We start from the raw sequence: 57,671 nt of genomic DNA, 5'->3' as shown, positions 1-57,671 counted from the left end.
ACCACATGCGCTGCTGGGCGATGGACAGCGGTATGGGCGAATCGCGCTCGTGCGCGGTCAGCGGAGGCAACGCGACCGGCTCGATATCGGACCCCGTCGGGCCGACCGCGAGTCGCCGGGCCAGTTCGCGCACCGTCGGCGCGTCGAAGATCGTGCGGACCGGCACCTCGGCGCCGGTCGCCCGGCCGAGCCTGGCCGCGAGCTGGGTGGCGATGAGCGAATTGCCGCCGAGGGCGAAGAAATCGTCGTCGGCGCCGACCCGTTCCGCCCCGAGCAGCGCCAGGAAAGTCTCGGCGACAAGGGTTTCGGCGGTGCCCTCGGGCCTGCGGAACACACCCGTCGCGACGGCGGGGGCGGGCAGCGCGCCACGGTCGAGTTTGCCGGAGGCGTTGATCGGGAATTCGCGCAGCACCACGAACGCGGTGGGCACCATGTAGGCCGGTAGTCGACGTGCGAGATCACCGCGCAGGGTGGCGATCTCGAGATCGACGTCGGCGACGAGGTAGGCGACGAGCTGATCGCCGGTGCCGTGATCGTCGCGTACCAGCACCACGGCCTGGGCCACCGAGGGCGCGGCGAGCAGCGCCGCCTCGATCTCGCCGAGTTCGATCCGCAGCCCGCGCACCTTGACCTGGAAATCGGTGCGGCCGAGGAATTCCAGTTCGCCCGAACCGTCGGTGCGCCAGGCGACCAGGTCGCCGGTGCGGTACATCCGCGCGCCGCGCGCGCCGAAGGGGTTGGCCACGAACCGGTCCGCGCTCAGGTCGGCCCGTCCGAGGTAGCCCCTGGCAAGTTGCGCGCCCGCGAGATACAGTTCGCCCGCCACCCCGGCGGGCACCGGGTGCAGCCGCGCGTCGAGCACGTAGACCTGGGTGTTCCAGACCGGCGCGCCCATCGGCACGTCGTCGATATCGGCGTCGGTGACCTCGTGGTGGGTGACTTCCACCGCCGTCTCGGTCGGACCGTAGAGGTTGTGCACCGTCGCGCCGGCGAGTTCGCGCACCCGGCGCGCGGACGCGGCGGGCAATTCCTCACCCGAACACAGGATATGGCGCAGCGAGGGCACGTCGAGGTCGTCGGCGGCGAATACCGGCAGCATCGACGGCACGAAATGGATGACCGTGATCCGTTCGCGGCGAACGAGTTTCGCCAGATAGTCGGGATCGCGGTGACCGCCCGGCCTGGCGAGTACCAGTCTTGCGCCGACCTGGAGCGGCCAGAAGAACTCGGGAACGGAGACGTCGAAGGTCACCGGTGTCTTCTGGAGGACCGCGTCGGATTCGTCGAGGGTGATGTGGGTCGCCTGCAACCAGCGCAGCCGGTTCACGATCGCGCCGTGACTCACCGCGACGCCCTTGGGCCGTCCGGTCGACCCGGAGGTGAAGATCACGTAGGCGGTGTTCGACATGCGCAGCGGTGTGCGCCGTTCGGTGTCGGTCACCGGCGCGTCGGAGAATCCGCTCAGATCGAGGCGGTCGATACGCGTCTGCTCGACCGGGAGATCGGGGTCCGACCCCGAGGTCAGCACCGTGATCGGGGCTGCGGTGTCGAGGATGTGCGCGGTGCGCTCGGCCGGATGATCGGGGTCCAGCGGCACATAACCGCCACCGGCCACGCCGACCGCGTACATGCCGACGACCAGGTCGATCGAACGCCGCATATCCAGCGCCACCAGCGAATCCGGTCCGACGCCGCGCTCGATCAGCCAGCGCGCCAGCCGGTTCACCCGGCTCGCCAGTTGGGCGTAGGACAGAGTCGTCCCCTCGTAGCTCACGGCGGGACTGTCCGGGGTGCGCCGCACCTGCGCCGCGAACAGCGAGGGCAGGGTGATGCGGTCGATGCGGTGGTCGGTGCTGTTCCATTCACGCAGCAGCCGGGTGCGTTCGGGTGCGTCGAGCAGGTCGATATCGCCGACGCGGACCCGGGGGTCGGCGGAGACGGTGGCGAGCACCCTGCGCAGCCTGGCGACGAACGAGGTGATCGTCGCGGCGTCGAACAGATCGGTGGCGTAGCGCAGACTGCCGGTCAGCGCGTCGGAACCGTCGATGCCGTTCAGCACCAGGTGCAGATCGAATTTCGCTCCGGTGTCGGGGATCTCGATCGGTTCCAGGGTCAGCCACGGCACTTCCGGCATGACGTCGGGGCGCGCCTCGCCGTAGCTCAGCATCACCTGGAACAGCGGGTGCGACCCGGTGCCGCGATCGACCGCGAGCACGTCGACGAGCCGTTCGAAGGGCAGTTCGGCGTGCGCGAAGGCTTCGATATCGGTCTGTTTGACCCGGGCGAGGAATTCGGTGAACGGCGCGTCGGCCGGTACCCGGGTACGCAGCACGAGCGTGTTGACGAACATGCCGACCAGCGCGTCGAGTTCGCGTTCGCCGCGTCCGCCGATCGGGGAACCGATGACGATATCGCCGGTGCCGCCGATCCGGGCCAGGGTCGCGGCGAAGGCCGCGTGCAACACCATGAACAGGGTCGCGCCGTGCCGTTCGGCCAGGGTGCGCAGGCGCGCGGCCACGGTGGCGTCGACGGAGAAGTCGACGGCGGACCCGCGGTGGGTCGGCTGGGCCGGGCGCGGGCGGTCGGTGCGGACGACGAGGTCGCCCGGCAGTCCGTCCAGGGTCTCGCGCCAGTAGCGCGATTGCTCGGCGGCCAGGTCGCCGGGATTGTCCTCGGAACCGAGCAGGCGGTGCTGCCACAGGCTGTAATCGGCGTACTGCACCGGCAGTTCGGTCCAGTCGGGTCGCCTGCTGATCAGGCGCGCGCGGTAGGCGCGGACCAGATCGCCGACGAGCGGGGCCATGGACATGGCGTCGCCCGCGATGTGGTGCACGACGATCACCAGCACGTGTTCGTCGACGGGCAGCCCGCGTCCCGGGCCGACCTGCTCGACTTTCAGCAGTGCCATCCGGGCCGGGATCTCGGCGGTGACATCGAAACCCGCGCGCACGATGGCGGTCACGGTGTCGATCAGTTGCGTGGGCGCGACGGGGACCGGCGCGAGGTTGAGGCCGATATCGTCGGTGCCGAGAATCTCCTGGTAGGGACCTGTCTCGTCCTGTGGATACAGGGTGCGCAGCGATTCGTGGCGGGCCAGCACGTCCATGACGGCGCGTTTGAGCGCGGCCACGTCCAGCCTGCCGCGCAGCCGCAGCACGACGGGGAGGTTGTAGACGCTCTCGGCGGCCTGCACGACCGTGTCGGCGGCCGCCGCGTCCTGGGCCTCGACACGGTTGAGGAACCACAGGCGCTGCTGCGCCGGGGACAGCGGCACCCGCGACGGACGCTCTCGCACCGGTAGCAGTCGCGGCGTCGCCGTCCGGCCGAGCGCGTCGACGGCCGCGGCGAACGATTCCACCGTGGTGGATTCGAACAGCACCCGCACCGGGATGCGCGTGCCGACCTGTTCACCGGTCCGCGCGGTCACCCGGGTGGCGTCGAGCGAACTGCCGCCGAGTGCGAAGAAATCGTCGTCGAGACCGGCCCTCGGCACGCCGAGCACCTCCGCGAAGACCGTCGCCACCGTGCGCTCGGTGGCCTCGAGCGGTGCGCGGTATTCGGTGGATCGCGGCGCGGGGACCGGCAGCGCGTTGCGGTCCAATTTGCCGCTGGTGTTGAGCGGGAATTCGGCCAGGTCGACCAGCGCGGTCGGCACCATGTACGCGGGCAGTCGCCGCGTGAGTTCACGGCGCAGTGTGTCGGGGTTCCATTCCTGCGCACCGGTGCGGACCACATAGCCCGCGAGATAGTCACCCGCCGCGCCGTTGACCAGGCGGACCGCGGCCTGGCTCACCTCGGGCGCGGCGAGCAGCGCGGCCTCGATCTCGGCGAGCTCGATGCGCTGACCGCGGAACTTCACCTGGAAATCGGTCCGGCCGAGATAGACGAGTTCGCCGTCGCGGCTCCAGCGCACCAGGTCGCCGGTGCGGTACATGCGTTCGCCCGAGAGATCGAAGGGGTTGGCGACGAAGCGGTCGGCGGTCAGGTCGACGCGGCCGTGATAGCCGCGCGCGAGCTGGTCGCCCGCCAGGTACAACTCGCCGGGCACACCGATGGGCACCGGATGCAGCCGCGAATCCAGCACGTAGACACGGGAATTCCACTGCGGCTCGCCGATCGGCACCGCGGGGGTGTCCTCGGCGGTGACCTCGCGGTAGGTGATCGAGACGGCGGCCTCGGTGGGGCCGTACAGGTTGTGCACACCGGCGGCGCAGACGGCCTTGACCGCCGCGACGGTCTCCGGCGGCAGCGCCTCCCCGATCACGAAGATGTCGCGCAGCGAATCCAGTTCGCCCGCTTCGGCATTGGCGGCGAACACCGACAGCATCGACGGCACGAAGTCGGTCATCGTGACGCCGCGGTTCGCGATCGTCTCCGCGATATAGCGGGGGTCGCGGTGTCCGTCGGGGGTGGCGAGGACGAGGGTCGCGCCCGCGCGCAACGGCAGGAAATAGCCCCACAGCGACACGTCGAACGTGGTCGCGGTCTTCTGGAGATACACATCGCCGGTGCGCGGCCGGTATTCCTCGTGCATCCACGCCATCTGGTTGGCGATCGCGCGGTGGGCGACCGTGACGCCCTTGGGTTTTCCGGTCGACCCCGAGGTGAAGATGACGTAGGCGGGGTGGTCGGGCAGTAGTGCGCCGTGCCGTTCGCGGTCGGTGATCTGGGCCGAGGAGAACCGCGACAGGTCGACTTCGTCGAGGTAGCGCACCGGGGCCGGATACACGGTGTCGAAACCGGTGGCGCGGGTGGTGAGGATGGAATGCGGACGGGCGGTGTCGAGGATGTGGTCGATGCGCCCCTTCGGATGCGAGGGGTCGATCGGGACGTAGGCGCCACCGGCCCGCAGCACCGCGTACATGGCGATGACCAGTTCGACCGAGCGCGGAACGGCGAGGACCACCAGTGATTCCGGCCCGACGCCGGAGCGGATGAGCAGGCGAGCGAGGCTGTTGGCCCGGTCCGAGAGTTCGGTGTAGGTCAGGACCGTCTCGGCCGGGCCGTCGGCGATGAGCGCGATGGCGTTGGGCGTGCGGCGGACCTGGTTGTCGAAACCCTCGTGCAGGAAGCGGTCGGCGACCCGGGCGCCGCTGGCATTCCAGCTCTCGGTGACGTAGTCCAGTTCGCCCGCGTCGAGCAGGGCGATATCGCCGACGGGCCGGTGCGGGTCGGCGACGGCCGTTTCCAGCAACCGGAGGAATTTGGCCGCGAATTCGGTCACCGTCGCGGCATCGAAAAGGTCGGTCGCGTAGGTGAGTTCGGCGAGATAGCCGGTGTCGGGGATACCGGGTTCGGACAGGGTGAGTTGGAGGTCGAATTTCGCGAAGCCCGGATCGAAGTCGACGAGTTCCACGGCCAGATCCGGCAGTTCCAGGGCGGGGCTCGCCATGTTCTGCATGAACAGCGCGACCTGGAACAGCGGATGCCGCGCCTGGGAACGCGCCGGATCGATGACCTCGACCAATTGCTCGAACGGGACGTCGGCGTGGGCGAAGGCGCGCAGATCGCGCCGTGTGGCCTCGGCGATCAGTTCGGCGAAGGAATCCGAGGCGCGCACCTCGGTACGCAACACCAGGGTGTTGACGAACATGCCGACCAGGTCGTCGAGGGCGCGGTCCCCGCGTCCGGCGACGGGGGTGCCGATCGCTATGTCGGCGGTACCCGAGAGCCGCGCGAGCAGCGCGGCGAGCGCGGCGTGCAGCACCATGAAGGGCGTCGCGCCGGTTTCCACGGCGATCACCTCGACGGCGTCGCGCAATCCGGCGTCGACGGCGAACGCGTGCGTCGCGCCCCGGTAGGTCGACGTGGCCGGACGTGGCCGGTCCGCTGGCAGCTCCAATTGTGCGGGCAGCTCGGCTAATTCGGATTTCCAGAAGGCGAGCTGACGGGCCGAGGCCGACTCGGGATCGTCGGCCTCCCCGAGCAGTTCCCGCTGCCAGAGCGCGTAGTCGGCGTACTGCACCGCGAGCGGCGACCAGTCGGGCGCGCGTCCTTCGCGACGCGCGTCGTAGGCGGTGACCAGATCGCGCAGCAGTGGCGCGAGCGAGACACCGTCGGCGGCGATGTGGTGCACCACCAGCACCAGGGTGTGGTCCTGCGCGCCGCAGCGCAGCAGCAGCACTCGCACCGGGATTTCCTCGGAGACGTCGAAACCCTTTGCCGCGGCGGCGATCACCGCGTCGGCGAGCTGATCCGGCACGACCGGGGTGGGCTCGAGGTCGAAGGCCGCGTGCACGGAGCGGATGACCTGTACCGGGCCGGTCGGGGTCTGCGGATAGACCGTGCGCAGGATCTCGTGACGGGCGACGAGATCGGTGACGGCGGCCGAGAGCGCGGCCGGGTCGAGCGGGCCGCGCAGCCGCAGCGCCACCGGGATGTTGTCCACCGCCGTGGTGTCGAGACCGCCCGCGCCGCTCGCGGAGCCGAAGCGGTTGAGGAACCACATGCGGCGCTGCGCCGGGGAGAGCGGGATGGTGTCGGGCCGTTCGCGGGCGCGTAGCGGCGGTCGCGGTGTCGCCGACCGCGAGAGGGCTGCCACGGCGGCGACCGTCGGATGGTCGAAGAAGTCGCGCACGTCCACCGCGATGCCGAGCGCTTCGCCGATCCTGGCGATCGCCCTGGTCGCGATGAGGGAATTGCCGCCGAGTTCGAAGAAGCCGTCGTCGGCTCCGACCCGGTCCAGGCCGAGCAACTCACCGAAGATCTCGGCGACGGTCCGCTCGGCATCGGTTGCCGGGGCGCGGAATTCGACCGTGCCGGAACCGAATTCCGGCTCGGGCAGGGCGCGGCGGTCGAGTTTGCCGTTGGCGTTCAACGGCATCTCGTCGAGGACGCACAGCATGGTCGGCACCATGTACTCGGGCAGTTGCCCGCGTGCCTGTTCCAGCACTCGGGCGGTATCGATCGCCTGCCCCGGCACGCCGACGACATAGCCGACCAGGTGATCGGCGCCCGCGTGCCGGTGCAGTACCACGGCCGCGCGCAGCACCTGCTCGTCGCGCAGCAGCGCGGATTCGACCTCGCCGAGTTCCACCCGCAGCCCGCGCAGTTTGACCTGGAAATCGAGGCGGCCGAGGTATTCGAGTTCGGCCGGACCGCCGTCACCCTCCGACACCCAGCGCACCAGATCGCCGGTGCGGTACATCCGGTCACCCGGCGCGCCTTCGGGGTTGGCCACGAACCGATCGGCGGTGAGCCCGGACCGCGCGACGTAGCCGCGAGCCAACTGCACACCGGCGAGATAGAGCTCACCGACCACACCGTCCGGCACGGGACGCAGATTGTCGTCGAGGACGAGCAGATCGGTGTCGTCGGCCGCGGTGCCGATCGGCACGGTGACCACGTCGGCGCCGGTCACCTCGTGCGCGGTGACGTCGACGGCCGCTTCGGTGGGACCGTACAGATTGTGCAGGGTGGCCCCGCTGACGTCACGGAACGCCGCGGCGGTCGCGGCGGGCAGCGCTTCGCCCGAGGCGAAGACCAGTCGCAGCGACGGCACCGCGTCCTCGATCTCGTCCTGGCCGACGAACACCGACAGCATGGACGGCACGAAATGGGCGACCGTGATGTTCTCGCGCCGTATCGTGCGCGCCAGGTAGGCCGGGTCGCGATGGCCTTCCGGGGCGGCGATCACCAGGCGCGCGCCGACCTGCAAGGGCCAGAAGAACTCCCACACCGACACGTCGAAGGTGAACGGCGTCTTCTGGAGCACCACGTCGTCGTCGCGCAGCCGGTAGAGGCGCTGACGCCAGCGCAGATTGGCCATGATCGCGCGATGGGAGACCGCGACGCCCTTCGGCCTGCCCGTCGACCCGGAGGTGAAGATCACGTAGGCGGCGTTGTCGGCCGACGCGGCACGCACCGGAGCGCCCGCATCCGTCGGGTTCGCCTCGAATTCGTCCACGCGCAGCACCGGAACCCGTGCGCCGCCGAGATCGGGTTCGTCGCCGCTCGTGGTCAGCACCAGCGCGGGCGACGCGGTGTCGAGCACGTAGGCGATGCGTTCGGCCGGATGGTCGGGATCGATCGGCACGTACCCGGCGCCCGCGTGCAGGATCGCGTACATGCCGACGAGTAGTTCGAACGAACGGCGCATCGACAGGGCGACGAGGTCGTCGGGACCGACGCCGCGAGATGACAGGTGCCGGGCCAGTGTCGTGACCCGCGCGTGGAATTCGGCGTAGCTGAGCGTCTCACCGTCGAATTCGAGTGCCACCGCGTCCGGGGTCCGGCGCACCTGCGCCTCGAATTCGGTGACGAGTGTCTCCACCGGCGCGAATTCGGTGCGGAGCACCGGGGCGGCCACGCCGAGCGCGTCGTCGAGCAACTGTTCGAGTACCGCGCCGAGTGCGCCGTCCCCGGCGTCGAGCAGCGACGGCAGTTGCCCGGAGATGACGACCGGAACCAGCGCGTCGGGTCCGAGACCGCCGCCCATGGCCTCGGACAGCAGGGTGATCTCCGAGGCGAGCGCGCCGTAGCTGACGCCGATGCCGTCGTGGCGCAGCGCCACCCGGTCCGGCGCGAGTTCGGCGACGGTGCCGATCAGTCCGGGCAGGTCGTCGATGCCGTACGCGCGTCGCAGCGCCGGATGGTTGTACAGCGTGGTGCGATTGCCGAGCCCGCTGGATGTGACCGATTCCGCTGGGGACATCAGCAAATTCCTTCCGAGTCGATTTCCGGGTGGCCGAGCGCGGCGACCGACCGCGCGTCATCGAGCAGAGTGCGCAATGCCTCGGCGAGACCACCACCGCCGAGTGCGGCGAGAACACCGGGCACCAGCCCGGCCAGGGAGACGTTGATCAGGGCTTCCGGCTTGGCCGCCGCGCCCATGGCCTTGGCCACCGCCGTCACTTTGCCCGCCAGTTCCCGATAGGAGACGGCCTTCGCGCCGTGGGTGAACGCGATGGCCTCCGGGGCGACGCGGGCTGCGGCGGCGATGAGTTCGGGCAGGTCGTCGGTACCGCCCGCGGGGAGATCGGGGGCACGTCCGGGGCGGGTCTGTTCGGATTCGGTGCGTATATCGATGGCGCGCACGGTGACCGTCGGCTGGTCTGCGACCGCGACGAGGATCGTGAGCAGGCGCTCGGCGTAGCGCCGCACGGTCGCGGCGTCGAACAGGTCGGTGGCGTAACCGAACCTGAGGTCGATATCGGTGCGCGAGCCGTCCGGGGCGAACCGTTCGATTCCGGTGAGCTGGAGGTCGAATTTCGCCTCGCCCAGGTCGGGATCGAGCACCTCGACCTCGAGTCCCGGCAGTGCGACGGGTCCGGTGCGCATGTTCTGGAAGGTGAACATCACCTGGAACAGCGGCGTGTAGGAACTGGACCTGGTCCGGCCCATGGCCTCGACGACCTGGTCGAAGGGCACATCCGCGTGCGAGAGCGCGGCCAGATCCCGGTCCCTGGCCTGCCGGAGCAGATCCGCGAAACTCGCCTTCGGATCGACCTCGGTGCGCAGGACGACGGTATTGACGAACATGCCGATCAGATCGTCGAGTTCACGCGCGCCGCGTCCGGCGACGGGAGCGCCGATCGCGATATCGGTGGTGCCGCTGAGTTTGGCAAGCAGCACCGCGAGCGCGCCGTGGATCACGGTGAACAGCGTGGTGCCGTATTCCGCGGCGACGGCCGCCAAGCGTGCCGTCAGGTCGGCGTCCGCCCGGAAATCGACGAATCCGCCGCGCGCGGCACGCCGCGCGCGCCGCGACCGATCGGTCGGCAGCGGCAGTACTTCTGGCAGACTCGCCAATTCTTTTGTCCAATAGCCCAGTTGACGCACCAACAGACTGCGGGGATCGGACGGTCCGCCCAGCAGCCTGCGTTGCCACTCACTGTAATCGGAGTACTGCACATCGAGTGGGGCGAATGCGGGGGATTCACCCCGGGCGCGGTCGAGATAGGCGCGCACCAGATCGCGCGTCATCGGGGCGACGGAGTAGCCGTCGGCGGCGATGTGGTGCAGCACGACCACGAGAACGAACTCGTCGGCGGCGGTCTCGAACAGGATCGCCCGCACCGGCGGCGCGGCCGTGACATCGAATCCGATGGCGACGAATTCCCGGATGCGCGCGGTGAGGTCACCGGGCGGCACGGGCACCGGGGTCGGATCGACCCGCACCGCAGAGGCGGGCAGCACCTCCTGCACCGGGCCGTTGTCGGTGTCCGGGTACCGGGTGCGCAGGATTTCGTGCCGGTCGACCACGTCGGTGATCGCCGCGGTGAGCACGGCCGTGTCCAGTTCGCCGGTGAGACGGATGGCCACCGGGATGTTGTAGGCGGCCGAATCCGGTGCGAGCCGGTTGAGTACCCACATCCGCTGCTGGGCGGGCGCGGGCGGCACCGGGCCGGTGCTCGCGCGCCGGACCAGCGGGGGTCCGGCCTCCTCCGGGTCCAGGCGCGCGACCGCCTCGGCCAGCGCACCCACCGTCGGCGCGTCGAAGACCGCGGCCACCGGCACCCGCACGCCGAGCGCGGCGCCCAGACGGGCCACCACCGTGGTCGCGAGCAGTGAATTGCCGCCGAGTGCGAAGAAATCGTCGTCGATGCCGACCGCGTCTCGGTCCTTGTGATCTCGTCGCAGTGCATCGATGCCGATGACCTCGGCGAAGACTGCCGCGACCGCGCGCTCGGATGCCGTGACGGGGGCGCGGAAGGCCGCTTCGAGGAAAACCGGTTCGGGCAGCCGGGCCCGGTCGACCTTGCCGTTGGCGTTGAGCGGGAGTTCGGCCAGCGTGACGACGGTGGCGGGAACCATATAGGCGGGCAGTTCGGCCGCGATGGCCCCGCGCAGGTCCGGACCGCCGACGGCGTGCGCACCGACCGCCGCGTAGGCGACAAGACGTGTGCCCGCCCGCTCGTCCCGGTGCGCCACCGCGACGGCGGCGCGCACCGACGGCTGGCGCCGCAGAGCTGTCTCGACCTCGCCGAGTTCGATGCGGAAGCCGCCGATCTGGACCTGGAAATCGGCGCGCTCGAGGTATTCGAGCGTGCCGTCCGGACGCCACCGGACGATATCCCCGGTCCGGTACATCCGGGATTCGGAGTCGTGGGAGTTCGCGACGAAGGGATTCGCGACGAAGCGCTCGGCGGTCAGCGCGGGCCGGTTCCGATAGCCGCGCGCCAGCTGGCTGCCTGCCAGGTACAACTCGCCCGAGACCCCGACGGGCACCGGCCGCAGCGCGGCATCGAGGACGTACACCCGGCTGTTCCAGGCGGGTGTACCGATGGGTACCGAGTACCCGGGATCGTGATCCACCTCGAACGCGGTGATGGAGACGGCGGCCTCGGTGGGGCCGTAGAGATTCCACAGGCGGGTGCCTTCGCCCGCCGCGCGCCGGAATTCGATCGCCGTCGCGGGTGGCAGCGCCTCACCGATCGCGAGCACGTGCCGCAGCGTGGCGGGCAGCGGTCGCGTCGGATCGACGGCGGGCAGCAGCCCGATCAGCGAGGGCACCGCGTGCAGCACACTCACCCCGTACCGGTCCATGAGCGCGCGCAGCCGGTCGGGCTCGCGTTCGGTGCCGGGCTCGGTCACGATCAGCCGTCCGCCGGTGGTCAGCGGCGACCAGAACTCCCACACCGACAGATCGAAGGTCGCGGGGGTTTTCAACAGGACGGTGTCGTGCGGCCCGAGGAGGAAAGTGTCGCGCAACCACGCGAGTTGGTTGACGATCGCCGCGTGCGAGACGGTCACGCCCTTGGGCAGGCCGGTCGAACCGGAGGTGAAGATGACATAGGCCGGATGTTCGGGCCGCAACGGGCGGATCCGGTCGGCGTCGTCGATCGGGTCGGCGGTGTGGTTCGCGAGATCGAGACGGTCGATCTCGAGTACCGGTGCCGCGGTGCGCACCGCACCGGCGTCCGCGCTGGTCGTGAGGACGCAGACCGGGTCGGCCGTCTCGACGATGTGGGCGATGCGGTCGGCGGGGTGGTCCGGATCGATGGGTACGTAGGCGCCACCCGCCCGCACCACCGCGTACATGGCGACGACCAGTTCGATCGAACGGCGCACGGCCAGCACCACCGTGGCCTCGGGACCGACCCCGTCGGCGATGAGTCTGCGGGCCAGCCGGTTGACCGCGGCGTCGAATTCCGGGTAGCCGAGCGTCCGTTCGGTGGCCGCGTCGACCAGCGCGACCGCGCCCGGCGCCCTGGCCGCCCCGGCGGCGGACAGGTCGGCGAGCGTGGTGGCCCGCACCGGATGCGCGGTCCGGTTCCAGCCGCGCAGCAGTCGTTCCCGGCCGGTCTCCCCCAGCAGGTCGATATCGCCCGCCGCCGTGGTCGGCCGCGCGGCAGCCGTGACGAGGACCCGGCGCAGCTGATCGGCGATGCGGTGCGCGGTGGCGGGTTCGAACAGGTCGGTGGCGTAACCGAGGGTGAGTTCGATTCCGGCGGGCGCGCCTTCGGCGTCGTAGTGATCGACCGCGAACAGGTGCAGGTCGAATTGGGCTATCCCGCTGTCGAATTCGATCGGAATGAGCTCGAGTCCCGGTAGCCGCAGCACCGGGCGCTCGTGGTTCTGGAACGAGTAGCCGACCTGGAACAGCGGATGCCGCGCGGTCGAGCGTTCCGGATTCAGCACTTCGACCAGACGCTCGAACGGGACGTCGGCGTGGGAGAAGGCCGCGACGTCGGCGGCGCGCACCCGCCCGAGCAGATCATCGAAGGATTCCGCGCCGTCGACCCGGGTGCGAAGGACCAGGGTATTGACGAACATGCCGATGACGTCGTCGAATTCGGCCTCGCCACGGCCCGCGATCGGGGTGCCGAGTGCGATATCGGCGGAACCGGACAGGCGCGCGAGCAGAGCCGCGAACGCCGCCTGGACGACCATGAACAGTGTCGCGCCTCGGGCTCGCCCGACCGAGACCAGCGCGGCGTGCAACTCGGCGTCGACCGTCCACTCGACCTTCGCGCCGCGCAGACTCTGGTGCGGCGGACGCGGGTGATCTGTAGGCAGGGTCAGTTGATCGGGCAGTCCGGCCAGCGTCTCGGACCAGTACCCGATCTGCTCGGACGCCAGTGAGGCCGGATCGGTCTCCGCACCGAGCAGTTCCCGTTGCCACAGTGCGTAATCCGCGTACTGCATCGGCCGCGGCGACCAGGACGGGGCGCGGTCGTCGAGCCGATCGCCGTAGGCCGTGACGAGATCCCGGACGAAGGGGGTGAGCGAGGAGCCGTCGGCGGCGATGTGGTGCAGGACGGCCGCCAGCACGTATTCCGTGCTCTCCTGGCCGCCGATCCGCCACAGCCGCAGGCGGATCGGCACTTCGGCCGTGACGTCGAAGGTGGTGGCGGCGAGTTCGGCGATCCGGTCCGGCAGTTCCGCCTCGGTCACCTCGATCGGGTACAGCGCGGGAACCGCCTGCCCGACGGGCACGATCAGCTGTGTCGCGATCCCGTCGACCTCCGGGTACCTGGTGCGCAGTGATTCGTGCCCGGCGATCACGTCACCGAGCGCGGCCTGCAACGCGGCCACCCGTACCGTGCCCGAAAGCCGCAGCGCGAACGGGATGTTGTATGCGGTCGACGCGCCGTCGAACCGGTTGAGGAACCACATGCGCTGCTGGGCGGGCGAGAGCGGGATGAGGTTCGGGCGCGCGCCCGCCGACGGCGCTGGCCTGGTGCGTCCGGAAGTTTCGGCCGCGCTCACCGCGGCCGCGAGGTCGGCGACCCGCGGTGTCTCGAACAGCATCCGGACCCCGACCGAGCGATCGAGAGCCGCGCCGACGCGGGCGACGGCCTTGGCCGCGAGCAGCGAGCTGCCGCCGAGTTCGAAGAAGTCGTCGTCGGCGCCGATCTGTCGGTCCCCCACCGGAATACCGAGTACCTCGGCGAAGACACCGGCGACGATCTCCTCGGCGAGGGTCGACGGCGCACGGTAGGCGGTGCTGTCGAACAGCGGTGCGGGCAATGCGGCGCGATCGAGTTTCCCGTTGACGGTCAACGGAATCCGGTCGACGACCACGATCGCCGCGGGCACCATGTGTTCGGGCAGTCGCCCGGCGACCCGCTGGCGCAGGGCCGCGACATCCACGGGACGCGACGGTGTCCGCACCACGTAGCCGATCAGCCGGGGTTCGTCGGCGAGGTCGGTGCGCACGACCACCACGGCCTCACCGATATCGGGTGCGCCCGCGTCGAGCAGCGCGGCCTCGATCTCACCGGGTTCGATACGGAATCCGCGCAGGTTGACCTGTTGGTCGGCGCGGCCGAGGTATTCCAGTTCGCCGTCGGCGGTCCAGCGGGCGAGATCGCCCGAACGGTAGGCCGGTGAACCGTCGCTCGCGTAGGGGTCGGCGACGAACCGGCCCGCGGTCAGACCGGGACGTCCCAGGTAGCCGCGCGCGAGCTGGCCACCGGAGACATAGATCTCGCCGGGGACGCCGACCGGCGACGGGCGCAGCCTGGCGTCGAGTACCCGCACGACCAGCCCGGGAATCGGGCCGCCGATGACGCTCGCCGCGCCGTGACCGGGTTCGATCGGCCGGTAGGAGACGTGCACCGTGGTCTCGGTGATGCCGTACATGTTCACCAGGCGCGGCGCGTCCGGGTATCGGGCGAACCAGCCGTCCAGGCGCGCCGGTTCCAGTGCCTCGCCGCCGAAAACGACCGAACGCAAGGCGAATTCGGCGGGTTCGCGCGCGGCGTCGGCGGCGATCAGCTGGTAGAACGCCGAGGGCGTCTGGTTCAGCACCGTCACCCGCTCGCGGATCAGCAGTTCGCGGAACTGCTCGGGCGAGCGCGAGGTGAAGTAGTCGACCACGACGAGCAGGCCGCCGTTGAGCAGCGCGCCCCACACCTCCCAGACCGAGAAGTCGAAGGCATAGGAGTGGAACATCGTCCACACGTCGGAGGGGCCGAAGTCGAACCGGTCGGCCGTGTTGTCGAGCAGGCGGAGCAGATTGAGGTGCGGGACGACCACGCCCTTGGGTTTGCCGGTGGAACCCGAGGTGTAGATGACGTAGGCGGTGTGCGCGGGCAGCAGCGGCGCGCGGCGATCGGCGTCGGTCAGGGGGGACGCGTCGATGTCGACGAGGTTCGGCGCGGCCACATCGAGTATCGGGCCGCCGAACCAGTCGCGCGGCAGGCCGGTCGCGGCGCTGCCGATGGCGCAGATCGGCAGCGCGTCGTCGAGCATGTACTCGATCCGGTCCGCCGGATAGTTCGGGTCGACGGGCAGGTACCCGCCGCCCGCCTTGAGCACCGCGAGCAATGCCACGATCAGTTCGGCCGTACGCGGGAGCGCCACCGCGACCAGCGTTTCCGGGCCGACGCCCGCCGCGACCAGTCGACGGGCGAGACGGTTGGACCAGGCGTCGAGTTCGGCGTAGGTCAGCGTGTCCGAGCCGGAGCGCACCGCGAGCGCCGACGGATCGATGGCGGCGGCCGAGGCGAAACGATCGGCGACGGTTCCGGCCGGAGCCAGCGCCGCCACACCGGCGCGGGACCAGTCGTAGAGGGCGCGGTGCTGTTCTTCGGCGCTGAGCAATTGGATATCGCCGACGACGACCGTGGCGTCGGCGGCGATGGCGGCGAGCACCTGGGTGAAGCGGCGCGCGAGCACCGCGATGGTGCCCGCGTCGAACAGGTCGGTCGCGTAGACGATCTCGATATCCATGCCGTCGGCGCGGCTGCCCGCGTCGTCGGATTCGACCACGGTGAGCTGGAGGTCGAATTTCGCGGCGACGGTGTCGAATTCGACCGGGGCGACGACGAGTCCGGCCGTCTCGAGAGCGGGCAGCGCGAAATTCTGCCAGCTCAGCGCCACCTGGAACAGCGGGTGCCGGTTCTGCGCCCGCGCGGGCGCGATCAGCTCGACGATCTGCTCGAACGGCAGATCCGCGTGCGAGAGCGCGTCGAGATCCGCACCGCGCACCGTGTCGAGAATGGTTTCGAAGCGGGCCCTCGGGTCGATGTCGGTACGCAACACCAGGGTGTTGACGAACATGCCGACCAACCGGTCGAGTTCGGCCTCGCCGCGACCGGCGACCGGGGTTCCGATCGCGATATCGCTCCCGCCCGACAGCCTGGCGAGCAGCACCGCGAGCGCGGCGTGCACCGTACTGAACAGGGTCGTCTCGCGTTTGCGCGCCAGTTCGCGCAATTCGCTGTGCAGGTCGGAATCGATGCGGAACCGGTGGGCGGAACCGCGGAAACTGGTGGCGATCGGACGCGGACGATCGGTGGGCAGGTCGAACGGTTCGGGAATGCCGGCGAGCGCGCGCCGCCAGAACTCCCGCTGGCGGTGCGCGGTGGAGCCGGGATCGTCGGCGTCGCCGAGCATGTCGAGTTGCCACAGGGTGTAGTCGGCGTATTGCACCGGCAGCGGGGCCCATTCGGGCGCGACGCCCGCGCTCCTGGCCGCGTAGGCCGACAGCAGATCCGTCGCCAGCGACGCCAGCGAGAAGCCGTCCGCGCTGATGTGGTGCAGCACCAGCACGAGAACATGGTCGGCCGGGGACAGCTCGAACAGGTTCGCGCGCAGCGGCACGTCCGCGGTGAGGTCGAAAGTCCCTGCGGCGCAAGCGTCGAGCCGTCCGGCCAGTTCGGCCTCGGTGATCGCCTCGTGGCACAGCGGCACAGCTGCCTGTCCGGCGGGGACGATCACCTGCTCCGCGCCGTCCGCGCCCGCCGGATAGCGGGTGCGCAGCGGTTCGTGGCGGCCGATCACATCGGCCAGCGCCGCCCCGAGCGCCTCGGTGTCGAGCTGCCCGGTCAGCCGCAGGGCGACGGGGATGTTGTCGACCGCGTCGCCGGGGCCGTCGGCCGTGTCGGCGAGGAAACGGTTGAGGAACCAGAGCCGCTGTTGTGCGGGCGCGAGCGGAATCCGTTCGGGGCGCGGTCGGGCGGTGAGGGCGACCCGCGCGCCGTCACCGCGCAGCAGGTCGGCGTAGTCGGCCAGCGCCGCCACCGTCGACGCGTCGAACAGCGCGCGCACCGGCACCCGCGCGTCCACGGCCGCGCCGAGCCGCGCGGCGACCCTGGCCGCGGACAGCGAATTACCGCCGAGCGCGAAGAAATCGTCGTCGAGGCCGATCCGGCCCGCGTCCGATTCCGAATCGAGGATTTCGGCGAAGACCCGCGCGACGGTGCGCTGTGTCGCGGTCACCGGGGCGCGGAAGACCACCGGTTCGAGATCCGGTGCGGGCAGGGCCCTGCGGTCCAGCTTGCCGGAGGCGTTGACCGGGAATTCCGCCAGCACCACCAGGGCGGCGGGGATCATGTAGTCCGGTAGTCGACGCGTCAGCGCGGCACGCACCGCGACCGGATCCAGGCCGGGCTCGCGCGCGACGAGGTAGCCGACAAGCCGGGTGCCCTCGTGCACGACGACGGCGGCCTGCGCGACGCCGTCGACGGCGGTGAGCGCCGCCTCGATCTCGCCGAGTTCGATCCGCAGACCGCGCAATTTCACCTGGAAATCGGTGCGGCCCAGGTATTCCAGTTCGCCGTCGCGCCGCCACGCGGCCAGATCACCGGTTCGGTACATGCGCGCACCCGGTGCGCCGAACGGGTTCGCCACGAAACGGTCGGCCGACAGATCCGCCCGTCCGACGTATCCGCGCGCCAGCTGGGCGCCCGCGAGATACAGCTCGCCCGCCACACCGGCCGGGACCGGACGCAACCGGCCGTCGAGGACGTACACCCGCGTATTGGCGACCGGCACGCCGATCGGCACGGTGTCGATATCGGCCTCGGTCACCTCGTGGTGGGTGACGTCGACCGCCGCTTCGGTCGGCCCGTAGAGGTTCAGGACCCGCGCGCCGGTCGCGCGCCGCAAGCGGTGGGCGGGTTCGGGCGCGAGCGCCTCCCCCGAGGAGAACACCAGACGCAGGTCGGCGCAGTCCGCGACGGCGGGTTCGGCGACGAACACCGACAGCATCGACGGCACGAAATGCGCCACGGTGACCCGTTCGCGCCGGATGACCTCGGCCAGGTAGCCGGGATCACGGTGGCCGTCGGGCGCGGCAACCACCAGGCGCGCGCCGCGTTGCAGGGGCCAGAAGAACTCCCAGACCGACACGTCGAAAGTGGCGGGGGTCTTCTGGAGTACGGCGTCGTCCGGGGTGAGCGGGTAGGCGTCCTGCATCCACACCAGCCGGTTGACGATCGCCGCGTGCGAGACGACGACGCCCTTGGGGCGGCCGGTCGATCCGGAGGTGAACAGCACGTAGGCGGCGTGATCGGGGCGAATCGGGCCCGCCAGGTCGCTGTCGGACAGCGGGGTGTCCGGGTAGTCGGCGGTGTCGAACCCGTTCACGTCCAGTACGGCCCAGTGCCCGCCGCCGACCGGCCAGTCGACGTCGTCCTCGGTACGGCTCAGCACGCAGACCGGCCGCGCGCCCGACAGCACGTCCTCGATGCGTTCGGCCGGATATTCGGGGTCGAGCGGGACGTAGGCCGCGCCCGCCGCCAGCACGGCGTACAGGGCGACGACGAGATCGGCCGAGCGGTGCATGGCCACGGCCACGGTGCGATCGGGGCCCGCGCCGATCGAGATCAACAGCCGGGCAAGGCGATTGACCCGGCTCGCGAATTCGGCGTAGGTGAGCGATATCTCGTCGCAGGTGAGCGCGACCGCGTCCGGGGTACGCAGGCGCTGCGCCTCGAACAGCGAGACCAGGGTGGCGGCGGGGTCGATCGGGCGGGAGGTGGCGTTCCAGGTGTCGAGCAGTCGGGTGCGCTCGGTGTCCGAGAGAGTGTCGATCCGTTCGATCGGCGTTCCCGGGTCGGCGGCGACCGCGTCGAACACCCGCAGCAGCCGGGTGGCGAAGGAGGCGATGGTCTCCGGGTCGAACAGGTCGGTCGAATACTCGAAGACGGCGTCGATGCCACCGGCGCCGAGGTCTTCGCGCAGTGTCAGTTGCAGGTCGAATTTGGCTGTGCCGCTGTCGATCTCCAGTTCCGAGACGGCGAGCCCGGCCAGATCCAGGCTGGTCCGCGCGGTGTTCTGGAAATCGAGCATCACCTGGAACAGCGGGTGACGCGCCGTGGACCGCCGCGGATCGAGCGCCTCGACCAGACGCTCGAACGGGACGTCGGCGTGTTCGAAGGCGCGCAGGTCGGCGTCGCGCACCGCCGCGAGCAGGTCGGCGAAGGCACTGTCGGGGCGCACCCCGGTACGCAGGACCAGGGTGTTGACGAACATGCCGACCAACTCGTCGATGGCCCGGTCACCGCGACCGGCCACCGGTGTGCCGATCGGGATGTCGCGCTGTCCGGACAGCATCGCCAGCAGTACCGCGAAAGCGGTGTGGCACACCATGAACAGCGACGCGTTGGCCTCGGCCGCGACGGCTTCCAGCCGACGATGGGTCCGCGCGTCGACGGTGAAACCGTGCCGCGCGCCCCGGCCGGAGGCGACGGGCGGGCGCGGGCGATCGGTCGGCAGCGTGAGCACCTCGGGCAGCTCGGCGAGTTCGGCCGACCAGAAACCGAGCTGGGAGGCGATCGGCGAGTCCGGATCGTCCTCGGAGCCGAGCGTATCCCGCTGCCACAGGGTGAAATCCGCGTACTGCGCGGGCAGCGGCGACCAGTCGGGCGTTGCTCCTCCGTGCCGAGCGGCGTAGGCGCGCATCAGGTCTCGGGTCAGCGGTGTGATGGACCAGCCGTCGGCGGCGATGTGATGCATGGAGACGACGAGCACGTGTTCGGCGGGATCGATCCGCAGCAGCGCCAACCGGATCGGTGGCTCGATGTCCACCGCGAACGGCACGGCGGCCGCCGCCGCGACGCGTTCGCTCAGTCGCGCCGCCGCGACGGGTTCGGGGGTGAGGTCGAAGGTCACCGCGTCGGCGGCGAGCACTTCCTGGCGCGCGATCCCGTCGACGGCGGGGTATCTCGTGCGCAGCGTCTCGTGCCTGGCGACCAGATCCGCCACAGCCGAGGTCAGTGCCGGGTGATCGAGCGCACCGCGCAGCCGCATCGCCGCGACGAGATTGTTCGCGACGGAATCACCGTCGAGCTGGTTCAGGAACCACATCCGCTGCTGGGCATACGACAGCGGCACGGTCTCCGGTCTGGGCCCGGCGACCAGCGCGGGACGGACCGGCGTGGCGCCGGGTTCGGGCAGTTGCCCGGCCAGCGCGCCGACCGTGGGTCGTTCGAACAGCATGCGGACCGGGACGTCCGCGCCGATCGCCGCCGCCAACCGGGCCGCGATCTGGGTCGCCACCAGCGAATTCCCGCCGAGTGCGAAGAAATCGTCATCGAGCCCGACCCGGTCCAGGCCGAGCACCCCGGCGAATTCGGACGCGACCAGCCGTTCGTAGTCGGTCTCGGGGGCACGGTAGGTCACGGCGGCCAGTACCGGTTCCGGCAACGCCGCGCGATCGAGTTTGCCCGAACTCGTCAACGGCATCGCCGCGAGCGGGACGAACGCGCCGGGCACCATGTACGAGGGCAGCACCTCGCGCAGCCGCTCCCCCAGCACCGCGCCGACCCGGGCGGCGTCGAGATCGGTCACCACGTACGCGACCAGCAGTTCACCCGCGGGGCCGGTGTGGACCCGCACCGCGGCCGCCGTGACAGCGGCGTCGGTGAGCAGCGCGGCCTCGATCTCGCCGAGTTCGATGCGCTGGCCGCGCAGTTTCACCTGGGAGTCGCCGCGTCCGAGATATTCCAGCGCACCGCGACGGTTGCGGCGCACCAGATCACCGGTCCGGTACATCCGCGCGCCCGCCGGACCGTACGGGTCGGCGACGAAACGTTGCGCGGACTGGCCGGACCTGCCGTGGTATCCGCGCGCCACCTGCACGCCGGACAGATACAACTCGCCCACCACCGAATCGGGCACCGGGCGCAACCGCGCGTCCAGCACCAGGACTCGGCTCTCGGCGACGGGCCGACCGATCGGCACCGGGCCGGTGGCCCGCACGTCGACGGGGGCGTGGGTGGCGTGCACGGTGAATTCCGTCGGGCCGTACAGATTGTGCAGTTCGGCGCGGCATACCGCCGCGAAGGCCGCCGCGGCTTCGCCGGTCATCGCCTCGCCCGCGACGAAGACCGTCCGCAGCGAGGTGAGCGCGGCGGGCGCGGCGACGGCGGCGAACACCGTCAGCATGGACGGCACGAAGGAGGTCATCGTGACCCGATGCGCCGCGATGGTCGAAGCGAGGTAGGCGGTGTCGCGGTGCCCGTCGTGTTCGGCGACGACCAGTCGCGCACCCTTGGTGAGCGGGGCGAACAGTTCCCACACCGAGACGTCGAAGGTCGCCGGGGTCTTGAACAGCACGCTGTCGGCGGGACCGATCGCGTATTCGTCGGCGATCCAGCGCACCTGGTTCGCCACCGACCCGTGCTGGACCGCGACACCCTTGGGAAGTCCGGTCGACCCGGAGGTGAACAGGAGGTAGGCCGTATTGGCCGACCGCAGCGGACCGAGCCGCTCGCTGTCGCGCACCGGCCCGTCATCGCCGTTCCGGTCGATCCCGTCGACCACCAGCACCGGAACCTCGGGGTCATCGATATCCCAGCCGTCGGCCGCGCGCGTCAGCACACAGACCGGTCCCGCCTGCGCCAGGACCCGCGCCAAGCGTGCGCCCGGCTGGTCGGGGTCGACCGGCACATACGCGCCGCCCGCCGTGAGCACCGCGTAGACGGCGGTGACGAATTCCGCCGAGCGCCGCATCCCGAGCACGACCCTGGTCTCCGGACCAACACCGGCACCGATCAGCATGCGCGCCAAGCGGTTCACCTCGGCGGCGAACTCGGCGTAGGTGTAGACGCGATCACCGTCGACGAGGGCGACGGCGTCGGGAGTGCGGTTCACCTGGCCCGTGAAGGCGTCCAGGACGGTGATTTCCCCGCGCTCGGACATGCGGTCGAGCAGGGGCAGGTTTCCGACCACGGCATCCACGTCGCCGATGCTGTTGCCAGGGGAGGCCGCCGAACCGCCACGCACACCACGCTCGACCTCATCGAGCAGCGACACATCACCGATGACGGCGTCCGGTACGGACTTACCGAGAGCGATCAGGCGGGCGCGTTCGACCTCGTCCAGCAGCGGCAGGTCACCGACTACCGCATCCACGTCTGCGACGAGCCCTCCGAGCAGTCGCAGCAACCACCCTGACAGCTCCACGATCGTCTGTGCGTCGAAAAGGTCGGTGGCGTAGGCGAATTCCGCGGGCACGGGGTCCGCGCCGGTGAATCCGCCGGTGACGGTGAGCTGGAGATCGAATTTGGTCACGCCGGTGTCGATGACCTCGGTGGACACCGTCAGACCCGGCAGCGCGAATTCGATCGCGGCGGCGTTGTCGAAGGCGAGCATCACCTGGAACAGCGGGTGTCTGGCCTGCGAGCGCATGGGGTTGATCGCTTCGACCAACTGCTCGAACGGCAGATCGGCGTGGCCGTAGGCCGCCAGATCGGTGTCGCGTACCCGCGCGAGCAGCGCGGAGAACGGTTCGGCCGGGTCGACGGCGGTCCGCAGCACGAGCGTGTTGACGAACATGCCGATGAGTTCGTCCAGGGCCCGCTCACCGCGGCCGGCGACCGGAGTGCCTATCACGATGTCGGTGCCCCCGGTGATCCGGGACAGCAGCGCGGCCAACGCGCCGTGCAACACCATGAAGGCCGAGACACCGTGCGCCCGCGCGACATCGGTGATTCCGGCGACCAACTCGCCCGGCATCTCGAACCGGTGCACCGCACCGCGCCCCGACGCGGTGGCGGCACGCGCGCGGTCGACGGGCAGGTCGAGTTGTTCCGGTGCGCCCGCGAGGGTTTCGGTCCAGTACGCCAGCTGCCGGGACAGCGGCGCGTCCGCGTCGTCGGGTGCGCCGAGTACCTCGCGATGCCACAGGCTGTAGTCCGCGTACTGCACCGACAGCGGCGACCACTGCGGTTCGACGCCGCGGCAGCGAGAGCCGTAGGCGCGCATCACGTCACGGGCGAGCACACGCAGCGAGAGGCCGTCCGCGGCGATGTGGTGCAGGACCAGCGCGAGCGCGACACCGCCGTCGTCCACGGTGAGAATTCGCACCCGGAAGGGGATCTCGCGTTCCAGGTCGAAACCGGTCGCGGCGAAGGCGGACAGTTCCCGATCCAGTGCCGCGGCGGCGATGGTCTCCGGCTCGTCGGTCACCACCACCTCGGGCACGATCTGCTGCGCGGCGACACCGTCGGGATGGCCGATCGGCAGCGCGGGGAACAGCGTGCGCAGAATCTCGTGGCGTTCGACCACGTCACCGATGGCCGAACGCAGCGCGGACAGGTCGACCTCCCCGCGCATTCGCACGACGAAGGGCATGTTGTACCCGGCCCCGGCCCGTTCGAAGCGGTTCAGGAACCAGATGCGCTGCTGCGCGGGTGAGAGCGGCACCAGCGGCGGCCTCGGGCGCGCCCGCAGCCGCGCGGTGGTGGCGATACCACCGCTGCCGCCCGCGGCCTCGATCAGTTCGGCGAGTTCGGACACCGTGGTCGCGGTGAACAATTCGCGCACCCCGAGCAGGCAGCCCAGTTCGGCGCTCAATCGCGCGGCCACCCTGGTCGCCACCAGGCTGTTGCCACCGAGTGCGAAGAAATCGTCGTCGAGGCCGACCCCTTCGCGGCCGAGCACATCGGCGAAGGCCGACGCGACGGCCCGCTGCACCGCCGTGACCGGTGCGCGGTACTCGATCGCGGCCCGTTCCGGCGCGGGCAGCGCGGCGCGGTCGAGTTTGCCGGAGGCGTTGACCGGCAGCGCGTCGAGTACGACGTAGGCCGAGGGCACCATGTAACCGGGCAGCGCGCGTGTCGCGGCGGCGCGCAGGTGGGCGGCCGACACCGTGCCCGGTTCGGATTCCACCGCGTAGGCGACCAGTTGTTCACCCGCGCCCGCGTCGTCGCGGACGACGACCACCGCGCGCACCACCGAATCCACGGCGCCGAGCACCGCTTCGATCTCGCCGAGTTCGATCCGCAGGCCGCGCAGCTTCACCTGGAAGTCGGTGCGGCCCAGGTATTCCAGTTCACCGTTGGCATTCCAGCGCACCAGATCACCGGTGCGGTACATCCGCGCGCCGATCGGGGACGGGCCGTCCGGTCCGGCGAAGGGGTCGGGGAGGAAGCGTCCGGCGGTGAGTTCGGGTCGCGCGAGATAACCCCGAGCGAGCTGTACCCCCGACAGATACAGCTCACCCGGAGCTCCGATCGGCGCGGGCCGCAGCCGCGAATCGAGCACGTAGAGCCCGGTATTGAATACCGGTGCGCCGATCGGCACCGAGACGGTGTCGGCGTCGGTCACTTCGTGGAAGGTGACGTCGACCGCGGCCTCGGTGGGTCCATAGAGGTTGTGCAGCGTCGCACCCGTCAGCACGCGCAGACGTTGCGCCAGCGGCGCGGGCAGCGCCTCGCCGGAGGCGAATACCGCACGCAGCGAGGTGGCGCATTCGATATCCCGGTGCGCGAGGAACGCCTCCAGCATCGAGGGTACGAAATGCGCGATGGTCACGCCGTATTCGGCGATGACCGCACGCAGGTAGGCCGGGTCGCGGTGCCCGTCGGGTGCGGCGAGCGCGAGGACCGCGCCGATCTGCAAGGGCCAGAAGAATTCCCAGACCGACACGTCGAAGGTGGCCGGGGTCTTCTGGAGCACCACGTCGTCGGCGGACAGCCGGTAGGTCCGCTGCATCCACACCAGCCGGTTCACGACGGCCTCGTGGGTGATCGTGACGCCCTTGGGCAGTCCGGTCGAGCCGGAGGTGAACAGGATATAGGCGGGATGGGCCGGTCGCAGCGCCGCGAGACGCTCGCCGTCGCGGATCGGTGCGTCGGAGAATTCGGCCAGGTCGAGCTGTTCGACGTAGACCAGCGGAGTTCCGGAAAGTTCTGATATGTGCGAGGTTTCGGTGGCGAGCACACAGACCGGGCGGGCGGTGGCGAGAATGTGCGCGGTGCGTTCGACGGGATGGTCCGGATCGAGCGGCAGGTACGCGCCACCCGCCGCCAGTACCGCGTACATCGCGACGACCAGATCGGTCGAACGCCGCAGGTGCAGCGCCACCACCGTCTCCGGACCGACACCGGAGGCGATCAGATGGCGCGCCAGCTTGTGGACGCGTTCCGCGAGTTCGCGATAGGTCAGGTTCGGCTCGGAGGCGGCGCGCAGCGCGAGCGCGTCCGGGGTGCGGGCGGCCTGCGCGTCGAACATCGACACCAGCGTCACGGGTACGCCGGTGCCTTCGTCGACCGCGGCGGCCACGTCGAAGGCGGTGGCGTTCCAGATCCTGGTGCTCACCTCGACTTCCAGTTCCGTCGCGACCGCGATGTCGACGACCGCGTCGTCGAGATCGGCGTCGGCGAGCCGCCGCAGGTAGCTCAGGAAGCGTGCGTGATGTCGGGCGAGGTCGTCGTCGGCGTAGAGATGCGGATTCGCCTCGAAATCCACGTGCACACTGTCGCGTTCGCCGTAGTAGACGTTGAGACTCAGATCTTCCACCGGACCGGTGGACAGCACGTGGTAGCGGCCGACGGTGTCGCCGAGCGCGAGATCGCTACGGAACAGCATGATGTTGGCGATCGGACCGAACAGCGCCCGGCGCGCGGGTCTGCCGTCGTGTTCGGCGTCGCGGCGGATGTCCTCGTGCCGGTAGCGCTGATGACGCAGCGCCCCCGCCACTTCGACCCTGGTGGCGCGCAACAGTTCACCCCAGCTCACACCATCGCCGACGGCGACGCGCAGGGGCACGATATTGGACAGCATGCCCGCCGAACGTCGCATGACCGCGGTGGTGCGCGCGGTCACCGGCAGGCTGAGCACCACGTCGTCGCGATCGGTGATCCGGCCGAGATAACCGGCGAAGGCGGCGAGCAGTACCACGGCGATGGTCGAATCCTGGCTCGCGGCAAGGCCGTCGAGCCGGTCGACGAGTCGCTGCGGCAGCGCGCGCCCGACGATCAGGTTGTTGGCCGCCCGCGGCGCGGTTCGACCGTCCAGGCTGGTCGGCGCGTCGAGCCCGGCCACCCGCTGGGCCCAGTGCGCGCGATCGGAGTCGAATCTGGCGCTGTCGCGGTAGGAGAGTTCGCCCTCGACCAGCGCCCGCACGGTGCCGGGTCGCACGGATTCGAGTTCGGTGCCTTGCGTTCTCGCGGTGTAACGCTCGGCCACGCGCATGGTGTTGGTCAGCGCGCCGAAACCGTCGAGCACGATGTGATGGGCGCGCAGGTACCAGAAATACCGCTGGTCGGCGACCCGCAGCACCGCGCCCGCGAAGAGACGGTCGCGAAGCAGGTCGACCGGTGCGCCCGCGTCGGCGCGCATCCATTCGTCGGCGGCCGCCACCGGGTCGATGTGGTCCCTGAAGTCGATGAGGGGGATGTCGATCGTCAAGGCGGGATCGACGATCTGGTGCGGAGTGCCCTCGCCCGCGCCGAGGCGGACCAGCGTCGACTCGTAGTCCAGTGCCGCTTCGCGCGAAACCTCCTCGAGCACCGCGGTATCCAGATCGCCACTGATGTCGACGTACTGCGCGATATTGATCGGCACGTCGGGATCGAGAAGTTGCGCGTACCAGAGTCCCAGTTGCGCGGGCGCGAGCGGAAACGGAATCGGCTCGGTTGTCGAGGTATCGGCGTCCGCCTTCGGCCGCGCGTTGAACCCACCCAACTCCGTACCGTGCACCAGAGCCTCCTCGTTTGGCGAAACAACTTCCGGCCGAATGTTTTCGGGCAGCATCGAGAGAGCCCGCGCCGGATCGGGCGATCCGGAATGCCGGGCGTGTGTGCCACCGGTGGGTATTCGGCGAATGCGCGGGACGCGGGTACGTCACCGACGCGGGGATCCGATTGATTACGTGAAAACGAGTTCGTGACCTCCGCGGTCACGTCCGTGGCGAACTCCTGCCGCCGACGGGTTGTGCCAAGCCCGTGATCGTTCCTCCAACTCCGCTGCCGCGACGCCGGTCCCGCGCCTCGACTGTGTTCCCTACATCACACGGAAGTGAGCCGTGCATTGCGAACACTAGGCCCAAAGTTAATAAAAAGGAACTAATTCCGGCAAAAACTTCTGGACGCTTGTTCAGATGAGCACGACGGCTCGAAACCCGAGGCAGGGCCTTACCAGAGGCCGCCGTACCGGCGACGATGTGAGTTGTCACACTCTTTGAAGTGCAGACTATGAGCCGAAACGTTGCATCTGCGTTGCATCCGCGCCCATGCGCCGATCGAGGACCCGAATCTTGGCCTCTATCTGGGCATATAGCGGGGAGTCGCGGTCGACGGTCGCCCGGTAGGCGGCCCAGGCCGTCGCGTCGTCACGCCCCTCGGGTGCCTCGGTCCACCGGCGCAGGACCCCGGAATCACCCGAACTGAGCACGGCGGTGCGCAACCGCACCCGGAGCTCGTCGCGGAGATCCACAATGCCCGGAGCGGTCGATCGGGGCAGCACGGGACCGGCGTAGAGCCGTAATGCGTAATCGACATCACCGGAATCCAGAGCGACGCGCAGTTCGTCGACATCGGTTGCGACCGGAACCCGCAGACGGTATGGGCGCGAACCGACGACGGTCGACCCGATGACCGCGCGCAAACGCGACATGGCGGCGCGGATCGTGCCGTTGTCCAGATCGGTGTCGTCGAGCAGCAACGCCAGATGGTCGGCGCCGAGACCCTCGGGATGTTCGGCCAGCAGCAACAGGATCTCGGCGTGGCGCTGCGACAACGGAACCCGGTCACCCGCGATGGTCAACTGCGGCTGGCCCAGACCCAAGACGTCGAGCCCGAGCCTGCCCGCGTCGCCCACCGCGGAGCCGCGCTCACCGTTGCGCCCCGAACCCGGTCGACCGGCACGCATGGCCGAAAGCAGCAGATCCATCTCGGCGGCGGTGGCCGCGGCCTTGACCAGGGCGAGGATTTCCGGCTTCGCCACGCGGACCCCGCCCGCGATCATCAGCACGCAGACCAACCTGCCGTCCGGATCGTGCACCGGCGCGGCGGCCCCGGTGATCTGGTGCATGCGGTGCAGGAAATGTTCCGGTCCGTGGATCCACGCCGCCCGCCCGGTGCGCACGACGAGACCGACGGCATTCGTGCCGACCCGACGTTCGCTCAGATCGTCGCCCGCGCGCAGGCCGGTCTCGGCGGCGGCGCTCACCTGCTCGGTGCCGCCGTGAATGGAGAGCACGCGGCCGAACTGATCGGAGACGACGACGATCAAACCCGTTCTGGCCGTGTCCTGCACGAGTAATTTGTCGATCAACGGCATCAGCGCGGCGACCGGATGCGCGTCGCGATAGCGCTGGAGGTCGGTACCGCGGAGGCCGCGTTCGTTCAGCACGTCCATCGGGTCGACGCCGCCCCGGACACTGCGCAACCAGGATTCGAGAACCAGGGGACGCAACAGACCGGCCAGCTGCGACAGTTCTTCACCACCCGCGCCGAGATATCCGTGTGCTTGTGCGGCATAGGCTTCGAGTGCGCCGAGTTGCGTGCCCGGTTCCACCGATTCTCTGCTGCCGCTTCGCCGTGGGTGCCGCCCACCTGCTGAATTGCTGACCATTTGCCTTTCTTTCCGCCCCAGACTGTACCGGCGAGTATTCCCAGGCAGGGGCGGTTGGAGTTCTTTGTCCGCCAGGTCACATCGCGCGGATACCGTCGGCAAATGTGACCTATTCGTCTTTCACATCAGGATGTGAGGTATCCCGCAGCGCGTTCGGCGATCATCATCACGGTGGCCTGCGGTCCCCGGCTCAGCGGCACCGGCACCACGGACAGATCGACGACGGACAACCCGGACACTCCGCGCACCCGGCACCTCGGATCGACCACCGCGCGCTCGTCCGCGTCGACGCCCATTCTGCACGTACCGGACAGATGTTGCGAGGTACCGAGATTCGCGCGCAGCCAAACCGAATCCGCACCGCCGCGCGGAATCGAGTCGATCCGCGCCCCCGGTATCCGGGCCAGCACGTCACCGGCGAGATCGACCGCGGCCGCCAGCGCGGTCCTGTCGTATTCCGCGGACAGATACCGATGCTCCAGCACCGGCGGATATCGCGGATCCGCGCCGCGCAGCCGCAGCACACCGGAGGAATGCGGGCGCATCAGCGCGACCCCGAGCCGATGGATTCCCGGCTCCGGGGTGAACGGGATCGAGTACGGGCGGATCTCGATGTCGTCGAGCGTCAGCACGTACTCCAGCGGGACACCGGGGCGGGCAGGCCCGATATCGAGTCCGTATTCGACACCGATCTCGGGATGGTCGCTGAACCAGGCACCTGTCGGCGCTTCGGAGATCACCGGAATGCCCAGCTCGCGCAGCTGCGCGGGCATACCGATCCCGGAACGCAGCAGCAATGCCGCCGATTCCACCGCGCCCGCGCACACCACGACGCGATCGGCCTCGATCGTGCCGCTGAGCTCACCGGCCCGATAGTCGACACCGACGGCCCTCGTACCGTGGAATCGAATGCGGGTCACCAGGATTCCGCCGGAGACGCTCAGATTGGGCCGCGACAGCGCGGGCAGCAGGCAGGCCGTCGCGGTTCCGATCCGCGATCCCGCCTCGACATTGCACGGGACCGGACCGAACCCGGTCGACGCGCCGGGCACGGCGTTCAGATCGGCTATCTCCGTGAAACCCGCCGCCGCGGCGGCGGAGGTGAATTCGACGCCGACGGGGGCCGGATCGGTGACGCGACGAACCGGGATCGGACCCGTCGCGCCGTGACCGGGAGCCGAACCGAAATCGTGATCGCGCTCGATATCCCGGTAGGCGGGGAGCACGGAATCGAACGACCAATTCGAGTCACCGCGCAATGGGTCACCATGTAATTCCTCGGACCAGGACGCGAAGTCGCCCGCCGGGGCCCGGACGAAATAGCCGCCGTTGATCGCGCCGGAACCTCCGAGCAAACGACCGCGCACGAGTTCGGTGACGGTGTCGGGCAGGGCGCCACCCGTCGCCAGCAACGCCCGATAACGCCAGACCCACGGCGATTCCGGACCGATGGGCATCAGATCGGCGCGCAGTACCTCCCGCGGGATCGAATCCGCGCTCCCCCACACCTGCCCCGCCTCGACCAGGCGCACGACGTGATCGGGATCCGCGCTCAGCCGCGCCGCGAGCAGGCAGCCCGCGGTGCCCGCACCGACGATCAGCGTATCGACCACGACACCATCATCCGGCCCGCCGCCTTTCGCCCTCGCGGTGGGCCACGACCCACCCGAGGCCGCGTCGCGGTCTCAGCGTCGCGGTGCGGTCGGTTTGAGGGCCTCCAGGCTGCGCGCGCGGAACGCGCCGAGCCACAGACCGGTGCCGTAGGCGATGTCGTCGACGCGCTTGTAGGCCAGATACCGGAACGGATCGAGTCCGCCCGCGTCACGATGGGTGAACCAGTCGGCCAATCCGTCGGCCACGGCCATGGTGACCGCGATGCGCCGGATCCGGCGCGAGGCCAGCATCGCCACCAGCGTCACCGGCCAGTAGTGCCTGCACATCGCCGAAGCCAGCCGCCACAGTCCGGCGAAGAACCCGCGCGAGAGATAGATCGCGGCGATTCTGGTCGGATTGTCCAATTCGGCGAAAACCCGCCGCAGACGCACCAGTGCGGTCGCGAGGGTGATCAGTCCGCCGATCAGTCCCCATTTCGACAGCGTGGCGAACAGGAACGTCGCCAGGACCGTCCAGGAGGGCACCGACAGCGGGGAGACCATACTCGGATCGTGCCGCTCGCCCAGCGGCGCGGCGCCGGTGCCGTAGAACAGCTTTCGCCCGAACCAGGCGCGGAAGGAGATGCGGTGGTCGTGGGCCACGTGGGCGGCGGGTTCGTAGCGCAGCCGCCAGCCCGCCTGCTCCAGCCGCCAGCACAGGTCGACATCCTCGGCCACCTGCATGGATTCGTCGAAACCGCCCTCGGCGAGCAGCGCGCGCCGTCGTACGAGCAGCGCCGCGCTCGGCACGTAGGAGATCACGCCGCGCGAATGCACCGCCGACTCGCGCCTGCCCAGATCCAGCGAGGAGCGGGTGTGCTCGTACCTGGCCAGCGCGTTCGACTCCGGATCGAGGGCGACGATACGCGGCGCGACCAGCGCGACCTCCGGATCGCTGAAATGCCCGAGCATCACCTCGAGCCAGCCGCTGCGCGGCACCACGTCGGAATCGAGGAAGGCGACGAATTCGGTTGTCGCGGCCCGCAGGCCCGCGTTGCGCGCGGCGGCCGGTCCCTGCTTGTCGTCGTGACGCAGCACCGTGACCTTGCAGCGGGTGCCCCGGTTGTTCGGAACCTGCACCGGCTGGTCCGACCCGTCGTCGACGACGATCACATTGTGCCCGCGCAGCACGGCCAGCAACCTGGTCAGACCGTCGGCGTTGTTGTGCAGCGGCACGATCACCGTGACGTCGTCCGGGGACGGCAGCAGACGGGGCCGCGGATTGCCGACCCCGGAGTCGAGCAGCCGTCTGGCAACAACGGCGGACTTCGGGCCGGTGACCTCGAGGTAGCCGTCACCGATCATCTCGGCGGCCTCAGGGGCAAGACGCAGCAACCGGGCAGGCGAGCCGCCGATGAGGATGCGTCCCCCGGAGTATGCGCGTACCCGAGGATCGATCCGCACCCCGAATCCGTCGGGCAGGCGATCATGGCGCATTCCTGGCATGCTAGGCGGACTTTCGCGCGCAGGCATCATCGGTACGGAAAAAAGGACGGAATTCCGCGTGATTCTGTCCGTCGAACTCTCCCCTGCTCGCGAAAATGCGTTTGCGGAATGGTTGCCAGAACTCGGTCTCTCGCCCACCGCAACGCGACGGCAATCGACGGACAGCGCCCGAACCCCGGTGCCGTCTCACAGTGCCAGCGCATCCCCGGCAATCGGGGTCGGCGACAACCGAACCCGCGACACGCACGCCGCCACGGCGAGTCGTGCCAAGAACCGAATTCCGCAACGCCCCTCCTCGGTACCGAAACCCACCGAAACCCACCGAACACGACGCGGAACCGAGGCGACGGCGCACCCCGCCGATTCCGGAAACGAGGGCACAGCCGAGCCGCGACGATCCGCACGACTGGCACAGCACCGTCCGACCGCGGGACCACCCCCGCGTCGGGCCGGACGGCCTGCGCCGCCGCGGGCGCAGAAAACCCGCGAGCGCCCCGTCGTGCTCGGACGCGCCGACGATCATCTCACCCCCGCCGGATCCCGTGAACGCTCGGATCCACGGCGTGGCGCGAAGATCCGGCCCGCGCCGCCGCGAACGGGAACGCGTGACAGCCGTCTCGACGACGCGCGCGGGACCGGACCAGGGGCCGGGGCACGCGCGGTGGGGCCGGTCTGCGGCAGCGGGACCGGACCGGGTCCGCGCACTCTAGAATTCCGGGGGTAAGCAGCTGGACAGGTTCGTGCCGGGCGTCGAGGAATCGCAGCGCCCCGCGGTGGTAGAGGTGGCATGGGAGTCGGACGAATGCAGACGAGCGGGGGCGGCAGCACACTGTCGGAGTCCGAGATCGTCGAGGCCGCGTTGCGTGTGGTGCGTGAGGACGGCGTGGAGAAGCTATCCATGCGGCGACTCTCCCGCGAACTCGGCGTCTCCCCGATGGCCCCGTACTACTACGTCGCAGACAAGCGGGAGCTGCTCGATCTGGTCGCCACCGCCGCGCTGACCGGAGTGCGCACGTCACCGCCGGATTCCGCGCCGTGGCAGCGGCGGCTGCGCGATCTCATCGACCAGATCGACGAGAAGTTGCGCAAACACCCCGGCCTCGGTGATGTGCTGATCGAGCAGATGCTCGGCAAACAGCTCGACCTGATCACCGCGATCATGGAGATCCTGTTCGACGCGGGTTTCACCGACCGCGACGTGCTCGCCGCGTATGCCACGATCCACACGTATCTGTTCGGGCGCAGCCGGGTCAATCCGCGCGACAGCGCCGCGCTGTCGGATGTGGCCCTGCCCGAGGTGGTGGCGCGGGCCGCGAAGTACCTGCCGGACCTGCGAGGCAAGTACTCCTACAACTTCGGGATGGAGGTGCTCGTCGCCGGGCTAGAGGCCCAGCTTGTCCATCGGCCGGACGCCGACGTACGATGAAACTGAAACACGTTCTAGTTTTGCCGCCACGTTCGAAAGGACGAGAGTGAACGAGCGCAGCCAGCGGGCCGCCGAAGCGAGCCACCACGAGGTCCGGTCATGACCACCGTCGAGGTACCGCACGGATCGCGTTCGGTCGTGCTGCGGGTCGCCGCCGTCATCGCCGAAACCGCCGACGCCTGCTCGATCGTCTTCGACGTGCCGGAGGAATCGCGGGACAAGTTCGAGTACAAGCCCGGACAGTTCCTGACGCTGCGGATCCCCAGCGATCTCACCGGCTCGGTGGCGCGCTGCTATTCGCTGGCCAGTTCACCGCACACCGACGACAAGCCCAAGGTCACCGTGAAACGCACGGCGGGCGGCTACGGCTCGAACTGGGTGTGCGACAACGTCAAAGCCGGTGACAGCATCGAGGTGCTGCCGCCGTCGGGCGTGTTCACCCCCAAGGATCTCGACCAGGATCTGCTGCTCTTCGGCGCGGGCAGCGGCATCACCCCGGTGATGTCGATTCTCAAATCGGCGCTCGCGCGCGGCGGCGGGCGGATCGTGCTCGTCTACGCCAACCGCGACCCCGACGGGGTGATCTTCGCGGGCGAACTCGCCGAACTCGCCGCCAAACATCCGCAGCGGCTCGTGGTCATCCACTGGCTGGAGAATCTCCAGGGGCTGCCGACCGCGGACGGACTGGCGACCCTCGTCGCCCCCTACAGCGCCTACCACGCCTTCATGTGCGGGCCGAAACCCTTCATGGACCGGGTGCACGACGCACTCGGCAGGCTCGACGTGCCGAGATCACGCACCCACGCCGAGGTGTTCAACTCGCTGGCCGGCGACCCGTTCGCCGATCAGGCCCCGGTGCGGGTCAGCGACGCGGAGGCCGCCGACGCCGCCACCGTCGAGGTGGAACTCGACGGGCAGGTGCACGAATTGAGCTGGCCGCGCACCCAGACGCTGGTCGACATCATGCTTTCCAAGGGCCTGGACGTGCCGTACTCGTGCCAGGAGGGTGAATGCGGCTCCTGCGCGTGCACGGTGCTGGAGGGCAAGGTCGAGATGGCCAATTCCGAGATCCTCGATCCCGAGGACATCGAGAACGGCTACATCCTCGGCTGCCAGGCGCGACCGGTCACCGACCACCTGAAGATCCAGTTCTGAGCCGCTACAGCGCGCGGTAGGCGGCCCGGTCGGCCGGATCCAGATGTTCGGTGGCGTAGCCGAGCGCGGTCCGGCCCATCGCGGCGGCGTGGCCGTCGAGGAAGCCGGTCAGCAGGGCCCGGTCGATCCGTTTGCCGACTTCGCGCAGCATCCAGCCCAGTGCCTTCTGGATCAGATCGCGCCGATCGGTCAGCAGTCGCTCGGCGAGCGCGAATGTCGTCGACGCGTCGCCCGCCTTGATGAAGGCGAAGGTGGTGAGCAGCGCGACCCGCCGTTCCCAGAGGGATTCGGAGCGGGCCAGTTCGAACAGCAGATCCCGTGGCCGGTCCAGCAGCCACGGGCCGAGGATGTTCTCGGCGGAGACGTCGACGAGGTCCCAGTTGTTCACCCGCCCCCGGTACACGGCGTCGAGATAGAGCCGGACCATCTCGGCCTGCGCGTCGATATCCAGCGTGCGCGGCTTCGCCGCCTTCGCGAAACGCGCGTTGAGGATGACCAGCGCCGCCAACCGATGCTCGTGCACCGCGCTGTCGAGTAGCGCGTCGATCTCGGCGAGCGGTAGCGCCGCGAACCGTTTCGCGACGGCGCGGATGGCGGGCACCCGGACACCGATGAACACATCGCCCTCGCCGTATTCGCCCGGACCGGTCTTGAAGAAGCGCCCGAGTCCGGTCGCGTCGTCGGGATCGGCCACGTCGGCCAGCGCGAGCGTCACGTCGGTGGCGGTCGGCTCGAGATCGGTCGGGCCGGGATCGGTCATCGCGAATTCCTCCTCGTCCGATCAGAGTTCGGCGCCGAGCACCCGTCCGGATTCGAAAGCCGCCGCGCCCCGGGGTAATTCGCCGGGACGGCCGCTGTTGAGCACGTGGACGGCACCGCTGCCCGTCCTGGGCCGCCCGAGCGCGTCCATCCGCCGGATGGTCTGGGCGGCAACGGCTTGCGCGCTGTCGAACAGGCGCACGCCCGCGGGCAGCGCCGCGAGGATGTCGTCGACGACGAGCGGGTAGTGGGTGCAGCCGAGCACGACACCCTCGACGTCGTCGGGTGTCTCGGCGGCAGCGGCGGCGATGGATTTCCTGGCCGCCAACAGATCTCCGCCGTCGATGGCGTCGGCGAGGCCGTGACAGGCGACGCCGATCACCTTCGCCCCGCCCCCGAATTTCGCGATCAGATCCGCTTGGTACCGGCTCGCGGTGGTGGCGGCGGTCGCCCAGACGGCCACCGAAGCGCAGACCGCGGCCGCCGGTTTGATCGCGGGCACGGTCCCGATGACCGGCACGCCGGGGCCGACCTCGGCGCGCACCTGTTCGAGCGCGGTCACACTGGCGGTATTGCAGGGCAGCACGATCACTTCCGCGCCGTGGCTCGAGGAGGTGCGCGCGGCGTCGACCACGCGGTCGATCACCCACGGCTCCGGCTTCGGTCCCCACGGCGCGCCATCGGGATCCAGTTGCAGGAGCAGATCGACATCCGGGCGCAGTTTGCGCAACCATGCCGCCGTTGGCAGTAATCCCAATCCGGAATCGATGAGCGCGACGATCACACCGACCACCGTATTACAGGTCGCCGCGCGCCCGGACACGGCCGGAGTCGCCACCGTGGTGACGCACCGGCCGGGTCCGACGGCGGCATCGGCGCGTCAGGTCGTCGGAGTCAGCAGATCGGCGACGGGCGCGCCCGCGGCGATCTTGGCGCGAGCCTTCATGACCTGGGCCGTCACACCCGCACCGACCACGCCGGTGAGGTTGCCGCCCTGGGAGTAGTACGCGAGGAACTTACGGCCGTCGTCGGTGACGATGTCGACGTCGTCACCCGCGCCGGGCGTACCGAGCGCCTGGATCTTGAGGTCGTACTGGTCGCTCCAGAAATACGGCACCCGCGCGATCGAGGGCACATCGACCCCGAGCATCGCGCAGGCGAGCAGCTTGGCCTGCTCACCGGCATTGGTCCAGTGCTCGACCCGCTTGCGCTGTCCGGTCTCGTGCAGCCACGCCGCGACGTCGCCCAGCACCCAGACATCCGCGGCGGAGGTCCGGCCCACCTCGTCGGCGAGCACACCGCCGCCCGCGGTGGGTTCGGCCAGTTCGATACCGGAATCGGTGAGCCATTCGGTGGCCGGTCGCGAACCGACGCCGATGACGACCAGATCCGCGGCGACCTCGGTGCCGTCGGCCAGCCGCGCGCCGCGCACCCGGCCCTCGTCGTCACCGAGCAGGGTGTCCAGGCCGGTACCGCACCGCAGATCGACGCCCTTGGCGGTGTGCAGCCGGGCGACCAGCGCGCCGATCTTCTCGCCGAGCACCGACGCCAGCGGCGTCGGCTGCGGCTCGATCAGCACCACCTCGACGCCGCTGTCACGGAAACTCGACGCCAGCTCGCACCCGATGAATCCCGCGCCGACCACGAGGGCGGTCTTGGCGCTCTTCAGTTCGTCGCGCAGCGCGGCGGCGTCGGAGTGGTCGCGCAGCACGTGCACGCCCTTCAGCTCCGGTAGGCCGGGGATCCGGCGCGGGCGAAGACCCGTGGCGATGATGAGTTTGTCGTATTCGACGGTGCTGCCGTCGGCCAGTGTCACCGTGCGGGCCGCGGTGTCGACACCGGTGGCTCCCGCGCCCAAGCGCACCTCGATGGCCTTCTCGTCGAAGAATTCGGCGGGCCGCAGGGTGGTGTCGTCGGTTTCGCCGCGCACGAACTGCTTCGACAGCGGCGGCCGGTCGTAGGGCAGCCGCGATTCCTCCCCGACGAGGACGAGTTCGCCCTCGTAACCCGCACGACGAAGTTCCTCGGCGGTGCGCAGGCCGGCGAGGCCGGCCCCGATGATCACGATCGGCGCTGTCATTGCGGCCATCCCTTCACCCAACTGTTACTCAGCACCATAACTCTCGCTCTGTCCGAGGTGGGTCGCTACCTCCCCGCCACGGCGCCCGCGATGTCGCGGCCCAATCTTGTCCACTCCGATATTGACCGCTCGGTCAATGAGGACTATACCGAGGTCACCACATATTTTCGAGCCCGAGGAGGCACTCCATGTTCACCGAGAACCGCGCCCAGGACGGCCTCGCCGTCGTGCTCGGCGCCGTCGCGGCACTGTCACCGCTGTGGGTCGACACCAACGACCGCGCCGTGTGGTCACTGGTGGTGCTCGGCGTCCTGATCGCACTCACCGGCGCCGCGCAGATCTATCGGCCCGCCATGGGCGCACTGGACTACGCCATGGGCCTGTTCGGCGCGCTGCTGTTCCTCGCGCCGTGGGCGATGGACTTCACCGCCTACCGGGGCGCATCCTGGACCGCGTGGGTCGTGGGAGTGGTGACCGTCGTGGTCGCCGTGGCGGCGCTGCCCGCGATGTCGGCACGCATGCACCGCACCGCGGCGCACCACTGATGCGACCGGACAGCGGAAGGTAGGGCTCGCCACCGATGCAGATGCCGAATCCCCAGCGGGCGGGCGGGCGTCGCCGGAGCGCCAAAGTCGACGGCGACGCCCGCCGCCTCATCCTCGACGCCGCCGAGGAACTCTTCGCCGCCCAGGGTTTCGACGCGACGGCGACCGCGGCCATCGCCTCCGCAGCCGGTGTGCCCAAGGGTCTGGTCTTCTACTACTTCCCCACCAAGGATTCGATCCTGTCCACCTTGATGACCGAACGGGTGCCCGCCCACCCCATCGGCGATATCGACACCGTGGTCGCACCGGGCGATCCGGCCCGGAGTCTGGTCAATCTCGACAACGCGTTGAATCTGCGCGATCACGATTCCTCGGTGCTGCGGGTCATCATGTGGCGCGAGGCCGACACACACCCGGACGTGCGGCGTCAGCTGCGCCACCTGCGTGACCAACTGCTCGACGTCACCGCGCGGGTGTTGCGGGCCAGTACCCCGGTCACGGTGCGGCCAGGCACCGTGAGCGCCGCGGCCGCCACGTGGGTCTCGGCGATGTTCGCCATGGCGGGCACGGATCGGTTGCACGCGCTCGACGGAATGGCGTCGCCGTCGGCCGACGATATCGTCGAGGTCGCCAGGGTGGTCGCGGCGGGGATGACACAACTTGGCTGAACCGCGCGCGTGTCCACGATTTCGTTCGCGCGCGCGTGATATTCATCGCGCGTGCAGATTCCGACCAAAGATCGAAATCATGTATTTCGCGCCATAGGCGCCGCGCTGCTCTCGGGCGCTACCGTGATATCCCTGTTCGGCCCCGGCAGTGCCGGGGCCGTTCCGCTCTATCCGACACCCGATCCCGACCCCATCTACGCGGCTCCCGCCGATATCGCCGAGAAATCGCCGGGTGAAGTACTCGAAACCCGCCCGATGCCGCCGCTGGCGATGTTTCCCGGCACCGCGGTGACCCTGGTGAAATTCCGCTCGACGAATTCACAGGGTCTGCCCATCGCGGCGACCTCGACCCTGCTCACCCCGCAGTGGCGCGTCCCCGACGGACCGCTGCTGTCCTACCAGCACATCATCAACGCGCTCGGCCCACGATGCGCTGTCTCGCGAGTCCTCTACAGTCCCGATCCGAATTTGCAGGTCCGCGAGGCTGTCGCGCTGAACGCGGTGCTCGCGCGCGGGTGGAGCGTCGCCCTGCCCGACCACCTCGGCCCCACCTTCGCCTACGGCGCCGCCAGGCTCGGAGGACAGATCACGCTGGACGGAATCCGCGCGGCACGTGCGGTGCCGGGGCTGAATCTGCACCGCAGCCCCGTCGCCATGGCGGGATATTCCGGCGGCGGCATGGCGACCGCGTGGGCGGCCGCGCTCGCGCCGACCTACGCGCCCGAACTCGATATCGTCGGCGCGGCGGCGGGCGGAGTGCCGACGAATCTGGTGCGGATGATCGAAGCGGTGAACACCGCCCCGCACCCGGCCTTCGGTTTGATCATGGCCGCCGCCATCGGGCTCGAACGCGAATACCCGGACCGTTTGCCGATCGGTGAATCGCTGAATCCCCGGGGCCTTTGGGCCCGGGATGTGCTCGCGAACGGATGTACCAACGAAATTCTCGCCGTCGGCGCGGGAAAGAGCGTGATGGATTTCGCGAGCGATATGTCGCTGATGACGAACCGAGACGCCAGGGCGGTACTGGAGGAGAACAGTCTCGAATTCTTCGACGGGACTCCGAGAATCCCCGTCTACGAATGGCATTCCGCTTCCGACCCGTTGATCCCGGTGGATTCGATCGTCGCCACGAACCGGCGCTACTGCGCCGCGGGCGTACGGCTGCAAGCGGATACGACGATCTCTCCCGAACACATGTCGACGGCGGTGCTCGGCGTGCCCTTCGTCCTCGGTTGGCTCGACGCCCGCTTCCGCGGCGAACCGGCGCCGTCGAACTGCTGACAGCTCACTCCGCGTCGAGGAATTCGGCGATGTCGCGGGCGAACCGGCGGTGCGTGATCGCGCCGATATGCCCGACATCCGGGTAGATGATCAGATGCGACCGCGGAATGCCGTCGGCGGTCCGGCGGAAATTCGCGGTCGGGTAGTACTCGTCGCGCTCACCGCCGATCACCAGGGTCGGCGCCTCGATCTCGCCGAGTCGACCCGACAGGTCGAAGGCGTCCTCGGCGCGCACGAACGCCAGGGTGTCGGCCGGATCGACCGGCCGCAGGAAGGGATCGGCCAGCCACATGGCCGCGGTGAGCAGCCGGTCCCGCACCTGCGACGAATGCGGCGCCATATGGTGCAGCGCGCGATGCCCGGCCGCGGCGGCCTCGGCGTATCCGAGCTGATCGGCGCGCGCCTGCTCCTCCAACCGGTATCCGGCCGCCGCTATCACCAGGCGGCGCACCGAATCCGGATGATCGGCGGCCAGTTGCAGACCCACCGAACCGCCCGAAGAGATGCCGAGCACATCCACCGGGCCGCCGAATTCCGATCGCAGCGCCCGCGCGTGTTGATCCGCGATATCGGCCATCGTCGTCCCGGCCGCCATCCCGGGCGCGCGACTCACCGCGTAGACCCGGAACCGGCGCGCCAGTCCGGCCAGCGTCCTGATCTCGGAATTCCGTGTCCATCCGGTCGGATTCGCGTGGTCGGGACTGAACCAGCGCAGGAAGACCAGCGGCCGGCCCGCACCGAACGCGTAATAGGGCAGATCGTCGGCGAGCGCGCCGGTGGCGACCGCGAATTCCACATCGAGCTTGCTCATGCACTCCATGGTCACCGAGACCGCGCGATCATGTCGGACAAGATCGTCGCGGCACGGCCGTCGCGCTCGAACGGCGCCGCCCCGAGGGACGACGCCGTTCGACCGGTCAGCCCGGATTCTTCGCGATCAGCCGCGCGGCCACCTCGTCGGGCACCCGCGCGTACGAATCGAAGACCAGGGCGTAGTTCGCCCGGCCCTGGGTCCGCGACCGCAGGTCGCCGATGTAGCCGAACATCTCCCGCAGCGGAACCAGTGCCGTCACGACACGGGCCCCGCCACGCTCCGTCATCGCCGTGATCCGGCCGCGCCGCGCGTTCAGATCACCGATGACCTCGCCGAGGTACGCCGGCGGAGTGACCACCTCCACCGCCATCACCGGCTCCAGCAACGCCGGACGGGCCGACGCGAGCGCGTCACGCACCGCCTGCGCGCCCGCGATGCGGAACGCGAGCTCCGAGGAATCCTGTGCGTGTGCCGCGCCGTCGAGCAACACCACCCGCACATTCACCACCGGGGCGCCGATGAGCACACCGCTGCGCAGCGCGTCCTGCGCACCCGCGTCGATCGCGGGGATGTACTCCTTGGGCACCCGACCACCGGTCACCCGGCTCTCGAATTCGTAGACCGCGCCGTCGAACGGCACCACCGCGATCACCACCTTCGCGAACTGGCCGTGCCCGCCCACCTGCTTGCGATGGAGGTGTTCGTGCCGGTCCACGGCGGTCGTGACGGTCTCGCGGTAGGCCACCCGTGGCTTACCGGTCTCGGCCTCGACCCGGAATTCCCGCCGGATCCGGTCGAGGACGATCTCCAGATGCAGTTCGCCCATGCCGCCGAGGACGGTCTGACCGGTCTCGGCGTCGACCGTGACCGACAGCGTCGGATCCTCCTCGGCGAACCATTGGATCGCGGGCGCGAGCCGCTCCTGATCGGAGGCGGTCCTCGGCGCGACGGACACCTCGAGCACCGGCTCCGGGAAGGTCATCGGCTCCAGCACGATCGAATCGTCCGGATCGCACAGGGTGTCACCGGTCGTGGTGTTCTTCAGACCGACGACGGCGCAGATCTGCCCGGCCCGCGCCCGCTCGATCGGGATCTCCCGATCCGAATGCATCTGGAACAGTCTGCCCATCCGCTCCTTTCGTCCCTTCGTCGAATTGACAACGGCGGCACCGCTTTCGATGGTGCCCGCGTACACCCGCAGGTAGGTGAGCCTGCCGAAGTGCGGGTGCGCCGCGACCTTGAACACCAGTGCCGTGAACGGTTCGTCGACCGTCGCGTCCCGATGCACGACCGCGAGTTCGTCACCGTGGCGATATCCGTCCGCGCCGCCCGCGTCCAACGGCGAGGGCAGATAGTCGACGACCGCGTCGAGCATCGGCTGCACGCCCTTGTTCTTGAACGCCGACCCGCACAGCACCGGATACGCCGACGAACGCACCGTCAGCCCGCGGATCGCGGCCTTCAACTCCGCGACGGACGGTTGCGTGCCCGCCACGAAATGCTCGAGCATCACCTCATCCGCCTCCGCGACCGCTTCCAACAGCAGCGCGCGGTAACGGGCCGCCCGCTCGCGCAGTTCGACCGGTATCTCGACGACCTCGAACCGTCGGCCCAGCCCGGTATCGCCACGCCACACCTTCGCGGTCATCTCGACCAGGTCGACGATGCCCTCGAAACCGCCCTCGGCGCCGATCGGCAACTGGATCACCAATGGGGTGGCCCCGAGCCGTTCCTCGATGGTCCGAACGGTGAACAGGAAGTCCGCGCCGACCTTGTCCATCTTGTTCACGAAACAGATCCGCGGCACGCCGTACCTGTCGGCCTGACGCCACACCTGCTCCGTCTGCGGCTCGACCCCTTCCTTGGCGTCGAAAACCGCGACCGCGCCGTCGAGTACCCGCAACGACCGTTCCACCTCGACGGTGAAATCGACGTGGCCCGGCGTATCGATGAGATTGATCTGGCAGTCGTTCCAGAAACAGGTCGTCGCCGCGGCGGCGATGGTGATGCCGTGCTCGCGCTCCTGCGCCATCCGGTCCATCACCGCGTTCCCGTCGTGCACCTCACCGATCTTGTAGGTGACACCCGCGTAGAACAGGATGCGTTCGGTCGTCGTCGTCTTCCCGGCATCGATATGCGCCGTGATCCCGATATTGCGGACCCGGACCGGATCGGCGAAAATAGCACGCGTCATGGGAATCCCCCACTCCATCAACTGGTTTCGTCCAGAGAAAGACGCTCGCCGAGTTGACGCGTTCCGGTGACGGCACGAGCGTGTCAGCGCGGCGCGAACAGCGCCACCGTGACACTGCCTTCGACTACCGCGCGCGCGGACCTGCTGTAACCATGGCTCGTTTGTACCCCTCGGCGGTGTCCACTGTCGACCGAATATCGCGGGGGACAACGTCGCCGTCAACGCTGTTCCGTATTTGTGCACAGGTCACCACAGCTCCCTGTGGATGGATCTGCATGAATCCGCGACACATATCGACCGACCGTGGACCGGATCGCACAACTCGGGCGGAGAGCATCCCCACGATCCGTGTCGACGGCGAGAAGTATGCGTTTCGTAGGGTATTGGCCTACGAAACGCATACTCGGACAGGCAAACACTCACACCCCGGCAGCGGCTACTCCGTGGTCTTCGGGTGCCCCGTTCCGGCATACGCTATCCAGCAGGTTCGACGTTCGTCATCGATGAGGTACCAGATTCTGCCGCCGCCGGTGACTTCGTACTGCCATCGTTCCAAGGCCGTGCCCTTCCACGTCGCCGACCCCAGTGCCCCCTTCAGTCGATGTTGCCTTTCCGGGTTGGCCGACGATCTGGGATCCGACCGAATCGCCTCGAACGCTCGCCGCGGGTTGGCCGACGCATGCTGCGCCAGTTGGTCCCAGCCCGTGCAGGCTTCGGTGGTCGCGAAACGGATTTCGAATTCCCCGCCGACCGCAGGCGGAGCGGCCCGGTCGCCGCGCTTCGGACTCACCGGGAAGGCCCCTCGGAGTCCGGCACCGGGACCGGGCCGAGATCGCCTTCCGGCTCGCGGGTGAGAATCGCCAGCAACGCCGGGTCCGCGTGAATCTCGGCCGTATGCCGCCATTGCGTCAACAGGATGGCGAGGGGCGCGAGATTTTCCAGCGCTGCCGCCCCCTGGGCCACCGCGACCAGCTCGGCGAGAAACTGGTCGAGATCCGCGGCGGGCAGGAAAGTCACCCACGGGACCGCATCGGGCAGGACGTCTCGCACAGCCTCCGCTCCGAGGCGACGGACCAGCCCACCGAGCAACCGCGCGGTGAAATCGACGACGACACCCTCGGCGTCCAGCTGCGATACCCGCATGAGCGCGAGATCATCGGCGTCCCGGCGGCGCAACCGTAGGAACCGCACGTCGTCCAGCAGGCTTGTGGTCACCGCGGGCTTGTGCAGTAGTTCGCTGAAAGGGACCACGTCATAGGCAGCGCTCATAACATCCACACTACCTAGGAACTTCCGACACGCCAGCGCCGAACTGCGAAAACGCGGAACGGCGCCGCTCCCGTGGGAGCGACGCCGTTCGGAGAGATCAGCGATTCAGGGAATCACTTGATGATCTTGGTGACGCGACCGGCACCGACGGTGCGGCCACCTTCGCGGATGGCGAAGCGCAGGCCCTCGTCCATGGCGACCGGCTGGATCAGCTTGACCAGCATCTCGGTGTTGTCGCCCGGCATGACCATCTCGGTGCCCTCGGGGAGGGTAACGACGCCGGTCACGTCCGTGGTACGGAAGTAGAACTGCGGACGGTAGTTGTTGAAGAACGGGGTGTGGCGGCCGCCCTCGTCCTTGGACAGGATGTACGCCTGGCCCTCGAACTCGGTGTGCGGGGTGGTGGTACCCGGCTTGACGACGACCTGGCCGCGCTCGACATCTTCGCGCTTGATGCCACGAACCAGCAGACCGACGTTATCGCCCGCCTGGCCTTGGTCGAGCAGCTTGCGGAACATCTCGATACCGGTGACCGTGGTCTTGGTCTTCTCGAGCTTGATGCCGACGATCTCGACTTCTTCGTTCACGTTGATGATGCCGCGCTCGACACGACCGGTGACGACGGTGCCACGACCGGTGATGGTGAACACGTCCTCGACCGGCATCAGGAACGGCTTCTCGGTGTCACGAACCGGGTCCGGGATGGACTCGTCGACGGCAGCCATCAGTTCCAGCACCGACTCGGTCCACTTCGGGTCGCCCTCGAGCGCCTTCAGACCGGACACGCGCACGACGGGGGCATCCTCGTCGAACTCCTGCGAAGCCAGCAGCTCGCGGACCTCCATCTCGACGAGCTCGAGGATTTCCTCGTCGTCGACCATGTCGGACTTGTTCAGTGCGACCAGGATGTAGGGCACGCCGACCTGACGGGCGAGCAGCACGTGCTCGCGGGTCTGCGGCATCGGGCCGTCGGTCGCCGCGACCACGAGGATGGCGCCGTCCATCTGCGCCGCACCGGTGATCATGTTCTTGATGTAGTCGGCGTGACCCGGGGCGTCGACGTGCGCGTAGTGGCGCTTCTCGGTCTGGTACTCGACGTGGGAGATGTTGATCGTGATACCACGAGCCTTCTCCTCCGGCGCCTTGTCGATCTGATCGAAGGCCGAGGCCTCGTTCAGATCCGGGTACTTGTCAGCCAGCACCTTGGTGATCGCTGCAGTCAGCGTGGTCTTGCCGTGGTCGACGTGACCGATGGTGCCGATGTTGACGTGCGGCTTCGTCCGCTCGAACTTCGCCTTCGCCACTTTGGTGTCCTCCTGGACTTGTTGGTGCGTGCAGTTGCAGCAGTGCGTGGATCATCCCCGCGGGCGCGGGGATCGGGTGGAACATGCGCCCGGTTGCCGGGGCCAAGTTTGCCACTAGCGCGCAACTCGGCCCCGAACAGGTACTACTCGCCGGTCGCCTTGGCGATGATCTCCTTCGACACGTTGGCCGGAACCTCCGCGTACGAGTTGAACACCATGGAGTAGTTCGCCCGGCCCTGGGTCTTCGACCGCAGGTCACCGATGTAGCCGAACATCTCCGAGAGCGGAACCAGCGCCTTGACGACACGGGCACCACTGCGTTCCTCCATGGCCTGGATCTGGCCACGGCGGGAGTTCAGGTCGCCGATCACTTCGCCCATGTAATCCTCGGGCGTGATGACCTCGACCGCCATGAGCGGTTCGAGGATCACCGGACCGGCCTTGCGGGCCGCTTCCTTGAGGGCCTGCGAGCCGGCGATCTTGAACGCCATCTCCGAGGAGTCGACGTCGTGGTAAGCACCGTCGAGCAGGATCACCTTGAGGTTGACCAGCGGGTATCCGGCGAGCACACCGTACTGCATGGCATCCTGCGCACCGGCGTCCACCGAAGGGATGTACTCACGCGGGACGCGACCACCGGAGACCTTGTTCTCGAATTCGTAGTGCGCACCGTCCTCGCCGACGAACGGCTCGAGGGCGATGATCACCTTCGCGAACTGACCCGAGCCACCCGTTTGCTTCTTGTGGGTGAATTCGAGCTTCTCGACCTTCTTGGTGATGGTCTCGCGGTAGGCCACCTGCGGCTTGCCGACGTTGGCCTCGACCTTGAACTCGCGACGCATGCGGTCCACCAGGATGTCCAGGTGGAGTTCGCCCATGCCGCCGATGATGGTCTGACCGGTCTGGTCGTCCAGCTTCACCGAGAAGGTCGGATCCTCTTCGGCGAGACGCTGGATCGCGGTGCCCAGCTTCTCCTGGTCGGACTTGGTCTTCGGCTCGATCGAGACCTCGATGACCGGGTCCGGGAAGGTCATGGACTCCAGCACGATCTGGTTCTGCGGATCGCACAGGGTGTCGCCGGTCGTGGTGTCCTTCAGACCGATGACCGCGTAGATGTGGCCCGCCTGGGCCTCGCCTACCGGGTTCTCCTTGTTGGAGTGCATCTGGAAGAGCTTGCCCAGACGCTCCTTCTTGCCCTTGGTCGAGTTGATGACCTGGGCGCCGGAGTCGACCTTGCCCGAGTACACCCGGACGTAGGTCAGCTTGCCGAAGAAGGGGTGCACGGCGATCTTGAACGCCAACGCCGAGAACGGCGCGGTGACGCTCGCCTCGCGGTGGATGATCTCCTCTTCCTTACCCGGGACGTGACCGTCGGTGCCACCGTCGTCCAGCGGCGTGGGCAGGTAGTCGATCACGGCGTCGAGCATGGGCTGAACGCCCTTGTTCTTGAACGCCGAACCACACAGGATCGGGTAGAGCTCGGAGTTGACCGTCATCTTGCGGATGGCGCCCTTGATCTCCTCGATCGTGAGCTCTTCCTCGTTGGCGAACTTGTCGAGCAGCGCCTCGTCGGACTCGGCCACGGTCTCGAGCAGTTCCTGACGGTACTGCTCGGCCCGCTCTTTGAGATCGGCCGGGATTTCCTCGACCTCGTACTTCTCGCCGAGCTTGGTCTCGCCCTTCCAGACCTTCGCGTTCATCTCGACCAGGTCGACGATGCCCTCGAAGGTGTCCTCGGCGCCGATCGGCAGCTGGAGAACCAGCGGACGCGCGCCGAGGCGGTCCTTGATGGTCTGCACGGTGAAGTAGAAATCGGCACCGAGCTTGTCCATCTTGTTGACGAAGCAGATACGCGGCACGTTGTACTTGTCGGCCTGACGCCACACCTGCTCGGACTGGGGCTCGACGCCTTCTTTACCGTCGAAGACCGCGACGGCGCCATCGAGCACGCGCAGCGACCGCTCCACCTCTACGGTGAAGTCGACGTGCCCGGGGGTGTCGATGATGTTGATCTGGTTGTCGTTCCAGTAGCAGGTGGTGGCAGCGGAGGTGATGGTGATGCCACGCTCCTGCTCCTGCTCCATCCAGTCCATGGTGGCCGCGCCGTCATGGACCTCACCGATCTTGTAGGTGATACCGGTGTAGAAGAGGATGCGTTCGGTAGTGGTGGTCTTACCGGCATCGATGTGGGCCATGATGCCGATGTTGCGGACCTTGTTCAGGTCGGTGAGCACGTCCTGTGCCACGGAAATCTTCCCCGCTCGTAGCTAGTTGGGATCTTCTGGTACGAGACCCTGTTCGGGTCATCGCTATGTCAACGCCGGAAGCGACACCTGGGTGCCCCGCCCGACTGTATCGACCAGGCAGGTTCCGTCGGGTCCTACGTGGTGGCGACTGGCTGCCGCCACCGGACCCCGACCGTTCCTGCCGTGTGCCTTCCGGCGCCGACACCAGCGACGGGCCGGGATGGCATCACCAGCGGTAGTGCGCGAAGGCCCGGTTCGACTCGGCCATCTTGTGGGTGTCCTCGCGACGCTTGACCGAAGCGCCGAGGCCGTTGCTGGCGTCGAGCAGTTCGTTGGCGAGACGCTCGACCATGGTCTTCTCACGACGAGCCCGCGAGTAGTTGACCAGCCAGCGCAGCGCGAGGGTGTTGGAGCGGCCCGGACGAACCTCGACCGGCACCTGGTAGGTGGCGCCACCGACGCGGCGCGGCTTGACCTCGAGTGCGGGCTTGACGTTGTCGAGCGCGCGCTTGAGGGTGACGACCGGATCGGTGCCGGTCTTCTCGCGAGCCTGCTCCAGCGCGCCGTAGACGATGCGCTCGGCGGTGGACTTCTTGCCGTCCAGCAGGATCTTGTTGACCAGCTGAGTGACCAGCGGCGACCCGTAGACCGGGTCGTTGATCAGCGGACGCTTGGGTGCGGGGCCCTTGCGTGGCATATCAGCTCTTCTCCTTCTTGGCGCCGTAACGGCTGCGGGCCTGCTTGCGGTTCTTCACGCCCTGGGTGTCGAGCGAGCCGCGGATGATCTTGTAACGAACGCCGGGGAGGTCCTTCACACGACCGCCGCGCACGAGCACCATCGAGTGCTCCTGCAGGTTGTGGCCTTCACCCGGGATGTACGCCGTGACCTCGACCGCGCTGGTCAGGCGAACACGCGCGACCTTGCGCAGCGCGGAGTTCGGCTTCTTCGGGGTCGTGGTGTACACGCGGGTGCACACGCCTCGACGCTGCGGGCTCCCCTTCAGGGCCGCGGTCTTGGTCTTGGAGACCTTGTCCTGGCGACCCTTGCGGACCAGCTGGTTGATGGTTGGCATAGACCGGCTTTCCTTATTAGTAACGCGGTGTCTGGAACTTCATGTCTGTTCAGTTGGCGGCATTCCCGGGTCCTGGGCTCGCGCCCGTCGGACCGACGTTCATCCCGCTTTCATCGAGCCTTCACTCGCACGTCCGACCACGTTTCTCGCGTCCCGAGGTCGGGCGTGTCGTGCGCCATGCGTATCCCGGAATCCAGGCACGCCGGAGAGGTCGGCCGCTTTCGCTGGCTTACGTCAGAGCACGAATTTGCCCGCAAGGTTCCGGGCACAGCGATCCACGATACTCGCGGTTGCGCTACAGGGTCAAAGTGGGTCCACGAGCGACACGCCTAGCGGGCCAGGTTCAAGGTCAGCTCGACCAGCTTCTTGGCCGCCGCGCACGGATCGGGATGGGACGAACCCGCCCGATAGTTGATCCACCAGCCCACCACACCGGTATCGGCGGCGCTGGCGGTGACACCGCAGGAGTCGGGATCGTTGGGCCTGCGCGTCTCCAGTGAACGTCGGCCCTGCACGGTGATATTCCCGGTCGTGTAGCCCAGTTTGTCGTTGGTGGCCTTCTCGTTGTTCAGCGACCCGATCTCGTACCAGTTCAGGGTGACCATGGCGTTGCCGCCCGGCGCGTCCTCGACATCCCACATGCACACCGCGCCGTTGAACGAACCGCTGACGTAGGTGGCGTCGCCGACCGCCTCGCCGATCTTCTCCGGTTCGACCACTTCGCATTCGCGCAGCAGCTTGTCGAAATTGGTGTTCACCGACTGACTTCCGCCCGCGGGGTAGGCGGTTCCCGAGATCGTCTGACCGCATCCCGCCGCGGTGGCGGCAAGCGCCAGCGCGGTGACCGCGATTCCCGCTCGTCTGCCGATCATCGCCACGCCTCTCATTTCAACCGCTGCACGGTCAGTTCGGCCAGCTTGTAGGTCTTGTCGCACGGATTGCCCGTGGCCTGGAAGATCCCGTAGGACATCGACCATTCGAAGAAATCGTCATCGAGCTGGATCGCCAGATCGCAGACCGTTCCGCTGGGGTCGAGCGCGCGCCAGCCGGGATGTCCGCCGACCTCGATGGTGTCCGGCGCGCGGCCGACACTGGTCACCCAGGCCTTCTCCCGATCGATCGGGCTGCCACGGTAGGAGGCGAAGGTCACGCTGGGCGAGGACGACCCGGCCGACTGCCAGTTGCAGCCCGTCGAATTCTTGAAGACGCGCGAGACCTGCCCGAGCCCCGCGATATCGCGCACTTCGTCGTCGGTGACGTGACCGCACTCCCCGACGAACGGGCCGAGCGAGGCCACCTTCGGCGGCGGGCGTAGCGGGGCGGAATCGCCCGAGTCACCGTCCGAGCCGCAGGCCGACAGCACCAGCGTCAGAGCCATACCGGTGAGGAGCGCCGACGAGATCCGCATGCCGTGAACTCTACTGTGTTCGGCGCGACCGCCTCCGGCGCCGCTGTCACCGGATCGTCGCTACACCACTGCGACATGCTCGCGATGCTCACCGTGCCCCCGATGGTCACCGTGCGCCCGCCCGTGCCCGCGCCTGCCGTCGCCGTGGCGCGCGGGCGGGTGCTGCCGGTGCGCGCCGACGGTCATGGTGACCAGGTGCAGGCTGCTGCGCGCGGGATCGGTCAGCGGCGGGACGAGCAGGGTCGGCATGCCGACGTCGACGGCGACGCCGTCGCGGGAGGGCCGGTCCCCCACCATCAGCGTGTGCTCGGCGCCGGTGCCGAGTTCGTCGAGCGCCAGCCGGAATATGGCCGGATCCGGTTTCTGGACACCGCGTTCGCAGGACAGGACGAAACTGTCGATGTGATCGAGCAGTCCAGCGCGGTCGAAGACCGGCCTGATGTCGAAATGGATATTGCTGAGCACGCCGATCGCGCACCCGTGTTCGGCGAGGGTCGACAAAGTACGCGCGGCGTCGACGGCGAACGGGTTGTAGGTGGGATCCGATTCGACGGCCCAGAGTTCGTCGGCGAGTTCGTCATCCAGGCCGGCCGCCGCGAAAACGCCGTAGTAGGTGTCGCGGTGGCGCTGGGCACTGGTATTGCCGAGCGGGGATCGTAGTCGCGTCAGCAATTCGGGCGTGTGAATGGACCGCAGCACCGAGGCGACGGCGAGGTCGTCGTGGTCGCGTCCGACGCGGCGCAGGGCCTCGCGGACCCAACCCGACGGCGTGAGTTCGCAGACCAGGGTGCCGCGCCAGTCGAAGACGACCGCTCGAATGTCATGGGCGCGTGGATCATCGGATGTGGGCATGATGGCGTGAACCCTACGAGCGCGCGGCGCGGAAACCGGAATCGGGCAGTGCCGTGCGGACATCCGGCTAGAGATTGCCCCTGGCGTCCTGTTCGCGTTCGATCGCCTGGAACAGCGCTTTGAAATTGCCCTTGCCGAAACCCAGCGATCCGTGCCGCTCTATCAGTTCGAAGAAGACGGTCGGACGGTCCCCGACGGGTTTGGTGAATATCTGGAGCAGGTAACCGTCCTCGTCGCGGTCGACCAGAATGCCGCGTCGCCGCAATTCCTCCACGGGAACTCGCACGTGGCCGATCCGGGCCCGCAATTCCGGATCGGAATAGTAGGCGTCGGGGGTGTCGAGGAATTCGACACCTTCGCGGCGCAGGGCGTCGACACTGTTCAGGATGTCGCCGGTGGCCAAGGCGACGTGCTGGACTCCAGGACCGCGATAGAAATCGAGATACTCGTCGATCTGCGAGCGCTTCTTGCCGACGGCGGGCTCGTTGAGCGGGAACTTCACCCGATGATTCCCGTTCGCCACGACCTTGCTCATCAGCGCCGAATACTCGGTGGCGATATCGTCGCCGACGAATTCGGCCATATTCGTGAAGCCCATGACGCGGTGGTAGAACTCCACCCAGCGATCCATCATGCCGAGTTCGACATTGCCCACCACGTGGTCGATGGCCTGGAACAGCCGGGCCGGACGGCCCGCGCGCGGCTCGTAGCCGGAACCGCGCGCCACGTACCCGGGCAGATACGGCCCGTCGTAGCGCGACCGATCGACCAGCGTATGCCTGGTCTCGCCGTAGGTCGCCAGGGCGGCGAGGCGCACGGTGCCGAATTCGTCGCTCTCGTCGTGCGGTTCGACCAGGATCGTCGCGCCGTGCGCGCGCGCCCACTCCACGCATCGGTCCAGCTCCGCCACCTCCAGCGCGATATCCACCACGCCGTCGCCGTGGCGATCGTGGTGGGCGACCAGTTCGCTACCCGGATCGACCGCGCCGCGCACCACGAAGCGGGCCGCGCCGCTGCGCAGGACGAACGCCTTGTGGTCGCGGTTTCCCGTCTCAGGGCCGGAATAGGCCTCCAGCGTCATGCCGAAGGCCGATTGCAGGAAATGCGCGGTCTGGGTGGCATTGCCGACCACCCAGACCAGGGCGTCCCAGCCGATGACGGGAAACGGGTCGACGTGGACGTCGTGGTCGACCAGATCGACGAGTCCGCGCGGTGAACCGGCGGAGGGCAGCTGTTCGATGGTCATGCGACCAAGGAAATCCCGGCCGACCACCGCTGGGCAACCGACCGCGGTTTCGGTGGGCAGTGTGGCGAATTCGACTAGCGGAACACCGATTATGCTGGACAATTCGACTAGCACGGGCCGGATGGCCTGCAACCGCGCCCTCGCCCCACAGGAGGCTGTCATGTCTCGAACACCGGCGAAACTGGACGAACTCGATCTGGCGATACTCGCCGCGATGCACGAGTACCAGAAGGCGGGAATCCTGGAATTGTCGCGCCGGACCAAGGTCGCCCGCGCCACCGTCCAATCCAGGATCGGCCGGATGGAGGAGTCCGGCGTCATCGCCTCCTATGATCCGCAGATCGACGTCACCGCAGCGGGTTTCGATGTCCAGGCATTCGTCACGCTGGAGATAGCGCAGGGCGCGCTCGACCTGGTCGCGGCCGAATTGGACGCCATCCCCGGGGTGCTGGAGGCGTACGCGACCACCGGCACCGGCGATGTCCTGTGCCGGATCGGCGCGGATTCGCACACCGGATTGCAGACGGTGCTGCTCAGTATCGATCGCACCAGTTCGGTGGTGCGATCGCACAGTGTCATCGTGCTGTCGACGGTGGTGCCCCGACGGTCGTTGCCGCTGCTGCGGACCCTCGCGCCGACGCACAGCAGCAAGGCGCCCGCGTATCGGTCGTCCGAGTGACCGGCCCACGCGGACATTCCGCGCCCGCGACGACGGGAACCCGACCGATTCGAGGGACAATGTCCGCCGTGCTCGTCAGACCCGCAGATCCTCCCCCGGTTCGAGTATCTCCACGCTCGGTTCCTTGTCACCCTCGGTGAACGCGAGCAGCGCGTGTGCCTCGGCCTCGACATCGCGGCGTTCGGCCGCCGACCACTCCCGGTTCGGCGTGATCCGCAATCGCGCCGCGGGCCCCTTCGGGAAGACCTTGTACAGCCCGGCGACGTAACCGTCGAGCAGCACCGGTGCGACGGCGGTCGCGAACGCGCGCAACGGCGTGCCCTGGCCCTGCGGGACGATCCTGGTCCGGTCCTGGTGTGCGAGCACGGCGTTGTCGTACCACCCGAGCAGGCGCACCGGCGCGGGCAGATCCGGATCGGCGAGATCGGCGTCGGCGAGGTCGTAGAGGGTGCGGCCGCGATCGTCGGTGTAGGTGCGCAGCCGATCGCCGAGGGTGTCGAGCGCGGGTTTGATCCCGGTGAGTTTGGACCAGGTCTGCATATCCGCGGTCGACGCGGGACCGAACGCGCGCAGATAGCGAACGAGCAACTCCGCCAACGGATAGCCCGTCTCCAGCGGCGCGCCCAGCCACGGTTGCACCCGCGACCAGATCGGCCTGCTGTTGTTCTTCCACTTCCCGCGCGGCGGGGTCTGCAATACCGGCAGTTGGTACAGCCACGTCTGGAGCACGGCTCCCGCGTCGCGGTCCGGGTAGAGCCGCGCGGCCTCGGCCCGCATATCCGCGGCCGACATCGGCTCGTCGCCCAGGACCGCCTCACCGTGCGCGCGTACCTCGTCGGGGTCGAGTCCGACCATCGCGCCGAAGTTGAAACCCTTACGGAACGGCGCCTTTTCGAGTTCGGGCTGGATATGCGGCGCGATGCGCAGGGCGTCGGGCGGGGTCACCAGGTGAATGGTGCCGCGCATCAGCGTGATCCGGACCAGGGAACGCTCATCGAGTCCGGCCGATACCGTCTCCGGGTCGAAATCGGCTATGCGGCTCCACAATCCGGTGAACGGCGGGGGAACGTCCTGGGCCTGGAGACCGATCAGGTGGTCACACATCTCGGCGACGGTCAGCGCCGAGCGTTCCAGCAGATGCTGGCGGGCGAGCAGGGTCCGATTCAGCACCCGATTCGACAGCTTCATGATGGGATCACCGTACCCGCGGGCCGATTCCGCGACGAGGGTGATCGGCCGCGCCGGACCGATCACCCACCGCGATCAGCGCACCGCGACGACGACCTTGCCCTTCGCCGTGCGGTTGTCGAGCGAGGCGACGGCGGCCGCGGCGTCTTCGAGCGGGTGGACCACCGGCAGCGGCGCCGCGATCTTGCCCGACGCGAGCAGCGGCTCCACCTCGGCCCACTGTTCGCGCAGGTAGCCCGGATGCGTCAGCACCCATTCGCCCCACGCCGCGCCGGTCACCTCGACGTTCTTGAACAGCAGGCGATTCACCTTGACGGTGGGGATCTCGCCTGCGGTGAATCCGACCACGAGCAGCCTGCCCGCGGGCGCGAGCGACCTGACGCTGTCGGTGAAACGGTCACCGCCGACCGGATCGAGCACGATATCGACGCCGCGTCCGCCGGTCAGTTCCTTCACCGCGGCCAGCCAGCCGTCGGTCAGCACCACGTCGGTGGCGCCGTTGGCACGCGCGACCTCGGCCTTCTCCTCGGTACTCACCACGGCGATCACCCGGCCCGCGCCGAGCGCGACGGCCATCCGTGTCGTCGAGGTGCCGATCCCGCCCGCGGCGCCGTGCACGAGCACGGTTTCGCCCGGTGCCAGCCTGCCCCGGGTGCGTAGGCAGAAATGCACCGTCAGATCGTTGAAGAGAATGCCCGCCCCGGCCTCGAGGGAGATGTTGTCCGGGAGCTTGAACACCATCTCCGCCGGTGTCACCGCGACCTCGGCGACCGCGTTGCCGAGCATGGTCAGCGCCACCACCCGGTCGCCCGGCGCCACGTGCGAACCGTCGGGAGCCTCGCGCACGACACCCGCGACCTCGCCGCCGACGACGAACGGGAGGCCCGGATCCATCTGGTACTGCCCCCGGGTCATCAGCACGTCGGGAAAGGCCACCCCCGCCGCGTGCACATCGATGACGACTGCCCCTTCGTATCCGGCGGGCTCCGCGATCTCGACGATCTCGATCGCTTCCGGACCCTTCAGTTCGGCGACTCGGGCTGCACGCATACGACGACCTCTCTGTCCACGACGCCACCGCGGCGTCGCGATCCAACCTATCCGCGGCGGCGCACCGCACTCAACGAGCCGCGCGCACGGTCACGAGTTCATCAACGAGAGGCAAACTCTATCATCGTCTCACTCGCGACCGTTCTGCCGTTCTGCACCACCGTCAGGCTCGACGGCGAGATCACGTACCGGGTGCCGTCCTGCGGATTCGTCACGGTGAAACCGCCGTCGCCGGTCGGCACCGGGTCGTCCAGTTCGATCCCCAGGTTGTCGCTGTCGCGCGCGCCCTTGTAGTAGTACCTACCCGCGCCGGTCCGGCAGACGACGATCCGCGATCCCGTGGTGCGGCCGATCGCGTACGCCGGATTCGCCGCGTTGCACCGCGGACCGCCGACAAAGCCCTGTCCGTCGGTGCCGCCGACCGAACCCGTCAGCGGCGGTGCGCTCTCCTTCGTCGTGGTCGCGGTGGGCGACGCGGTGGTCGTACGCACCGACGCGGCCGACGAGGTCGCGGCGTGCGACGACGCGACGGCGGTCGGCGTGGAGACCGGGGTCGCCACCGGCGTCGGATCCGGGTCGGGCGACCACAGCCACCACATCACGATGACCGCGACCAGGACCAGCACCGACGTGCCGAGCGCGCCGACGAGAATCGGCATGGCCCGGCCGTCGCCGTGGCGCGCGGGCGGATACGCCGGTGGAATGGGCAGCGGAGCCGACGGGTGCGTACGCGGGGCACTCCGGCGCGTCGGATGGGGCCGCGAGATGTCGACGGGAGGCGCGGGCCGCGTGTACGTCGGCGCTTCCCGAGCGACATTCGCCGCCGCGACCCCGTGATCGACACGGTCGAAGGCCGCGCGGGCGGCGACGGCCAGCTCACCCGCCGTGCGGTAGCGCGCGCGAGGGTCTTTCGCCATGCCGCGTGTCACGACCGCGTCGAAGGCGGCGAGTCCCGGCTCGCTCGTACTCGGGCGCGGCGGCGGCAACATCTGATGCGAGTGGATGGCGACCGGGAAACTGTTGGCGGGAAAGGGCACGGCGCCGGTCAGGCATTCGTACAGCACACAGGCCAGCGAGTAGATATCGATCGCGGGATCGGGGGTGTTCTTCTCCTCGACGAAACGCTCCGGGGCCATGTACGCGAAGGAGCCGATCGCGCTGCCGGTGCCCGTCAATTGCGCGTCGGAATGGGAATACGCGATGCCGAAATCCACCAGATAGGCGAAGGAGTTGCGCGTGATCAGGATATTGGCGGGTTTGATGTCGCGGTGCACGAGTCCGGCCTCGTGCGCGGCGTCCAGCGCGGAGGCGATCTGCTCGATGACCGAGACGGCTTCGGCGGGAGCCAGTCTGCCGTGCGAACGGATGTGATCCTTGAGGTCGTGACCGGACACCAGTCGCATATCGATGTAGAGGACGCCGTCGATCTCACCCCAGTCGTGCACCGGAATGACGTGCGGCTCTTGCAGTCTGGCGGCCGAACGCGACTCCCTGCGGAACCGCTCGACGAATTCCGGATCCCTGGCGAGACCGACATCGAGCAGTTTGAGTGCGACAGTGCGCTTCTTGGTGGTGTCGAAGGCCTCGTAGACCTCGCCCATCCCGCCGACACCGAGTAGACGGCGCAGTTCGTAGCGCCCGAATCGAGAACCCACCCTGGACCCCGTGGCCATTCACTCAGGCTACCGCTCCGGCCGCGGCCGCGTCGGTCCCGTGGAAATCACCGGTCGCGAGCTCCGTCCTCGGAGGGCGCGACACGCGCTTCCGGCGAACACCCGGCGACGGGAATACCTGTCGGTAGAGACGGCTCGACGCGAGGGTGTGACGTGAGCCCCGTAAAGTCGTCTCACAACAGCACCGCAAGAAAACGCGGCACACCGTGCAGCGCGAGGAGCACAAGTGTCACTCGATCAGCCACTCGCCCCGCTTCCCCAGGAGGGCATGGGCTTTGCTTCGGCGTGGCCCATCCGGGCTGGTGATGTGGATCCGTACGACCGACTCCGGTTCGACAGCGTCGCCCGCTATTTGCAGGATATCGCCTGGGAGCAGCTGCATCGGACCTCGCTGCACCGCACCGATCCGGTGTGGATCGTACGTCGCACCGTGATCGACGTCATCCGGCCCATCCAGTGGCCCGACGAGGTACGGATGCTGCGGTGGTGCTCGAGTATGTCGACGCGGTGGACCAATATGCGAGTGCGGATCACCAGCGAGAACGGCGGATTGATCGAGACCGAGGGGTTCTGGATCAATATCAGCGAGTCGAGCAACATGCCCGCCAGGATCAGCGACGAGGGCCTGGCCTACCTGGCTCAGACCACTCAGGAGCACCGGCTGCGGTGGCGGCCCTACCTCACCGACGCCACCCCGCCGGAATCCGATATCGATTTGCCGTTCCCGGTGCGTGCCACCGATATCGACCAGTACAACCACGTCAACAACGCCTGCTACTGGCAGGCGGTGGAACAGTTCCTGGTGGAATACCCGAAACTGGTCGCCGCTCCGCACCGCGCGGTGATCGAATACGTCGCGCCGGTGCTGGCGCGTCAGCATGTCTCGGTGCGCGCCCGCTACGAACCCGGCGACCGGTCGGGACGACCGGTTCTTCGCCTGTGGTTCGTCGTCGGCGGAACGACGACGACGGTCGTGCGGATCATGCCGCTGCCGTAGGCAGTGGTCCCCACACGCGGACGCCGGCCGGATCACGGGATCCGACCGGCGTCCGGCTTCGTTCAGCCGCGTGCGGCCTTGAGCAGATCCTCGCGGGTGGTGAGCTTGACGCGGGGGCGTCCCGCCGCCTTGCCCGCGGTCTTCTCGGCGGCGTCGATGGCCTTCCAGCCGTCACGGTCGACGA

29 protein-coding genes (1 of these 29 running past the window's edge) are annotated in these 57,671 nt (G+C 68.7%); 7 read left to right on the top strand and 22 right to left on the bottom strand.

Features of this window, described 5'->3' with window-relative positions; translation table 11 throughout:
- The 5 genes from JZ792_RS07620 to mftF all read right to left on the bottom strand — a co-directional run.
- A protein-coding gene (locus JZ792_RS07620; RefSeq protein ID WP_216908254.1) for a non-ribosomal peptide synthetase crosses the window boundary here: on the bottom strand, positions 1 to 8,653 show its 5' end (the start). The gene continues 16,676 nt to the left of window position 1, outside the view; the window shows 8,653 of its 25,329 coding nt (coding positions 1-8,653); the start codon lies at positions 8,651 to 8,653; its stop codon lies beyond the left edge, outside the window.
- A complete protein-coding gene (locus tag JZ792_RS07615) occupies positions 8,653 to 26,658 on the bottom strand; it encodes a non-ribosomal peptide synthase/polyketide synthase (RefSeq protein WP_216908252.1) in 18,006 nt (6,001 codons plus the stop codon). The genes JZ792_RS07620 and JZ792_RS07615 overlap by 1 nt, the downstream gene beginning before the upstream one ends.
- A gap of 438 nt (positions 26,659 to 27,096) precedes the next feature.
- A complete protein-coding gene (locus JZ792_RS07610; RefSeq protein WP_308165191.1) occupies positions 27,097 to 28,422 on the bottom strand; it encodes a transcriptional regulator in 1,326 nt (441 codons plus the stop codon).
- A 182-nt stretch (positions 28,423 to 28,604) separates the two neighbouring features.
- Positions 28,605 to 30,092 carry a mycofactocin dehydrogenase MftG gene (mftG, locus tag JZ792_RS07605; RefSeq protein ID WP_216908248.1) on the bottom strand — a complete coding sequence of 496 codons (1,488 nt, stop codon included), beginning with the start codon at positions 30,090 to 30,092 and terminating at the stop codon, positions 28,605 to 28,607.
- 72 nt (positions 30,093 to 30,164) lie between these two features.
- Complete coding sequence (gene mftF, locus JZ792_RS07600; protein WP_216908246.1) at positions 30,165 to 31,568, bottom strand: mycofactocin biosynthesis glycosyltransferase MftF; 1,404 nt, start codon at positions 31,566 to 31,568, stop codon at positions 30,165 to 30,167.
- 811 nt (positions 31,569 to 32,379) lie between these two features.
- On the opposite strand from mftF, the gene mftR2 reads away from it, so the two are divergent.
- Both mftR2 and JZ792_RS07590 read left to right on the top strand, forming a co-directional pair.
- Positions 32,380 to 33,003, top strand: a complete 624-nt coding sequence (mftR2, locus tag JZ792_RS07595) for a mycofactocin system transcriptional regulator MftR2 (RefSeq protein ID WP_216908244.1) — start codon at positions 32,380 to 32,382, stop codon at positions 33,001 to 33,003.
- A gap of 99 nt (positions 33,004 to 33,102) precedes the next feature.
- Complete coding sequence (locus JZ792_RS07590) at positions 33,103 to 34,158, top strand: ferredoxin--NADP reductase (protein ID WP_216908241.1); 1,056 nt, start codon at positions 33,103 to 33,105, stop codon at positions 34,156 to 34,158.
- Positions 34,159 to 34,162: 4 nt separating this feature from the next.
- Here JZ792_RS07590 and JZ792_RS07585 read toward each other — a convergent pair whose 3' ends face one another.
- The 3 genes from JZ792_RS07585 to JZ792_RS07575 all read right to left on the bottom strand — a co-directional run bounded on the left by JZ792_RS07585 (position 34,163) and on the right by JZ792_RS07575 (position 36,997).
- A complete protein-coding gene (locus JZ792_RS07585; protein ID WP_216908239.1) occupies positions 34,163 to 34,918 on the bottom strand; it encodes a DNA alkylation repair protein in 756 nt (251 codons plus the stop codon).
- A 21-nt stretch (positions 34,919 to 34,939) separates the two neighbouring features.
- On the bottom strand, positions 34,940 to 35,701 hold the full coding sequence (locus JZ792_RS07580) for a glutamate racemase (RefSeq protein ID WP_216908326.1): 762 nt from the start codon (positions 35,699 to 35,701) through the stop codon (positions 34,940 to 34,942).
- A 96-nt stretch (positions 35,702 to 35,797) separates the two neighbouring features.
- Entirely contained in the window at positions 35,798 to 36,997 is a 1,200-nt protein-coding gene (locus JZ792_RS07575; RefSeq protein ID WP_216908237.1) for an NAD(P)/FAD-dependent oxidoreductase, read from the bottom strand.
- Positions 36,998 to 37,185: 188 nt separating this feature from the next.
- On the opposite strand from JZ792_RS07575, the gene JZ792_RS07570 reads away from it, so the two are divergent.
- The 3 genes from JZ792_RS07570 (at position 37,186) to JZ792_RS07560 (ending at position 39,494) form a co-directional block, all read left to right on the top strand.
- Complete coding sequence (locus JZ792_RS07570) at positions 37,186 to 37,542, top strand: SPW repeat domain-containing protein (RefSeq protein ID WP_216908235.1); 357 nt, start codon at positions 37,186 to 37,188, stop codon at positions 37,540 to 37,542.
- 35 nt (positions 37,543 to 37,577) lie between these two features.
- Complete coding sequence (locus JZ792_RS07565; RefSeq protein WP_254189464.1) at positions 37,578 to 38,210, top strand: TetR/AcrR family transcriptional regulator; 633 nt, start codon at positions 37,578 to 37,580, stop codon at positions 38,208 to 38,210.
- Between the two features lie 93 nt (positions 38,211 to 38,303).
- Positions 38,304 to 39,494, top strand: a complete 1,191-nt coding sequence (locus JZ792_RS07560) for a lipase family protein (protein WP_216908322.1) — start codon at positions 38,304 to 38,306, stop codon at positions 39,492 to 39,494.
- Between the two features lie 4 nt (positions 39,495 to 39,498).
- Here JZ792_RS07560 and JZ792_RS07555 read toward each other — a convergent pair whose 3' ends face one another.
- The 11 genes from JZ792_RS07555 to hppD form a co-directional block, all read right to left on the bottom strand.
- On the bottom strand, positions 39,499 to 40,305 hold the full coding sequence (locus tag JZ792_RS07555; RefSeq protein ID WP_216908233.1) for an alpha/beta fold hydrolase: 807 nt from the start codon (positions 40,303 to 40,305) through the stop codon (positions 39,499 to 39,501).
- A gap of 106 nt (positions 40,306 to 40,411) precedes the next feature.
- Positions 40,412 to 42,502 carry an elongation factor G gene (gene fusA, locus JZ792_RS07550; RefSeq protein ID WP_216908231.1) on the bottom strand — a complete coding sequence of 697 codons (2,091 nt, stop codon included), beginning with the start codon at positions 42,500 to 42,502 and terminating at the stop codon, positions 40,412 to 40,414.
- Between the two features lie 786 nt (positions 42,503 to 43,288).
- Positions 43,289 to 43,771, bottom strand: coding sequence for a hypothetical protein (locus JZ792_RS07545; RefSeq protein WP_216908229.1), 483 nt, complete (start codon positions 43,769 to 43,771; stop codon positions 43,289 to 43,291).
- Positions 43,772 to 43,884: 113 nt separating this feature from the next.
- Complete coding sequence (tuf, locus tag JZ792_RS07540; RefSeq protein ID WP_109528796.1) at positions 43,885 to 45,075, bottom strand: elongation factor Tu; 1,191 nt, start codon at positions 45,073 to 45,075, stop codon at positions 43,885 to 43,887.
- Between the two features lie 143 nt (positions 45,076 to 45,218).
- On the bottom strand, positions 45,219 to 47,321 hold the full coding sequence (gene fusA, locus JZ792_RS07535) for an elongation factor G (RefSeq protein WP_109528797.1): 2,103 nt from the start codon (positions 47,319 to 47,321) through the stop codon (positions 45,219 to 45,221).
- 226 nt (positions 47,322 to 47,547) lie between these two features.
- Positions 47,548 to 48,018, bottom strand: a complete 471-nt coding sequence (gene rpsG, locus JZ792_RS07530; protein WP_040739280.1) for a 30S ribosomal protein S7 — start codon at positions 48,016 to 48,018, stop codon at positions 47,548 to 47,550.
- Between the two features lies 1 nt (position 48,019).
- The gene (gene rpsL, locus JZ792_RS07525; protein WP_109528798.1) at positions 48,020 to 48,394 is read right to left on the bottom strand and encodes a 30S ribosomal protein S12; all 375 of its coding nucleotides are present in this window, start codon (positions 48,392 to 48,394) and stop codon (positions 48,020 to 48,022) included.
- Between the two features lie 329 nt (positions 48,395 to 48,723).
- Complete coding sequence (locus tag JZ792_RS07520; RefSeq protein WP_254189463.1) at positions 48,724 to 49,266, bottom strand: DUF3558 domain-containing protein; 543 nt, start codon at positions 49,264 to 49,266, stop codon at positions 48,724 to 48,726.
- 11 nt (positions 49,267 to 49,277) lie between these two features.
- A complete protein-coding gene (locus tag JZ792_RS07515; protein WP_216908225.1) occupies positions 49,278 to 49,802 on the bottom strand; it encodes a DUF3558 domain-containing protein in 525 nt (174 codons plus the stop codon).
- A gap of 60 nt (positions 49,803 to 49,862) precedes the next feature.
- A complete protein-coding gene (locus JZ792_RS07510; RefSeq protein WP_216908223.1) occupies positions 49,863 to 50,654 on the bottom strand; it encodes an HAD family hydrolase in 792 nt (263 codons plus the stop codon).
- A 67-nt stretch (positions 50,655 to 50,721) separates the two neighbouring features.
- Complete coding sequence (gene hppD, locus JZ792_RS07505) at positions 50,722 to 51,900, bottom strand: 4-hydroxyphenylpyruvate dioxygenase (protein ID WP_216908222.1); 1,179 nt, start codon at positions 51,898 to 51,900, stop codon at positions 50,722 to 50,724.
- 160 nt (positions 51,901 to 52,060) lie between these two features.
- On the opposite strand from hppD, the gene JZ792_RS07500 reads away from it, so the two are divergent.
- Complete coding sequence (locus tag JZ792_RS07500; RefSeq protein WP_216908220.1) at positions 52,061 to 52,579, top strand: Lrp/AsnC family transcriptional regulator; 519 nt, start codon at positions 52,061 to 52,063, stop codon at positions 52,577 to 52,579.
- 75 nt (positions 52,580 to 52,654) lie between these two features.
- Here JZ792_RS07500 and JZ792_RS07495 read toward each other — a convergent pair whose 3' ends face one another.
- The 3 genes from JZ792_RS07495 to JZ792_RS07485 all read right to left on the bottom strand — a co-directional run bounded on the left by JZ792_RS07495 (position 52,655) and on the right by JZ792_RS07485 (position 56,490).
- The gene (locus tag JZ792_RS07495; protein ID WP_216908218.1) at positions 52,655 to 53,767 is read right to left on the bottom strand and encodes a winged helix DNA-binding domain-containing protein; all 1,113 of its coding nucleotides are present in this window, start codon (positions 53,765 to 53,767) and stop codon (positions 52,655 to 52,657) included.
- Between the two features lie 75 nt (positions 53,768 to 53,842).
- Complete coding sequence (locus JZ792_RS07490) at positions 53,843 to 54,817, bottom strand: NADPH:quinone oxidoreductase family protein (protein WP_216908216.1); 975 nt, start codon at positions 54,815 to 54,817, stop codon at positions 53,843 to 53,845.
- A gap of 101 nt (positions 54,818 to 54,918) precedes the next feature.
- Positions 54,919 to 56,490 (bottom strand): serine/threonine-protein kinase, encoded by a 1,572-nt coding sequence (locus tag JZ792_RS07485; RefSeq protein ID WP_216908214.1) that lies wholly within the window; start codon positions 56,488 to 56,490, stop codon positions 54,919 to 54,921.
- 226 nt (positions 56,491 to 56,716) lie between these two features.
- Between JZ792_RS07485 and JZ792_RS07480 the strand changes: the two genes are divergently transcribed.
- Positions 56,717 to 57,487, top strand: coding sequence for an acyl-[acyl-carrier-protein] thioesterase (locus JZ792_RS07480; protein ID WP_216908212.1), 771 nt, complete (start codon positions 56,717 to 56,719; stop codon positions 57,485 to 57,487).
- Positions 57,488 to 57,671 lie beyond the last annotated feature (184 nt).

The sequence above is a fragment of the Nocardia noduli genome (genome assembly GCF_019038455.1).
GTDB classification, from domain to species: Bacteria; Actinomycetota; Actinomycetes; order Mycobacteriales; family Mycobacteriaceae; genus Nocardia; species Nocardia noduli.
This window is presented reverse-complemented; position numbering and strand designations above follow the sequence as displayed.

Coding starts and splice junctions, on each gene's coding strand:
- JZ792_RS07490 (WP_216908216.1), bottom strand. CDS start 54,817: ATGCGTGCAGCCCGAGTCGCCGAACTGAAGGGTCCGGAAGCGATCGAG.
- JZ792_RS07585 (WP_216908239.1), bottom strand. CDS start 34,918: ATGACCGATCCCGGCCCGACCGATCTCGAGCCGACCGCCACCGACGTG.
- rpsL (WP_109528798.1), bottom strand. CDS start 48,394: ATGCCAACCATCAACCAGCTGGTCCGCAAGGGTCGCCAGGACAAGGTC.
- JZ792_RS07565 (WP_254189464.1), top strand. CDS start 37,578: ATGCAGATGCCGAATCCCCAGCGGGCGGGCGGGCGTCGCCGGAGCGCC.
- JZ792_RS07500 (WP_216908220.1), top strand. CDS start 52,061: ATGTCTCGAACACCGGCGAAACTGGACGAACTCGATCTGGCGATACTC.
- JZ792_RS07615 (WP_216908252.1), bottom strand. CDS start 26,658: ATGCTGCCCGAAAACATTCGGCCGGAAGTTGTTTCGCCAAACGAGGAG.
- fusA (WP_216908231.1), bottom strand. CDS start 42,502: ATGACGCGTGCTATTTTCGCCGATCCGGTCCGGGTCCGCAATATCGGG.
- JZ792_RS07510 (WP_216908223.1), bottom strand. CDS start 50,654: ATGCCCACATCCGATGATCCACGCGCCCATGACATTCGAGCGGTCGTC.
- JZ792_RS07575 (WP_216908237.1), bottom strand. CDS start 36,997: ATGACAGCGCCGATCGTGATCATCGGGGCCGGCCTCGCCGGCCTGCGC.
- JZ792_RS07570 (WP_216908235.1), top strand. CDS start 37,186: ATGTTCACCGAGAACCGCGCCCAGGACGGCCTCGCCGTCGTGCTCGGC.
- rpsG (WP_040739280.1), bottom strand. CDS start 48,018: ATGCCACGCAAGGGCCCCGCACCCAAGCGTCCGCTGATCAACGACCCG.
- JZ792_RS07590 (WP_216908241.1), top strand. CDS start 33,103: ATGACCACCGTCGAGGTACCGCACGGATCGCGTTCGGTCGTGCTGCGG.
- JZ792_RS07520 (WP_254189463.1), bottom strand. CDS start 49,266: ATGATCGGCAGACGAGCGGGAATCGCGGTCACCGCGCTGGCGCTTGCC.
- mftF (WP_216908246.1), bottom strand. CDS start 31,568: ATGCGCCATGATCGCCTGCCCGACGGATTCGGGGTGCGGATCGATCCT.
- mftR2 (WP_216908244.1), top strand. CDS start 32,380: ATGCAGACGAGCGGGGGCGGCAGCACACTGTCGGAGTCCGAGATCGTC.
- JZ792_RS07555 (WP_216908233.1), bottom strand. CDS start 40,305: ATGAGCAAGCTCGATGTGGAATTCGCGGTCGCCACCGGCGCGCTCGCC.
- hppD (WP_216908222.1), bottom strand. CDS start 51,900: ATGACCATCGAACAGCTGCCCTCCGCCGGTTCACCGCGCGGACTCGTC.
- JZ792_RS07485 (WP_216908214.1), bottom strand. CDS start 56,490: ATGGCCACGGGGTCCAGGGTGGGTTCTCGATTCGGGCGCTACGAACTG.
- JZ792_RS07495 (WP_216908218.1), bottom strand. CDS start 53,767: ATGAAGCTGTCGAATCGGGTGCTGAATCGGACCCTGCTCGCCCGCCAG.
- JZ792_RS07545 (WP_216908229.1), bottom strand. CDS start 43,771: ATGAGCGCTGCCTATGACGTGGTCCCTTTCAGCGAACTACTGCACAAG.
- JZ792_RS07515 (WP_216908225.1), bottom strand. CDS start 49,802: ATGCGGATCTCGTCGGCGCTCCTCACCGGTATGGCTCTGACGCTGGTG.